This is a genomic window from Sphingomonas sp. P3_C6 (genome assembly GCF_056402595.1).
The window spans coordinates 616678-672140 of sequence record NZ_JBFUHB010000001.1 but is presented as its reverse complement, the minus strand read 5'-3'; the positions used below and the strand labels follow the sequence as shown (position 1 = coordinate 672140).

Below are 55463 nucleotides of genomic sequence, written 5' to 3'. Positions count from 1 at the left end.
GATGACGTGCCCCATGAAATTTTCCAGCAGCTTGTTCAGCCGCTCATCGGATGTGGCCATGATGACTGATCTCCTTCGTCCGGCGCGCAGATGCGCATCCCGCCCACACCCTGCAAGACGGTCGCCCAGAGGTGCCCGGTGAAAATATGGTGGGCGATGACGGGCTCGAACCGCCGACATTCTCGGTGTAAACGAGACGCTCTACCAACTGAGCTAATCGCCCTCACCTGCAGCAGCGCGTCCGGAGACCCCGTGATTCGCGCATCGCAGCTTTGGAGTAGCGCCCGTTGCCACCGCCGGCCGCGATGGGCAAGTGCCAAGGCGCCCGGTGTCCCCTGTGAAACGCGCTCTTCCGCAAATTTCCAGACGTTCTTCAGGCGATCGGGCTTCAGGCGATCGGGCCGCCGCGCTTCACCGCCAGGAAATAATCGCGCATCCCGTCATGGGCCTTGGGCGACAGCGCCATGAAGGCGCGGCGCTTGTCGAAGGGGTCGGCATGGCGCACGAATACGCCGGCATCGGTCATCTTCGCGATCCAGCGCAGTGCCGTCGTCGGCGCGACCGCGGCGGCGATGCACAGGCTGGAGACGGAGACCTGGGTCTGCTCGAGCTCGGCCGCGAACAGGTCGAGCAGCATGTCCCAGGCAGGGTCCTCGAACATGCCGCGTTCGAAGAACTGGTCGCGCAGCCGCCGCGCCCGGATCACCTCGCGCACGTCGCGTGACGTGACGGTCCCCGAATCGTTCTCCGGCGCGATGTCCCGATCTGTGGATTTGCCCTTGAGGCCCCTCCGGATAGGCATCGGCTCGTCCTCCTCGTCACTATTCAGCCGGGCAATGATGTCCGCGATACGGGCAATTTCCTCGTTCACCCGTCGTAACCGCGTCGAATCGGCCTCTCGCCGTGAATCGTGCAAGCGCCCGGTGCGGGGTATCAGCGCGACCGCAAGCGCGGCGACCCGATCGGCGATGGTCGGCGCGCACAGCAGGTCGACATGACCGCCGAACAGATGCGCCGCGACCAGATCTACCTGGTGCCTGGCCAGCGACACGACGACCCGCGCCTCGGCCGCGCTGGCGAATGTCTCGACATGCGGCAGGACTTCGGCGAGCGTCTCGTCGGAAACATCCGACGCCTCCACCATCACCAGGCCCAGCACGCTCTGCCGCTCGAATCGCTCGACGGCATCGTGCCAGCTGACGCGCCCCAGCGAGCGCCCGCCCGCGAGGTCGATCGCCTCGAGCGCTGCCTGGGCCCCCGCCCCCTCGTCCGCGACGATCAGCGCCGGCACGGTCATGGCGTATATCGCCTCCTTCGCCGAATGCATCATTGCCCCCGTCACCCCGCGATCCAGTCGCCCCATCGGCCCGGATGCTGGCGAAAATACCTGTTTGAGCGGAATGGGTTAGTCATAGGTACATCCGTTATGGATGAAAGTGTCACAAAACTGGGCAGAAATATCGAGTCGTACGGCAGATATTTTGTCCGAAATGAATGCATTAACTTCAAAAGCCTCAATTCCGGAGGAATCGGGCGCTGTACCGGACGAAAAGACAATCGGGTGCCCACAGACACGGTCTTCGAGCAATCATGTCGCTCAATCAAGCGACTTGACGATTTCCTCGACCATCTTCTTTGCGTCGGCCAGCAGCATCATCGTATTGTCCATGTAGAAAACGTCATTGTCGACGCCGGCATAACCTACACCGCCCATGCTGCGCTTGATGAACAGAACGGTCTTGGCCTTTTCCACATCAAGTACCGGCATACCGTAAATCGGCGAAGATTTATCCGTTTTTGCCGCTGGATTGGTCACGTCATTTGCGCCGATGACGAAAGCGACGTCTGTCTGGGCGAATTCGGAGTTGATATCCTCCAGCTCGAACACCTCGTCATAAGGCACATTGGCCTCGGCGAGCAGCACGTTCATATGACCCGGCATGCGCCCTGCGACCGGATGAATCGCATATTTCACGCGGACGCCGTGCTCCTTAAGCTTGTCGCCCATCTCGCGCAGGGCATGCTGCGCCTGGGCGACCGCCATGCCGTAACCGGGCACGATGATGACCTGCTCGGCCTGCTGCATCAGGAAGGCGGCATCCTCGGCGCTCCCGCGCTTCCACGGCCGGTCCGTCGCCGCCGCCGCGCCACCGCCCGACGTGTCGCCGCCGAAGCCGCCGGCGATCACGCTGATGAAGCTGCGGTTCATCGCGCGGCACATGATGTAGGAAAGGATCGCGCCCGACGAGCCGACCAGCGCACCGGTGATGATCATCGCCGTATTGTGCAGGGTGAAGCCCATCGCCGCCGCCGCCCAGCCCGAATAGCTGTTGAGCATCGACACCACGACCGGCATGTCCGCGCCGCCGATCGGGATGATCAGCAGGAAACCGATCGCGAAGCTGAGCAGGGTGACGGTCCAGAAGATCCACGGACTCTGGTCCTGCGTGAAATAGGCGATCAGCCCCAGGATGCCGGCCAGCACCCCGAGATTGATGACATGACGGCCCGGCAGCATGATCGGCTTGCCGCCCATATTGCCGTTGAGCTTCAGGAAAGCGATGACCGATCCGGAGAAGGTGATCGCACCGATCGCGACGCCAAGGCCCATCTCGATCCGGCTGACCGTCAGGATCTCGCCGTCCGGCCCCATAATGCCGAAGGCTTCGGGGTTGAGGAACGCCGCCACGCCGACCAGCACCGCCGCCATGCCGACCAGCGAGTGGAAGGCGGCGACGAGCTGCGGCATGTCCGTCATCGCGATCTTCCGCGCGGTGACGATACCGATCGCGGCACCGATCGCGATCGCGACCAGGATTTCCGGCAGCGAGGCGATCTCGTGCGTGAACAGGGTCGTGCCGACGGCCAGCGCCATGCCGATCATGCCGTAACGATTGCCCTGCCGCGAGCTTGCCGGCGATGACAGGCCGCGCAGCGCCAGGATGAAGCAGACGCCCGAAATCAGGTACGCCAGCGCTACCCAGGGATTGACCGGTGCTGCTTCATGCATGTGCTAAACCCCCAAAAAACCTTGCATCGCTCACTTTGCGACGGGCTTTTCCTTCTTCTTGTACATGGCGAGCATCCGCTCGGTGACGGCGAATCCGCCGAAGATGTTCACGCTGGCCAGCACCACCGCGAGCAGCCCGAGCCATTTCGACGAGGCCGACCCGCCCGCCGCCGCCGAGCTCGCGATCAGCGCGCCGACGATGATGACCGAGGAGATCGCATTGGTCACCGCCATCAGCGGCGTGTGCAGCGCGGGCGTGACCGACCAGACGACATAATAGCCCACGAAACAGGCCATCACGAAGATCGACAGGATCGAGATGAAGTCCATGATAGCCCCTAGCGATCGAGTTTCTGCGCGAGAAACGTTTGCAGTCCGCGCATATCGTCATTGCGCCCGACCTTGAATTCGATGGGTTCATGGCCGGACAGAAAAATCTTGATCTCCGCGTCCAGATCGAACGTCCCGGCGGTCTCGATCGCGAAGGCAGTGATCGAGCGGTATGGCACCGTCAGGAACTCACGCTTGCTGCCGGTGATGCCCTGCACGTTGATGTACAGCACCCGCCAGTTGGTGAAGGCGATATAGTCGCGGAGCGTCTTGTAGACATAGGTGACGATCTCACCATCGGTCAGCGCCTCGCGGTGCTTCTCGATCAATTCGCGCGGATCGGCGGCAGTGGCGTTCAGGATGCCCATCAGCTTCGCCGTATCGCAGGCGCCAGACGCCGCAGCATCATCCGAGCAGCCGTTGATTCACGACCGCGCCATCCCTGGTCAGCCGGATCGCATCGCCGATCTCGGCGTCGAGCACCGGCTTGCCCGCTTCCTTGTCCCAGAAGGCGCTGAGGAAGTTGAACAGGTTGCGCGAGAACAGGGCCGAGGCATCCGCCGCAAGCCGGCCCGCCACGTTGCGATGGCCGACGATCTTCACGCCCGAAACCGTCACGATCTCGCCCGCAACCGCACCCTCGACGTTACCGCCCTGCTCGACCGCCAGGTCGACGATCACGCTGCCCGGCTTCATCGACGCGACCTGCGCCGCCGAGATGAGGCGCGGCGCGGGGCGTCCGGGGATCAGCGCCGTGGTGATGACGATGTCCTGCTTGGCGATATGGCTCGACACCAGCTCGGCCTGCGCCGCCTGATATTCGGGCGACATCTCGCCGGCATAGCCGCCCGATCCCTCACCCTCGATGCCTGCGACATTCTCGACGAAGATCGGCTTGGCGCCGAGCGACTGGATCTGCTCCTTCGTCGCCGACCGCACATCGGTCGCCGAGATCTGCGCGCCCAGGCGCCGCGCGGTGGCGATCGCCTGAAGCCCTGCAACGCCGACGCCCATCACGAACACACGCGCGGCGGAGACGGTGCCCGCCGCCGTCATCATCATCGGGAAGGCGCGGCCATATTCGGCCGCCGCATCGAGCACCGACTTGTAGCCGGCGAGATTCGACTGGGACGACAGGATATCCATCGACTGCGCGCGCGTGATGCGCGGCATGAATTCCATCGCCAGCGCCTCGATGCCAGCCTTGGCATAGGCATCGACACGGGCACGCTCGCCAAAGGGATTGAGGCTGGCGGCAAGCCATGCGCCCGGCGCGGCACCGCCCAGGGTCGCGGGGTCGGGGCCCTGCACGCCGAGGATGATGTCGGCGCCGTTCAGCGTGTCCGCACGGCTACCCACCTTGGCGCCCGCCGCGGCATAATCGGCATCGGCATAGGAAGCTGCCTCGCCGGCCCCGGCCTCGATCGCCATCTCGGCACCGAGCGCGGCGAATTTCTTGACCGTTTCAGGGGTCGCGGCGACTCGGCTTTCGCCGGCTGCTTGCTCCCGCAGGACGGCGATTTTCACTTGGTGGGATGGATCAGCCAGATCACCAGCATGGCGATCAGGAAACAGCCAATGGCGCCCCATTTCAGCATCCCCATCACCTTATGATAGGTCGCTTCGTGAACCTTGATCTCGCCGTTTCCGGCCATCGGTTGTCCCCTGCCTGTAACTCTGTGCAGGCTGCTTAGCGGGCAGTGCGCTGTCTCTCAAGTCCCGCCTTGGAACGTTTAAGGCCGCTTTTACACCTGAGCCCTATGGTTACCGCTTGAACGGGGACGATTGGACAAGCGGAATGACGCGCAACGGACAGCGATTGCTGATGCTGATCGATGACGAACCGGCCCAGCGCCGCCTCGTCGCGGCGCTTGCCGCGCGTCGCGGATGGCGTGCCGTTTTCGCCAATGACGGCGAGATGGCGATCGCCATGCTGGGCACGCAGGACGGCATGCAGCTCGACGCGATCCTGCTCGATCACTGGGCGCCGGACGCCGATGCGACCGCGCTGATCACCGAAATCCGGCAGCGCCGCCCGGCGCTGCCCCTGCTGATGCTGACCGCAAACGGCTCCGTCGCGCATGCCGTCGCGGCGATGCGCGCCGGTGCGAGCGACTTCCTTGTGAAGCCGCTCGCCCCGGAACGCCTGCTCTGCGCGCTCGACGCCGCCGTTGCCGGCAAGGCAGCGGGCGAGCTGCGGCCGCTGACCGAGAAAATCCCGGCCCTGCTCGCCTTTGACGAGATCGTCGGTTCGGCCCCTGATTTCCGCGCGGCCCTCGCCATCGCCGCCAAGGCAGCCCGCGCGCGCGTGCCGGTACTGATCGAAGGCGAAAGCGGCGTCGGCAAGGAAGTGGTGGCCGAGGCGATCCACGCGGCGTCCCCGCGCGGCAAGAAACCGATGGTGGCGGTCAATTGCGGCGCGATCCCCGCCAATCTCGTCGAATCGGAACTTTTCGGGCACGAGAAAGGCGCCTTCACCGGTGCCTTCGAACGCAAGATCGGCCGGTTCCAGGAAGCCGATGGCGGCACCCTGTTCCTCGACGAGATCGGCGAGATGCCGCTCGAGGCGCAGGTCAAATTGCTCCGCGTGCTTCAATCGGGCGAAATCCAGCCGATCGGCGCGCGCCACACCCGTGAAGTCGATGTCCGTGTGATCGCCGCAACCAACAAGCGGCTGGTCGAGGAGGTCGAGGCCGACCGGTTCCGCGAGGATCTTTATTACCGCCTCAACGTCGTCCAGGTGACGATCCCCCCCTTGCGCGAACGCACCGGCGACATCCCGGCGCTTGCCCGCCACCTGCTCGCGCGAATCGCGGAGCAGCCGGGGCTGCGCGAGCTCGGCATCACCGACGACGCGCTCGCCCTGCTCGGCAAATATGACTGGCCGGGCAATGTCCGCCAGCTCCAGAACGCGCTGTTCCGCGCTGCCGTGCTGTGTGACGGCGACGCCCTGACCCGGCTCGATTTTCCGCAGATCGCGGCGCTGGGCGCGCAGCGTCACAGCGTGCCCGGCCCGTCGCCGATGGCGACCAGCGGCGGCGTCACCCTGTTCCATGCCGATGGCAATCTGCGCGCGCTGGAAGAGATCGAGGCCGATGTCATCCGCCTCGCCATCGGCCATTATCGCGGCCGCATGACCGAGGTCGCGCGCCGGCTCGGCATCGGCCGCTCGACGCTCTACCGCAAGCTGGGCGAGCTCGGCATCGACAACGCGGCCTGAAACCCTTCCGTTCGTTTCGAGCGAAGTCGAGAAACAGGCTCCTGGGACAGGCTTCTCGACTTCGCTCGAAGCGAACGGTGATGACGGCGTTACCGGTACCACCTCGTCAGGGCCGCTTTTGCTATGCTATGGGATTCTCCACGGCCCGCGGCCCTGCCGCGTGAAGCCGGGGAGAGACGCATGCCGAACGACATTTCGCGCCGCACCCTGATCGAACTGGGCCTCGCCGGCGCCTCCGTGGCCGTCGCGGGCGCCGCGATCGCCAGACCCCAGCCCGGCGGACAGGATCGGCCGGCGCTGCCCGATGGCGAGAAGATCGGCTTCGCGGTCGTTGGCCTGGGCAAGCTCGCGCTCGGCCAGATCATTCCCGCCCTGAAGACGGCGAAGGGCGCGAAGCTGGTGGCCGTGGTCAGCGGCGACCCGGCCAAGGCGAAACGCATCGCGGCCGAGAATGGGCTGGGTGCCGACGCGATCTATAATTACACCGATTACGACCGCATGGCGAAGGACCCGCGCATCCAGGTCGTCTACATCGTGCTGCCCAATTCGATGCATGCCGAATATACGATCCGCGCCTTCAAGGCGGGAAAGCATGTGCTGTGCGAGAAGCCGATGGCGACGACCATCGCCGATGCCGAGGCGATGATCGCCGCCGCCAAGGCAGCGAAACGCCAGTTGATGATCGCCTATCGCTGCCATTACGAACCGCTCAACCTGACGGTGATGCGCCGCATGCGCTCCGGCACGCTGGGCAAGCCACGGCTGGTGGTGACGAATATGGGCCGCCAGTCGAGCCTGTCGGATCCGTCGGATGCGTGGCGGCTCGACATGAAGATGTCGGGCGGCGGCGCGCTGGCCGATATGGGCGTCTATGGCGTGAACGCGGCGCGCTACATCCTCAACGAGGAGCCGACCGAGGTTCGCGCCTGGGCGCAGACCGATCGCAGCGACCCGCGCTTCAAGGATGTCGAGGACGTCATCGCCTGGCAGTTCCGCTTCCCGTCGGGCGCGATGTCGAACGGCTCGACCTCCTTTTCCTATCAGGGGACCATGGCGTTCCAGGTCTTCTGCGAAAAGGGCAAGATGACCGCCGAGCCGGGCGCTTTCTATGGCGGCAACAAGCTGACGGTCGACGGCCCGCGCGAGCCCCAGCCGAAGATCGTCGAGATCGACCAGTTCGAGCGCGAGATGGACTGGATGGCCGATGTCGTCCGCGGCAAGGCGCCGATGGTCTCGACCGGCGAGGAGGGGCTGCAGGACATGCGCCTGATGCACGCCATCCTCGAATCGGTGGCGAAGGACGGCGCGACGGTGAAGACCGATTTCGGCTACAAGCGTGCCGTCGACCCCGCCGCCGTGGTGGATGTGCCGAAGGCGATTTAGAGTCAGCTCCTCCCCGTGCCGGGGAGGATCTGGCTTTAGCGCCGCGCGGTCAGCGCCGAATCGACCATGCCGCGCCACACCCGGATCGCCTGCACCGTCTCCGCCACGTCATGCACGCGCAGAAGCTGCACGCCCGCCTGGATGCCCTTCAGCGCCATCACGATCGACCCACCGAGCCGCTGGTCGGCCGGCGCCTCGTTGGACAGGGCCCCGATCATGCGCTTGCGGCTCGCACCCAGCATGATCGGGCAGCCAAGGCCATGGAACATCGCCAGCCCGTTGAGCAGCGCCAGATTGTCCTGCAGCGACTTGCCGAACCCGATGCCCGGATCAATCATGACCTTCGTCCGGTCGACGCCCGCCGCAACCACCGCAGCGACACGCGCCTCCAGCCAGTCGAACACCTCGGTCAGCACGTCGCGATAGCCTTCGCCGCCATGCGGCCCCTTTTTGGGGTCGGGCGAGTGCATCAGGATCACCGGGCAGCCCGACCGCACGACCACGTCGAGCGCACGATCGTCCCACAGCAGCGCCGCCACGTCGTTGACGATCGCGGCCCCCGCAGCGAGCGCCGCCTCCATCACCACGGCCTTGCGCGTATCGACCGAGATCAGCGCGCCGCTCTTCGCCAGCCGTTCGATCACCGGCACGACGCGCGTCACCTCGTCACCTTCCCATACCAGCGGGGCGCCGGGCCGGGTCGATTCGCCGCCGACATCGATCAGCGTCGCGCCCTTGACCGAGAGGTCGAAGCCCGCCTCGGCCGCCGCGACGGGATCGGTCAGCTTGCCGCCGTCGGAGAAGCTGTCGGGCGTCACGTTCAGGATCGCGGCGACGCCAGGCTGGTCGAAGCGCAGCACGCGATCACCCAGCGTCAGCGCCGGACGCGGCCCAGTGATCGCGGCGTGGAGCCGGGCCGCGCGTTCGCTGTCGCGGGCCAACGTCGCTTCGAACTCGGCGATCGGGACAGTCCGATACGTGCCGTTCTCGATCACCTCATAGGCCGAGAACCACGTCATCCCGCCCGCGAGACGCGCAACCTCACCGTCACGACCGACCGGCGTGTCGGCGAACTGCACTGGGCGAAGGTGGAGCTTGCCGGTCATCGAACCTCTTTCGTCATGCCGGACTGGTTCCGGCATCCACCGTTCCGCCTATCAAACCGGCTCGGCTCTTGCGGCACCGTGGACCCCGGAACAAGTCCGGGGTGACGCGCAAAGTCGGGGCAGTGAGGATCAGGGCTGGGTCGCCAGCAGGTAATTCTGCCGCAGCACGTCGATCGGCTTCAGCCCTTCGGGCGTCTCGTAATGCCAGAAGGTCCAGCCATTGCAGGCCGGCGCATTCTGCAGGGTCGCGCCGAGCTTGTGGATCGAGCCGGTCACGTCGCCGCTCATCACCGATCCATCGGCGCGCACCGTCACGCGGTAGCGGCGCTTCGCATCGGTCAGCACCGCACCGGCCGTCAGCATGCCGTTCTCGACGATGGTGCCGAACGCAACGCGCGGCGCCGCCTTGGGCGACTGCATCGTCACCAAAGCCGATTCGTCGAGCGGCAGCGCCGCTTCGATCCGCTCGATCGCGGCGGCGCAATAGCCCGCCTCGCGCTCGATGCCGATCCAGCGCCGGCCGAGCCGCTTCGCCACCGCGCCCGTCGTGCCGGTGCCGAAGAACGGGTCGAGCACCACGTCGCCCGGCTTGGTGCAGGCGAGCAGGATGCGATAGATCAGCGCTTCCGGCTTCTGGGTCGGGTGGACCTTCACGCCGTCGCGCTTCAGCCGTTCCTGGCCGCCGCAGATCGGGAATTCCCAGTCGCTGCGCATCTGAAGCTCGTCGTTCAGCGTCTTCATGCTGCGATAGTTGAAGGTGTAGCGTGCCTTTTCGCCCATCGACGCCCAGATCAGCGTCTCATGCGCATTGGTGAAACGCGTGCCCTTGAAGTTCGGCATCGGGTTGGCCTTGCGCCATACGATGTCGTTGAGGATCCAGTATCCCAGATCCTGAATCGCACTGCCGACCTTGAAGATGTTGTGATAGCTGCCGATCACCCAGATCGCGCCATTGTCCTTCAGGATGCGCTTCGCCTCGGTCAGCCAGGCGCGCGTGAACACGTCATAGGCGTTCAGCGAATCGAACTTGTCCCAGTCGTCGGTCACCGCGTCGACATGGCTGCCGTCGGGCCGGCTCAGGTCGCCGCCGAGCTGCAGATTATAGGGCGGATCGGCGAAGATCATGTCGACCGACTTGGCCGGCAGCGCCCGCATCGCGGTGATGCAATCCTGCATGATGATGCTGTCCAGTGGCAGGTCGGCTCGCGGCAGGTCGGCAGTCGGCAGCTTGTCCGTCACCGGCACAACCGCGCGCGCCTTAACCTTCTCGATCACACCCATCACTAGCTACCCCCATATAAGAGCGGCGCATCCCTGCGGATGTACGGACTCGGGTCAAGCAGAGTTTAGTTAACGAAAATGCCTTACAAATCGTTAACAAACCGGAACATTTTAGGAAGCTGTCCAGATATTGAGTCGAGTTATCCACAGGGACTCAAGCCATGGTGTGTGGCCAAAAAGACTCACAAATCGATGATTGGCCTAAAAATCGAGCCAGGCCTGCGCCACGGGAGCGAAACTGCGGCGATGGAGCGGCGTCGGCCCATGTTCGCGCAGCGCATCGAGGTGCGTCCGCGATCCGTAACCCTTGTTCGAGTGCCATCCATAATGCGGATGTGATTCGGCATGGGCGATCATGATCGTGTCGCGGGTGTGCTTGGCGATGATCGAGGCGGCGGCGATCGACAGCGAGATGGCGTCGCCCGAGACGATCGCCGTCGCCTGGTGAGTCCAGCGCGGCAGGCGGTTGCCATCGACCAGCACATGGCCGGGTGCCTGGCCCAGCGCCTCGACCGCCAGCGTCATCGCCTTCATCGTCGCCCAATAGATGTTGAGCTGGTCGATCTCGTCCGCCTCGACGATGCCGACACCGACCATGGCGCAGTCGCGCAGCCGATCGTGCAGCCGCTGACGCTCGGCGGCGCTGAGTTTCTTCGAATCATCGATGCCGCGCGGGACGCCCTTGGCCGGCAGGATCACCGCTGCCGCCACCACCGGCCCGGCAAGCGGGCCACGGCCTGCCTCATCGACGCCCGCGACGGGGGCGAGGCAGAGCTTCTCATGCTTGAGCGAGGGGCGTGTCACGGCAGGCGCCATGGCGGAAACCGACGATTCTCGCCAGCCTGATAGAGGCAAAGCGCATTGCCCGCGGGATCGCTGAGCCGCGCCTCGCGCCAGCCCCAATCCTCCGCCACCGGATCGGACACGGCGATACCGGCCGCGCGCAGGCGCAGGATCAGCCGGTCGAGATCGCCGCATTCGAGGAACAGCAGCGGCTTGCCCGCAATCTCGTCCGCCACCTCGATCGACAGCGTGGCGCCGCCCGCGCTTTCGAACCGGCCGTAACGTGGCGCCGAGTCGACGATCTGGCGCAATCCGAGCAGGCGATAAAAGGCAGCGCTCGCCTCGTAATCGGCAAGCGGCACCGTCACCTGGTTGAGCATCGCTCCGCCCAGATCGGAATCGAGCCGCACCGCCTGATGCCCCATCGGCCCATGGCCACCGCCAAAACCCGGTGCCTCGCGCAGCGCAATCCGGACGAACACCCGCGCCCGCGCGATCGCATCGGCAAGCGTCATGCCGCGCCCGAGGCCGGTCGCGATGGCGCTCGCCAGGGTGCAGCCGGTGCCATGGCTGTGCGGCGTTTCGATCCGCGGATCGGCCCAGCGCACTTCGCCGCCATCGGGCAGCAGCAGCCGGTCGACGATCTCGTCGCCCTCGCCATGCCCGCCCTTGGCCAGCAAGGCGCCGGTACGGCCGCGAACCGCCGCCTCCCCGCCCAATGCCTCCAGCTCTGGCAAATTGGGTGTGGTCAGCGTGGCGATCCGCATCAGCCGCTCGAACGCGGCGATCGTCGCGTCATCGGCCAGTGTCGCGCCACTCGTCGACACCATGACGGGGTCGAACACGATCGGCACGCCGGTCATCGCCTCGAGCCGCCCGGCCACGGCATGGGCCGTTTCGGCCGATCCGATCATGCCGATCTTCACCGCATCCACACCGATGTCGGACACGACCGAATCGATCTGCGCCAGCACCATGTCGGTAGGGACCGGGTGAACGCCCTGCACGCCCAGCGTATTCTGCGCTGTGACCGCGGTGATGGCGGTCATGGCGTGCCCGCCGAGCATGGTGACCGTCTTGATGTCGGCCTGGATGCCCGCGCCCCCGCCGGAATCCGAGCCCGCAATGATGAGGATGCGCGGGGTCATCACTCCCCTCCCGCTTGCGGGAGGGGCTGGGGGAGGGCCTGTCTTAGCGTCATTTCCAGGAGGACATGCCCTCCCCTAACCCCTCCCACAAGTGGGAGGGGAATTTTTGGGCGTCACGCCCGCCCCTTGAACTTCCGCTCGGTGGATGCCGGATAACGCAGCAGCGCCTCATCCACCCGCGCCGGCCGGTCCATCAGTTCGCCGCCGCAATTGGGGCAGCGATCGTCCATCGCCTCGGCGCAAGGCGCGCAATAGGTGCATTCGAACGAGCAGATAAACGCGCCTGCCTCATCGGCGGGCAGCTCGGTGCCACAGCGTTCGCAATCGGGGCGCATCTCAAGCATCTAACTCTGCTCCTTCTTGCTCCACTCCCGCTTGCGGGAGGGGTCGGGGGAGGGCCTGTCAAAGAACGGCACCCTGGGGACAGGCCCTTCCCCAGCCCCTCCCACAAGTGGGAGGGGAGCTAAGCCGCCGCCACGCGCACCGCGTCGCAGATCCGGTCCACCACCCGCTCGACCTGCGCCGGATCGTCACCCTCGGCCATCACCCGGATCACCGGTTCGGTCCCAGAAGGGCGGATCACCAGCCGGCCCTTGCCGTCCAGCTCCGCCTCCGCCTCGGCGATCACCGCCTTCACCGCCTCCGCCTCCAGCGGCTTGCCGCCCTTGAAGCGGACATTCTTGAGAAGCTGCGGCAGCGGCTCGAACCGGTGGAGCAGCGCGCTCGCCGGCAGGCCGCTCTCGACCAGTTCGGCCAGGATCTGCAGCGCCGCGACCAGCCCGTCGCCGGTCGTCGCATAATCCGACAGGATGATGTGCCCCGACTGCTCGCCGCCGACATTATACCCCTGCGCCCGCATCGCCTCGAGCACATGACGGTCGCCCACCTTGGTGCGGATCAGCTTGATGCCCTGGGTCGCGAGATGCCGCTCCAGCCCCAGATTCGACATCACCGTCGCGACCAGCCCGCCATTGGCGAGCCGCCCGCGCCGCGCCCAGCCGCTGGCGATCGTCGCCATCAGCTGGTCGCCGTCGACGACATGGCCAAGCTCGTCGACCACGATCAGCCGGTCCGCATCGCCATCGAGCGCGATGCCGATCGCGGCGCCCGACGCGACCACCGTCTCGCACAGCACCTGCGGCGCGGTGGAGCCGACCCCGTCATTGATGTTCTTGCCGTTCGGCGAGGTGCCGATCGCGATCACCTCGGCGCCCAGCTCCCACAGGGCGGAGGGCGCGACCTGATAGGCGGCGCCATTGGCGCAATCGACCACGATCTTGAGGCCATCGAGCCGCAGATGCTCCGGAAAGGTCGACTTGGCGAAATGGATATAGCGCCCGCGCGCATCCTCGACGCGGCGCGCCCGGCCGATATCGGGCGATGCCGCCAGCGGCACCTCGCCATCGATCAGCGCCTCGATCGCCTCCTCGTCGGCGTCGGACAGCTTGTAGCCATCGGGCCCGAACAGCTTGATGCCATTGTCGGCATAAGGATTGTGGCTGGCCGAGATCATCACGCCCAGGTCGGCGCGCATCGACTGGGTCAGCATCGCGACCGCCGGCGTCGGCATCGGGCCGACCAGCACCACGTCCATGCCCACGCTGGTGAACCCCGCCACCATCGCGTTTTCCAGCATATAGCCCGACAGCCGCGTATCCTTGCCGATCACCACGCGGTGCTTGTGGTCGCCCCGCACGAAATGCGCGCCGGCCGCCATGCCGACCTTCATCGCCATCGCCGCCGTCATCGGCGAGACGTTGGTCGCCCCGCGAATCCCATCGGTGCCGAAATATTTTCTTGCCATGTCAGCGCGTCCGTTCAGCTATGCACCACCGTTTACAGGATGGCGTGATAGCGCCGGATAAGTCGAAGGGCGAGCATGTCGCAAGCAACCCGCATTCTCCTGGCCCTGGTCCTCGGCCTGGCCATCGGCATTGGCGTCGCCGCCTGGTCGCCCGGCACCGCGGCTACCGGCATCGTCATCGCGCAACCGATCGGCACCGCCTGGCTCAACGCGCTGCAGATGACGATCGTCCCGCTGGTCGTGTCGCTGCTCGTCACCGGCGTCGCCGCGACGGCGGAGGCGGCCCGTGCCGGTCGCGTCGCCGGCCGCGCGCTCGCCCTGTTCATCAGCCTGCTCTGGTTCTTCTCGGCACTCGCCGCGATCCTGACGCCGCTGCTGCTCGGCTGGTTCCCGCTCCCGTCCGAGGCTGCGGCCGCACTCAGGGCGGCGCTCGGCGCCACCGCGCCGGTCGGCGACATCCCGCCCTTCTCGGATTTCATCGCCTCGATCGTGCCGAACAACCCGGTCGCCGCTGCCGCCAACAACGCCTTCCTGCCGCTGATCCTGTTCACCCTGGTGTTCGCCTTCGCCCTCACCCGCCTGCCAGCCGATCCGCGCCTGCTGCTTACCAAATTCTTCCAGGCAATCGCCGATACGATGCTGATCGTGATCGGCTGGGTGCTGTGGCTCGCGCCGATCGGCGTGCTGGCTTTGTCCTATGTCGTCGGCGCCAAGGCCGGCACGGCCGCGTTCGGCGCGCTGCTGCATTATGTGCTGATCGTCTCCAGCGTCGGCATCGTCGTGTGGATCGCCGCCTTTCCGATCGGCGCGATCGGCGGACGGGTCGGCCTGCGCCGCTTCGTGCGCGCGACGGTCCCGGCCCAGGCGGTCGCGATCAGCACCCAATCCTCGCTCGCCTCGCTGCCGGCGATGCTGCGCGGGGCGGAGGGGCTCGGCGTGCCCGTCGCCACCTCGGGCGTCGTCCTGCCGCTCGCCGTCGCCATCTTCCGCGTGACCGGCCCGCCGATGAACCTCGCCGTCGCCATCTATGTCGCCTATTGGTTCGGCGTGCCGATCAGCCCGGTGCAGCTCGCCGCCGGCGTCGCGGTCGCCGCCATCACCACCATGGGCGCGGTCAGCCTGCCCGGGCAGATCAGCTTCGTCACCTCGATCGCGCCGATCTGCATCGCGATGGGCGTGCCGGTCGCCCCGCTCGGCCTGCTCGTCGCGGTCGAGACCATCCCCGACATCTTCCGCACCCTCGGCAACGTCACCATGGATCTCGCGACGACCGTCTCGGTCTCGGTCCGCAGCGGCAAGGTCCCGGAGACGGAGGGCGACGCGCTGCTCCGTCAGTGAGGCAAGGCGCGCAGGAACCTATTCGCCGCACCACCGGTTTCACCGTCGCTACGACAAGGGAGATCGACCGTGGGAAAAGGCTGTCTGCTCTGGATGCTCGGCGTGCCGATCCCGGTGATCATCATCCTGTACCTGATCTTCGGCCACTAGAGGCGCCGCCTCAGCCCCGGCTGAGCCCCGCCGACCAGGCATAACCGCGATACAGCGGCCTGAACCGCGCGCTCAGCCCGGCCTCGGCCGCAACCCCGTCCAGCACCTGCTTCAGCGTCGCGCGCGGCGCCACGTCGAACTTCGCCAGCCACGCCAGCAGCAGCCGGTGGAACGCCCCGGGCAACCGCTCCTGCTGCCCGAAATCGACGATGTCGAGCCGCCCGCCCGGCGCCAGCTTGCCCGCGCCCTCGCGGATCGCGCCCTGCCAGTCGGGGATCATCGACAGCGTATAGCTCTGGAATACCCGGTCGAACTGGGCCACGCCGAACAGCGCCTGCGCATCGAACGCGGTCGCATCGCCCTGGGCGAACATGATCCTGTCGGCCAGCCCGGCCTTGGCGACATTTTTCCGCGCCGTCTCCAGCATCGCCTCGGAAATATCGATCCCGTAATAGCGCGCCTCCGGCCACGCCCGTGCCGCGACGATCAGGTTGCGCCCGGTGCCGCAACCGATCTCGATCACGCTGCCGCCCGGCGGCGGCGCCAGCTCGCGGATCAGCCGGTCGCGGCCGAGCAGATAATATTTGCGGGTCAGGTCGTAGAAATGGCGCTGCGTCCGGTAGATCGCATCCATATGCCCCGCATGGCCTGCATCCATGCTCAGGCAGCGCCGCCCAGCACGTACAGGTGCACGCCGCCATAGATCGAGGACCGGTCGCGCCGGGTATAATCCAGCGAATCCTCCGCCCGGTAATCCCAGCGCCCCAGCACCGCATCCGGCACCCGGCCCGGCAGGATCGTCGCGACGCCCGCGGTGCGGAACAGCACGCGCGCGCCCGGCTTCGCGGTGCGGGTGATCTCGCTCCACAGGTCGGTCAGCTGCTCGTCGGTCATCCAGTCCTGCGCGTCGAGCAGGATATAGCGGTCGAGCGAGGCGTCTTCCCGGCTGCGCAGATAATCGGTGAAGTTGATGTGGCGCACCTCGATCCGGTCGACGCGCTGCACGATCTCGTCATAATGCTCGCGCTGCAGATAGGGCGGCAGCGGCGCCGCGGGGCCGTCGCCATAACCGCGGTTGAACGCCTGCCAGGCGAAATAATTGTCCTTCAGGTCGAAATCGCAGGCAAGCTTCTCCAGCCGCTCGCGCAGCACCGTCGCCATTTTCTCGTCGCCGGCCAGCGCTTCGTACTGCGCCGGCGGAATGCCCAGGCCGAACAGCGAGGCGGGCTGGTCGGTCAGCCAGCGGATGAACGCCTTGTCGAACATCGGCGCGAACTCGCGGTCGAAGATCTCGCGCTGTTCCTCGATCGAATTGGCCTTGAGCAGCACCTTCGGGTTCAGGCCGTTCAGCCGCGCCAGGATATGCGCGACGCTGATGAAATTGCCGAGCAGCCCGCGCTTGTACACGCCGCGCGCGAAGCCGCCGATGCGGCGGCGGCCGATCATGTCGCGGCCTTCCCAATAGCGCCGCGTCGTCTCGTCGAGGTGCGGGCGCACATAGGTGCGATAGGCAAGGATGTTGGCGCGGCTGTTGGCGTTGCCGAAGAAGCGGTGGAACGCCTCGTACCCGGGCAGGCGGCGCGCGGCGACCAGCTTCAGCTTGTTGAGCGCGATATGCGCCGTGTTGAGATCGACCGCGGTGATCGCGCGCGGATTGGCCGTCAGATAGGACAGCACGTTGCACCCGCCGGATGCGATGCTGACGACATGGCTGTCGGGCGTGATGGCCAGCGCCTCCATGTCGACGGCGGGATCTTCCCAGATCTGCGCATAGACGAGCCCGCGAAACGCGAAGGTAAAGGCGCGTTCGAGCAGGCCCTGCTTCGACAGATGATCATGCCGGTGCACGGCGGCACGCACGGCACCGTTCTTGGAAGCATTGGGCGATCGATCGGCGATAGCCATGGCATACAACTCCTCGCGGACCTGCAACAGGCGGGGCCCACGCCCCGCTAGGACAATCCGATGACGCTTCCATGACGACACCGCGTCTAAAATGAAAGGGTGTCGCGATGGGGCGATGGCTGGCGGACCACAAAGACCCTGCGGCGGGAGACGGATATGGGCATGATTATTCCCGTCGAGGAACGCGGGTCGAACCCCGGGGAACGGCCATTCGCGAAATCCGGCATGGATGCACCGCGACCGCGGCGGCCGGCGCCGGAAGGCTTCAGCCGGCCTGAAACATGCGCCGGCGGGCCTGCATCTTTTCGGTCAGCAAGGCAGCCTCGCGCACTTCGGTCGCCGCGATGAGCTCATCGAGCACACGAGTCAGATGGTTTCTCATCGCCTCCCTCGCCACATTCGGATCGCGCGTCCGCAACGCATCGAGGATGGCGCTGTGCTCGCCCAGACGCGGCACGACACCGGCTTCATGCGCCTTGTCCGCCAACAATTGCTGCTGCGGGGACGAGAACCGGGCCTCCCACAAGGCTTCGACGGCTGACGTCATGGCGCTGTTCTGGGTAATGCGCGCAATGGTCGTGTGAAACAGCCAGTCGGCATGTTCCGCCCGCACATAATCGTCCCCGGCAGCCTCCATCTCGGCGAGAATATCGCCAAGCGCCGCACATTCCTCGTCGGTGATGCGCACCGCAGCGAGCGCGGACGCCTCGCCCTCGATTGCCCGTCGGGCCTCGCATAGCTCGAACGGGCCGACGCCGAGCATTGCCGCCTTCCCCGTTCGCGGCGTCTGCGAGCGCACATAGACGCCCGACCCCATTTTTATCTCGACGAGACCATCGACCTCGAGCGCGATCAGCGCTTCGCGTATCGTCGGTCGCGACACATTGAAGGCATGGGACAGCTCCCTTTCGGACGGCAGGCGATCTCCGACCCGGAACTTCCCCGTCGCGATCTGACCGGCAATGCGGTCTGCCAGTTGCGCATAAAGGCGCGGCGTGGCCGCTCTCGTATAACCGTCCTTGATGGTTCCTCTCCGCCAGAATCTCTTTGTGCTCTGTCATGGTTCCGCACTGGTTGTCACCACCCTTGTGCGGCGTCCACCCTCGCCATGGCCGACCAACCTACCTTACCAATTAAGAGCGGCTGGCTTGACAGGTCAACTACTCGGACTATTCATTCGAATGCGAGCGCTAACATAGCGCCGTCGAAGAGGGGATCTGAAATGCAATTGCCCGTTTCTGATATCGGAAAACGTCGCGTGGCGCTGCTCGCGGCAACCGCTCTGTCCGCCCTTTCCGCCTTGCCGGCCATAGCCCAGACCGCGCCGTCCACGTCAGGTGGTCAGGCCAATAATGTTCCGGCAGCGGGATCTCTCGATGATGCCCAGGACTCCTCCGGCGACATCGTGGTGTCCGGATATCGGAACAGCCTCGCCCAATCGACGAACGCCAAGCGCGTATCCTCCAACTTCAGCGACTCGATCTTCGCCGAGGATATCGGCAAGTTCCCCGACACCAACATCGCGGAATCATTCAACCGCATCCCAGGCATCACGATCACCCGCGACATCACCGGTGAGGGAACGAACGTCGCCATTCGCGGCCTGGGCTCGAACTTCACCAATGTTACCCTTAACGGCGCGCCCATCGCCGTCGCGTCGTCGGGGGCGACCGACGCGCAGGGAACCGACCGTTCCGTCGACCTCAGCTTCTTCCCGACCGATCTCTTCACGAAGCTGACGGTCAACAAAAGCTATTCGGCCGATCTTCTGGAAGGCGGCGCCGCGGGCAATATCGACATTCGCTCCGCGCGTCCGTTCGACCGCACCAAATCCTATATCGCCTATAACATCCAGGGCGTGAAGCTCGGCGAAGCGAACAGGATCGGCACCCGCGGCTCGCTGATCGGCAGCTGGCACAACGACACGATCGGCATATTGGCGGGCGTATCGGGCCAGCGCTTCTTTACGGACACGCGTGGCTACGAGACGATTGGCTATACCAATCCCGCCCTGTCGACACCGCAAAGTCTCGCCGGCAGCACTAACGGTGTCCCGAATACGCCTACTCCGGCTCAGATCGCCGCTGCTCAATGTTCCTCTGCCGCGAGTTGCAACCAGACCGGCGGCGGCAACTGGACCATCCCCGGTGTCGTGCCGACAGGCGCGGGCGGTGGCCTCGTCGCCGGGACGGTGATCAACCAGGCATTCCTGCTGGCGCAGAACCCCGGCGCGACGATCCAGCAGATCGACAATGGCCTCCTGCCCCGCCTTGGGCGGCCTTCCGCCGAATATGGCTCGCGTGACCGCATCAACGCCGTGGCAAGCATCGAATGGCGCCCCACCGACGAACTGCATTTCTATGTGGATGGCCTTTACGGCTACAAGCATAACGACCTGATCCGGGAGGACATGGCGTGGATCGTCCGCAACGGCTCGATCATTCCGATGAACCTCAAATTCGACAAGACGGACTGCAGCACCGGCTGCACGGTGACGTCGGGCACTTTCGCGAACGTGCAATTTTTCGACGAATTCCGGCCCTATATCGAGACGACCAATCTCTGGAACATCAACCCCGGTGTCGATTATGAGATCGCCAGCAACCTGAAGCTCTCGCTCCAGGGCAATTACGGCAAGAGCAATTTCCACCGGGAAAGCCCGACGGTCGGGGCGACCACGCCGCTGGGCGTCGGCAACACGGTGACCTTCACCAACAATGGCGGCATCCCGACGATCCAGAGCGCGCTCGATCTGAACAAGCCAACCAGCTTCGGCTGGTATCCGCAGGATCGCCTCAGCATCGCCGACGAGCGGCGCTGGTATTCCAACAAGGGTGTTCGCGGCGACCTGACCTGGGGCGATGCGGCGCTCAGCGTGAAGGTCGGCGGTGCCTATGACGACACCTCGCGACGCATTCGCGGCTATGACAACAGCCAGGCGTGGCAGAATGCAGGGTGCGGCAACAATCCGAGCGTCTTCCTGCCCTCACCCAACACGCAGCCGGCCTGTGAGGGCAAGAACGCGCCGGGGGCGGCGCCCGCCGGCTATCCCAGCTATCCGGGCTACGGCACGGGCTATACCGCCGGCAAAACCGGACCGGTCACCTATGCCGGGTCGCTCGTGCCCAACAGTGCGCTGCCGGGCTATCTGCTGCCCGGCCCGGCGGGTTTCGTGACGGTCGACTTCGACAAATTCGCCGCGGCCACCAACTATGCCCAGTTTCACGCCGCCGCCCCGGATTCGGGCGGCGCCAATACCGGCGCTTCCGGTGGCCTGATCAGGGAAAAGGTCAAATCGGCCTTCGCCCTGGTGAGCGGACGGAAGGAACTCGGCGGCAACGACCTGCGCTTCAACCTGGGCGTACGCTACGTCAACACGGAGCAGAATATCGCAGGCCGCGTGTCGCTACCGGATCCGCGCAACACCATCGCGGGCGGTGCGTCGCTGCCTGATGGCAGCCGCTACCCGAACCTGGTCAGCGAGGTCGCCACCCAGAACAGCTATACGAACTGGCTGCCGGCGGCCAATTTTGCCTATGAGATCGGCGATCATGCGGTCGCGCGCTTCGCCTACTCCAAGACGATGACCCGGCCTGACCCGGCCGCCCAGTTGCCCGGCGTTTCGTTCGGGGCGCCGTCGGCCGATCAGGCCAATGTCGGGAACCCCGCGCTGAAGCCCTATATCTCCGACAATCTCGATTTCGGTTTCGAATATTATACCGGCCGTGAAGGCGTGATCAGCGTCAACGCCTTCCGCAAGTCGATCCAGGGCTTCACCAACCAGTTCGTGACCACGGTGCCGTTCACGACCCTCTCTCAGTACGGCATCACCTATGACACGCTGAATCCGACCCAGCAGACGGCGATCAACCTTCGCGGCGGTCCTTCCGTCGCACAGGTCCAGGTCACGTCGCAGGTCAATGTGCCGGAGCGGCTGAAGATCAACGGCCTCGAGTTCCAGTGGGTGCAGCCGCTCGACTTCGCGACCCAACTCATCGGCGTCACCGGCTTCGGCTTCAACGCCAATGCGACGATCGTCGATCAGACCAGCCAGGGCGCCGCCCAGGCGTTCGGCGTCGCGCCCTACACCTATAATATCACCGGCTATTATGAAAAGAACGGCATCATGCTGCGCGTCTCGACGACCTTCCGCAAAGGATCGCAGAGCAGTGGCGCGAACCAGAACGGCATCGCCGCCGCAGGGTTGTTCAACGACGATTACCAGCAGTTCGACTTCTCGTCCGCTTTCGATCTGGACAAGCTGCTGGGCATCAGGAACGCGCCCCAGCTGACGATCAACCTCGCGAATTTCACCGACGCGACGCTGAGGTCCCACTTCCAGTTCAGCAACGCGACCTTCACTCAATACAAGCCCGGGCGTCAGTTGCTGGTCGGGCTGCGCGGCAGCTTCTAGCCCACCCCTCGGGCAAAACTGGGCCGGCGTGGTGGCGCCGGCCCTTTTTTTGCGCGTCCCTTTGAGACGAGAATTGATTCGGGAACTATGCAATATCTTCGGCGCTCTCGGCGAAGTCATCTGCCAAGGACAGATGAGTATAGTGACCCCGAATCTCCCAACCTCGTTTGCGGCTGGTCCAAACCTGTCGTTCGTTTATCAATTTCCGGCGCGGATACGAACGACCGGTTTTTTGTGGATTTTCTAATTGGCTGCTGCTGTTAGAATTAACGGATAATAAGCGGAGGCCCCGCTTAATTCTATGAATCCTAGCCGAAGGCAGGACTAAATATGGCGAACCTTCAACGCACCGTTCCAGCGGTTGTTTAGATACTCACAAACGAGGCGTCGATGACAATGATGCGGCTTATCCTCGGAGCATAGGAGACAGCCACCCTGAAACATGTCAGGCTTGAGTCTATTTTCGATCTTACGCTGTTCCATCAGCCGCATGAAGGAATGTTCGTAGATATTCCAATCGCCCTTGTCGCGCTTGAACGCCTTCAAAATGTCATCGGTCGGCGCAAGAAGCGGCTGATGCGTATATTGCGCTCCGCAAATCTCTTTCAGAAAAAAAGCGAGATCGTCGGCTTTGGCGAACCCGGCGAGTTGCGAGGTATTATGCAGCCGAACATCAATAACCTTTTCGACTCTCGCATTTTTCAGTCGTTCGAAAAACCTCTCCGCCGTCGACTTGGTGAAGCCAATTGTCGCCAGATCAACTTTACTCAAATCACCTACTCCTCAACCGGCGATCTTCGGGCATTATCCGGCCTTTCGGAGAATGCGACCTTCATCGCCCTATCCCGATAGGCAGCGGCCAGTCGCTTCGCCGGCGGCTCGAAAAGGTCGATATCGCTCCTGCCCGACATCTCCATCAGCTTTTCCTCGACCTGCCGTTGATCGACGATCTCTCCGCTTCCCAAGATATGCCGAACGGTCACGCCTCGCTCCTGAAGCGCCCGTCCCACCAGCAGACAGCGATGGCAATCCAGAGGATTATGCTCCGAACACATCATGGCGATGCGATATTTTTTTGCGCCCTCGATGACGCGCTCCAAGCCCCGCGCAAAAATATCTGTTTCAGCCATTTTCTCGTAGTCGGCCACGCCGTTGTAGAAAAAGCGTTCGCCCTTCGGACGCCCCCCTAATTCTTCGCCGAGAAATACATACGCGACGTCGTCCAAACGCAACTCATTGCGCAGGCTATCCCGATTGAAGTGTGGGAAGAGCCGCGAAAAGGGGGCGGTTCTTACATCGGCGATTGCCGTGACCGAAGCCTGGCGCAGAAGCGCCAAGAAGCGTTCATAGGGAAGAGTCGAATGCCCAATTGTCAGAACTTCTACAGCTGCATCCGCCAACCCTGGCCTCCTTCATACCATGACAGCCCGTTCGTCACGATATCCGTTGCTATGGCTTCATGAGCTTACCGACGACAGGCGCGCGGGACCAGCGCTCTTGGAGCGTAAGTGATGATTTCAGTCGCGAGCAGGTCTTCTGATGGCGCCACGCGCCTACAGGAAATGCAGTCCGTTGACCTGAGCGTAGCAGGAATTGGGCATCGCCGCGAAGGGCCGACACAAACCCAGGCGGACATGGATGGTTTGACTCGCCTGAGCATCGGCCTGCAGTGCTGCCACACCTCCAGCGAGGAAGCGGGCCTTGGCGGCATCCGCGGGCACGGAGAAATCATATTCGATACCGTGGTGATCGATCAGAGCACGTAGCTGGCGTTTGCTTGGCTTAGGATTGTCCTCATAAAAGTCGATGTCACCCGGATCTATTTCGATGGCATCGAGCGAGCGTGTATGCGTGCCTGCGGCCACATGGGCTTTTCCGGAATGCGCTCTATGGAGTTGGCCCCCAAAGACATCTTCGAGCGAGGCAGATATACCGGGGGCCACGGACTGCACCATCTGTGCAGCGGTCATCTGACCTGTCACCGCGCTGTTGCCAGGAACGACAAGCCGATCTTCCGTGGCATGCGGAAACGGAAAGTTGGCCGGCGGCATACCAGCGTTGAAGCGGACCTGGTTTCCGACCGCAAAAAACTTACCCGGACCAGCGTGCTGCCCAGTCCAGAATCGCGAGGCTTCCGCGACAGCATGGGCAGTGGACGGCTCCGGCCGGATCATACCGCCGTTGTCGAAATCCCATCCCGCCACACAAAACAAATCGCCATATCGGGTCACGTCGGTGATGATCAAATTGTAAGTCGGCATGGCGCTCAATCCCCCCTGTCAATATCTGTGACGGCAAAAGGATTTTCAAGTATAGCGAGCCGCCGAGACGATGTCGCTCCTGCGTTAAGGCCAAGCCAGCAAGTTATGCATCACCTCTATGCGGTGACCGGGCATGCAAGCATGTGTCGTACGAAACCGCAGAGACTGGCCGTCGCCCACCGCAATATCGTCTTCCGATTGGAGCCCAATCGCCGCCGAGCGGACTGCCATTGCGCGTTTGACGCCCCTGCGCGCTCGATCAGAGCGGCTGTTCATCACGTAACCCAACATCATGGCCAAAGGCAGGCCCTTTGAATATTGACCGGTGACAAACCGCATGAGCCCTTCATCGACATATCGCCAACGAGGCCCCGCACGCCGGTCTCGTACGGCACGCTCAACCGCTTGCACTCGCAGGCAAGATAGACGTCCTCATCATCGCCGACCGTGAGCACGAAATCGATGTTGCTCAGAGAAACGGTGACAGTTTACTAATTATCGCAGGGGCGGGACCAAGGTCACTTATGTCCGTGGCGGCGTCCACGACAGCCGCCCTTCGAACCTCCCCGCGTCATTGTCTGATCCGATATTCTGCCAGTCGCGAATATCCACTGACCCAGGCAATCCTGCTGTCCGAGGAAAAACCAAACTTACTATGAAAAGCGCCCGAGCTAGGCACCTGCTGTAGAACTTTTCCCGATGCGATCTCGATGAGAGCAGCAGTTTCGCGTTGGTGGCCGCGTGGCATGGAAATCAACGCATAGCGACCGTTCGGACTGATCGCGGGCATGGCGTCGTTCGAAAACGTAGCCGCTGCCCCCTTGAGCGACCAGATCACCTTCCCGCTACGAATGTTTCGAAGTTCGGCGATTGCACCATTGCTCGGCGTTGGTGGTGGGCACTTCGGATTGCGCTCGCAGATCGCACCCGTGGCACTCAGGCCGCGCATGATCAAAACCGACTGACCGTCTGGACTAAGCGCATATGGACTGTGCCATGGCTTGACGTCGATCGGCACTCTGCGGGGCTTCTTTCCCTGCTCCCACAATATCCAGCGATCGGGCGCGAGCGTTATCAGGGCGTCGACGCTACCACGTCGATCAACCCGCCATGCAACCTGATTTATGCCGTGCACCAAGGGATTTGGTGGCGTCAGGTCGGCAAGAGGAAGGGACTGGAGTATTCGCCCGGCACGAGCATCGACCAAGGCAATCGTCGGGCGCGGATCAGGATGCTCCGGTCGATAGTAGCTACCCTTCGCGCCGAACAATGCGATCGCAAGGCCCGCATTACCGATCCAATGAACCTCATCCAGGGGGCCTACGGGGCTTGCGAGTGCTGGGAGTAAGCGGACCTCCCCGTTGATCGAGGCGATAAACGGTCTCAGCGGCCCAAGCGCCCAACCGCCTCTAGGCTTCATGATACTCTGCCTCACTCCGAAGACGGAGTGCCCGTGATCGGACCATGTAAATGGCTGCTGATGGGCGACTGCATTCAAGGCTGTTACGTCAGCCTCGATGTTGCGCACCGTTGCTTTGGGGCTGGTTTCGCCAAGCCACAGACCGCTGCCCACTTCAAATGTGAAGAAGGCTTTCCGATCCATTGACGGTGCTGGTGGCGACGCACCTCTGGAGACCTGATGAGGAAGTTCGAGGCAATGGACTGCCACAAAGGCCAAGGGCCCACCCCCGATCGGCATAAAGTCTTGCCCGGCGACGCCGCACGCCGATCTCGGGCGCGCAGCGACCGCAACAGGAGCCATGGGCGCCACGGGCGCCATGGCGAGGATAGAAACCGCTAAGCTGATTAAATATCGCATGACCGGTCCAGTCCGAATGAACCGGCAACTTGCAGAGCGCTGATGAATAGCCGGTTACGGCACCTATCAGATGGTACCAGAATGGCGGGGTCTAGGGCGGCGCCTGCCGGACGCATCGCTCCCAAACGATGTCACGCCCCCCCCGAAAGGACCTGCCGGCAAAGGGGGGAAACCGGCAGGTCCATACGCGTAGCGCCGTAAAGGAGGGGGAATATGCGGCGCCTGGTTACTCGCCTTTCGCTTGGGAAGGAAAGACGCAGGGTAATACGCACATCGAGTCAGTCGGATGCATACAAGCGCAAATTTTTTCGGCGGTCAGGGCATCAGCACCGTGTCGATGACATGGATGATGCCGTTCGACTGCATAACATTGGCGATGGTGATCCTGGCGACATCGCCCTTGGCGTCCTTGACCACCCATCCCTTGCCGCTCTTCATGAAGGTCAGCATGCCGCCCTGGACGGTCTTGTAGCTGGCCTTGCCCATATGCGCCCTGGCATTGGCCGCGATGTCGGCGGCGGTGATGCGTCCCGGCACGACATGATAGGTCAGCACGCCGGTCAGCATGCCCTTGTTCTCGGGCTTCAGCAGCGTGTCGACCGTGCCGGCGGGCAGCTTGGCAAAGGCGGCATTGGTCGGCGCGAACACGGTGAACGGGCCGGGGCCGCTAAGGGTCTCGACCAGCCCGGCTGCCTTCACCGCGGCGACCAGGGTGGTGTGGTCCTTCGAATTGACAGCATTCTCGACGATGGTCTTCGTCGGATACATCGCGGCGCCGCCGACCATCGGATTGGTCTGGGCGGAAAGGGTCGACGCGGCGCTCACCGCGATGGCGGCAGCGACGATCGCTGCACGAAAGGGTCGGTGCATAGGGGTTCTCCTGTACGCGCCCCGGATCGGGGCATGGCACAGGTACGGGTCAGCTCCGATAAGGACGCACGCCGTCAGACCTGGGAGAGCGCGCCCGTCGCGACCACCGGTCCGGTCGGCAGGCCGGTTGGCGAACCGCCGATCGGCTCGAGCGACACGGCCAGCGTGGCGCCCGCCGCCAGGCGCGCGCGATTGGCCTGGTTGACCGCGAAGCGCGTCGCGCCGGCCGATCGCAACAGGCCCAGCGAATGCGGCACCCCGTCGCCGCCGATCACCCACAGCTCGGCACTGCGGTTCGCATCGGCCAGCGCCGCCGGCGTCAGGCGCAGCGCGCCCGAGGACGGATCATACACCGCCGTGACGGGCGTGCCCTTCTCGGTCGGGGCGATCGAGGCGACGAGCATCGACGGCGCGGTCGCGGCGATCGTCTCGGTCGGGGCCGCGCTCGGCTGGGCCGGGCGCGGCGCGCGCTCGATCGGGCGCAGCACGATGAACAGCAGCAGCACGGCCGCCGCCACGCTGGAAAGGCCCGCGGCCGCCGGCCAGAAGAAACGGCGCTGCGGCGGGGTCGGCACGGTCATCGCGGCCGGGCCGTCGATCGTCCACTCGACCCGCTCGAGCACGCCGGCGGGCGCGGTCATTTCCGGCCAGACGTCGAACAACTCCCCCAGATCCTGCCGCCACCGCTCGACCTGCTGCGCGAAGCCCGGCTCGGCCAGCACGCGGCGCAGCGCGACCGCGCGGTCCTCGCCGTCGAGGATGCCGATCGCCAGCTCCGCCGCCGCGACATCGGGCATGTCGTCTTCGGGCACGCCTGGGGTGCGATCGTCGCTCATCGCTCCAGGCACTCCCGCAGCCTGGCGAGGCCGCGCCTGACCCAGCTCTTCATCGTGCCGAGCGGCACCGATTCACGCTCGGCCAGTTCGGCATAGGTGACACCGTCGAAAAAGGCGGTGCGGATCGCGCCGCGCTGGCGATCGTCCAGCGTGTCCAGGCAACCATGCAGCCGGTGCGCCTCCTCGTCGGCGACCATCGTCTCGCTGGCGAGCGGCGCGTCGTCGGGGATCGGCGGCGCGTCCTCGATCGGGGTCGACCGGCGCACGCCCTGCGCCCGGCGCCAGTCGATCGCGCGGTTCCGCGCGATCGTGGCAAGCCAGGTGATCGGGCTGGCCCGGTGCGGCTCATAGGCGCCCGCCCGCTTCCAGATCGTCAGGTACACGTCGTGCAACACATCTTCCGCCGCCTGCCTTTCGCCGCAGATACGATGGCAGATGCCGAAAAGCTTCGCCGAGGTGAGGGAATAAAGGTCGCGAAAGGCGGCGCGATCCTCATGGCCCGTGCGCACCAGTGCCTCGACCAGTTTCAGCCGCGCGTCGCTTGATGGCTGCACAGCGGCTTGGGGCGAATCCGTCACGGTGGCGACGCTAGCCTGTGCCGGGGCCATGCGGCAATCCCGCCCGCCGATATCCGGTCGTTATTTCCCGGCCGTGACGCCCGCGATATAACAGGCTGTTGAAAAAGATGATTCGGACCGACCTCAATCGTCATCCCCGCGCAGGCGGGGATCCATAGCTCATTGCGTTTCAGTGCGATACCAGAGCGCCAAGCTTATGGATTCCCGCCTGCGCGGGAATGACGAAGGTTTTCTCAACAGCCTGATAAAGCATCCGCAAGCGGGTGGCGTTCGCCGCGCGCTTTGCGTAAAGGCCCCCGCATCCGCTTCCGCCGATACCGTTTACGCCGATACCGTTTATAAGGAGCGCGCCGTTCATGCGCATCGCCATAGCATCCGATCACGCCGCCTTCGCCCTGAAGGAGCTGCTGGTCGCATGGCTTGGGGAACAGGGGCATGAGGTCGCCGATCTCGGCCCCCATTCGGACGCGCGGGTCGATTATCCCGATTATGGCTATGCGCTGGCCGGGCATGTCGCGGGCGGCAAGGCCGATCGCGGCATTGCGCTGTGCGGCTCGGGCATCGGCATCTCCATCGCGGTCAACCGCCATCCCGACGCCCGCTGCGCGCTGGTCGGCGAGCCGCTGTCGGCGGCGCTGTGCCGCGAGCATAACGACGCCAACATCCTCGCCATGGGTGCCCGCCTGACGGGTGAGGACATGGCCAGGGCCTGCGTCACCGCTTTCCTGACCACCGAATTCGCCGGTGGCCGTCACTCCCCGCGCGTCGAGATGCTCGGCGCCCCCAGCTTCGCGAAGGAACCCGCATGAGCACGAATCCCCGCAGCCTGCACGACGTCCAGCCCGACGGCTTCTTCACCCGCGGCCTTGCCGACGCCGATCCGGCGGTGTTCGGCGGCGTGCAGCATGAGCTGACGCGCGAGCAGACCCAGATCGAGCTGATCGCCAGCGAGAACATCGTCTCCAAGGCGGTGCTCCAGGCCCAGGGCTCGGTCTTCACCAACAAATATGCCGAGGGCTATCCCGGCAAGCGCTATTACCAGGGCTGCGCGCCGTCGGACGAAGTCGAGACCCTCGCGATCGAGCGCGCCAAGAAGCTGTTCAACTGCGGCTTCGCCAACGTTCAGCCGCATTCGGGCGCGCAGGCGAACGGCGCGGTGATGCTCGCGCTGGTCAAGCCGGGCGAGACGATCATGGGCCTCAGCCTCGATGCCGGCGGCCATCTCACCCACGGCGCCAAGGCCGCCATGTCGGGCAAATGGTTCAACGCGGTCGCCTACGGCGTCGATCCGGTCACGCACCTGATCGATTTCGACCAGGTCGCCAGCCTTGCGCGCGAGCACAAGCCGAAGCTGATCATCGCCGGCGGCTCGGCCTATCCGCGCCAGATCGATTTCGCGAAGTTCCGCGCCATCGCTGACGAGGTCGGGGCGATCTTCATGGTCGACATGGCGCATTTCGCGGGCATCGTGGCGGGCGGCCTTCACCCGTCGCCGCTCGAGCACGCCCATGTCGTGACCACCACCACGCACAAGACGCTGCGTGGTCCGCGCGGCGGCATGGTGCTGACCAATGACGAGGCCATCGCCAAGAAGATCAACTCGGCGGTGTTCCCGGGGCTCCAGGGCGGCCCGCTGATGCACGTCATCGCCGCCAAGGCTGTAGCCTTCGGCGAGGCCCTCCAGCCCGATTATAAGAGCTACATCGCCGCGGTGGTCGAGAACGCCAAGATCCTCGCCGCGACCCTCAAGGAGCGCGGCGCGGAAGTCGTCTCGGGCGGCACCGACACGCATCTCGCGCTGATCGACCTCACCCCGCTCGGCGTGACCGGCAAGGACGCCGACGAGGCGCTGGAGCGCGCGGGCATCACCTGCAACAAGAACGGCATCCCCAACGATCCGCTGCCGCCGACCAAGACCAGCGGCATCCGCGTGGGTTCGCCCGCCGGCACCACGCGCGGCTTCGGCCCCGCCGAGTTCCGCGAGATCGGCAACATGGTCGCCGACGTGCTCGATGGCCTGCGCAAGAATGGCGAGCAGGGCGACGCCCAGGTCGAGGCCGCCGTGCGCGAGCGCGTGCTGGCGCTGTGCGCGCGCTTCCCGATCTACCCGGAAGGCGTGTGATGTGAGGTGCCCGTTCTGCGGCCATGAAGACAGCCAGGTAAAAGACAGCCGCCCGACCGAGGACGGCGCCGCGATCCGCCGGCGCCGCCAGTGCGAGGGCTGCGCGGCGCGGTTCACCACCTTCGAGCGCATCCAGCTGCGCGAGCTCTATGTGATCAAGAGCGAGGACAAGCGCGAGCCGTTCGACCGCGAGAAATTGCTCCGCTCGGTCTCGATCGCGGCGCGCAAGCGCCCGATCGACGCGCTGCGCCTCGAAAAGCTCGTCTCCGGCATCCAGCGCCAGCTCGAGACCCAGGGCGAGAACGAGATCCCCTCCAAGCGCATCGGGGAGATGGTGATGGACGCGCTCAAGGGCATGGACTCGGTCGCGTACATCCGCTTCGCCAGCGTCTATAAGGATTTCCGCGAAGCCAAGGACTTCGAGGAGTTTGCTGGCAATGTGAACGAGGTCGCCAAGGGGTGACCGCGACCATGGCCCCGTATCCGGCCCCGCCCCCCATTATCGTCCTGGTCCGCCCCCAGCTCGGCGAGAATATCGGCAAGGCCGCCCGCGCCATGCTCAATTTCGGCCTGACCGAAATGCGCCTCGTCACCCCCCGCGACGGCTGGCCCAACCCCTCCGCCGGCCCCGCCGCCTCGGGCGCCGACGTGGTGCTCGAACGGGCCCAGGTCTTCGCCAGCGTCGCCGAGGCGGTGGCCGATTGCCCCACCGTCTATGCGACCACGGTCCGCAAGCGCGGCGTGACCAAGCCCGTCGTCACGCCCGACGATGCCGCCACCGCGATCCACGCCTCGGCCGGCCGCACCGCGATCCTGTTCGGCCCGGAACGCTCGGGGCTGGAAACCGACGACGTCGCCCTGGCCCGCACCATCATCACCGTGCCGATCAACGCCGAATTCGGCTCGCTCAATCTCGCCCAGGCGGTGATCCTCGTCGCCTATGAATGGTCGAAACGCATCGCCCTCGCCTCCCCGCCCGAGACCGACCTGCCGCTTCCCGCGCCGCAGGAAGAACTCGAGGGCATGATCCTTCAGCTCGATGCGATGCTCGAGGATGCGAACTTCTTCTTCCCGCCCGACCGGACCCCCGTCACGCGGCGGACGCTCCGCACCCTGCTGACCAAGCCCGGCTGGTCGAGCCAGGAAGTGCGCACCCTGCGCGGTGTCCTGTCGGCACTGGCGGGCGCCAAGCGGCCAAAGACCCTGCCCAGGCGCTAGCCCGTACCACCGATTGCCATTATGCCGGGCGCCTTCACCAGCGAGAGCCCGACACCCATAGATGGCCGCCCTCATTCCGCCCAGCGCGGATACGCCTTATCTGACTATCCGGGCCACCGGCGAGAAGACCCCGCTCGACGTACCGGCGGAAACGATCGTCGACGCCTATAAACGGCATGGCGCACTGCTGCTGCGCGGCTTCGCGACGGACCTCGACACGTTCGGCCATTTCACCGCACAATTCTGCTCAGGCTCGGTCTTCAACGAAAGCCGCAGCCGGCAATTGCTCGACGATTCGCGCAATATCCAGTCGGTCAGCCTCGGAACCGTGGCGTTCCCGCTCCACCCGGAACTATCGCGCGAACCTTGGAAGCCCGATGTCTGCTTCTTCGCCTGCCTCAACCCGCCGCGCCGGCTCGGCGCGACGACCCTCTGCGACGGCAGCGCGATCGTCGAGCGGCTTCCCGCCGCGCTCCGCGAGGAGATGGCGGCACGCCGGCTGCGCTATACCCGGCGCGCGAAACCCGAGCAGTTGCGGCTGTGGTTCGACACGACCGGGCCCTCCGACCGGCAGCTTGCCGCCCCCCCAGCCTATTGCCCATTCACCTTCGAACGACTGGGCGAGGATGTGCTGTACAGCTTCGACCGCCCCTTCTTCCACCTTCCCATGTTCACAGACCGGCCCGCCTTCGGCAATTTCCTGCTGTTCGCGCGCTACGGCATCGACCGCTGGGATTTCCCGCTGCTCGACGACGACACCCTCGTCCCGTCGGCATGGACCGATATCATCAGGGATATCGGTGACGATCTCAGCGCTGCTGTGGTGTGGCGACGCGGCGACATCCTGATGCTGGACAATACCCGGTTCCTGCACGGCCGAACCGAAGTAGCGAAAGGCGACGGACGGCTCATCGCCTCCTATTTCGGCTATCTCAACTTCGCCCTGCCCGATCCGGAGGGGCCACCGGACCCGCCATGGCGGCAGGGCAGGTTCTGGCCGCCGCGTCCGTCGTCGCTGGTCTAACCGCCCCGACGGTCGAACGCCTTCATCTCATAAGCGATAGAAATCTCGACCAACCTGTCCCACAGATCGGCGATTTCGGCACCCGGCAGGCCCCCCGCTTCGGCCGCTGCGCGGGCGTTCGCGATCACCTGTGCCTTGCGCGCTTCATCGCGCACCGCGCCACGCTCGGTCTTGATGCGCGCGGCCGCATCCATATAGGCGAAGCGGCGCGCAAGAAGCGCGATCAGCTCGCGATCGACCTGATCAACGCCAGCGCGCACCTCGATCATGGTAGAACAGTCGGCACCAGCCAGAGTCGTTTCAGTCATGCGGCCTGATAGCGCCGCTGGAACAACTGTCCAGCATCGGTAATGCGACAGCGGAAACGACCGATCCGGGACAGTGTTTTATCATTTAATCGTCATTTTATAGTCTCTTGCGGGGCCCGCGAGCTGAAGCTACTTCTGCTCGCCATGCCGCGTTACGACGCGGGCGACTCGTTCAGAATCCAGAGGAAAAGCTTCATCATGCGTTCTTTTGCAACCGTGGCGCTCACGTGCCTCATCTTCTCGTCAGTTCCCGCCATCGCCAAGGACGACAAGCCAGCCGACCCCGACAAGAAGATCTGCCGCCGCACCGAGGCTACCGGATCGATCATCGGCGGCAAACGCCAGTGCCACACCAGGGCCGAATGGAAGAACATCGACGACGCCAATAGCGAGGCAGCGCAGCGATTCTCCGATCGGCGTTCCAGCGCCGGGCACTGAAAACCTCACCCGCATACCCTGCATCGGCGACGTTCCTAAAGACGAGGGGCGTCGCAACGGCGTGCGGTGGAATGGTCGCCCATAATGTGCCGGGACCTGATTTACCGTCACTTTATCAGCTCTTGCGACCATCTTCACACGACGATAGGTCTTCGGTCTGCGCCGCCTTGCGGCAATTATTATGTCGTTTTTCGACTCCGGGGAAAATCATGCGTACCTTTGCCGCCTTGACACTCACCTGCTTCATGCTCTCGTCGGTTCCGGCCTTCGCCAAGGATGAAAAGCCGGTCGACCCCGACAAGAAAATCTGCCGCCGGGCAGCATCGACCGGGTCGAGGATGTCTAAGCCCGAATGCCACACGAAGGCGGAATGGGCCGCAATCGACGAGAATAATCGCAAGGCGTCGCAATGGTACGCCGACCGGCGCGGAGGCAATGCAGCCACAGACCGCCAATAGCAGGTTGACCGCGGCGTCTCTTTCTGCAAGAGGCCGCCCCTTCGCAAAAGGCCCCGCACTCCGGTGAAGCGGTGGCCCTGCCCGATTCTCTCGAGAATGGCAGAGCGATGACCGGATATTGATCGCCCCTTCCGGGTCGGTCTCGTTGTTGGCACTTGCAAGGAATATAATATGTCGAAGCGCTCCAGCGCCAAGTATAAGCTCGATCGCCGCATGGGCGAGAACATCTGGGGCCGTCCGAAGTCCCCGGTGAACAAGCGCGAATACGGTCCAGGCCAGCATGGCCAGCGCCGCAAGGGCAAGGTTTCCGACTTCGGTATCCAGCTCCGCGCCAAGCAGAAGCTCAAGGGCTATTATGGCGACGTGACCGAGAAGCAGTTCCGGGCATGCTACCATGAAGCAGCTCGCATGAAGGGCGACACCGGCCAGAACCTGATCGGCCTGCTCGAGCAGCGTCTGGACATGATCGTGTACCGCGCCAAGTTCGCACCGACCGTGTTCGCTGCGCGCCAGCTCGTTTCGCATGGTCACATCAAGGTCAACGGCGTGAAGTGCAACATCGCGTCGCGCCGCGTCTTCCCGGGCATGGAAATCACGCTGGGTTCCAAGGCGCAGGAAATGGCGCTGGTGATGGAGGCGCAGAGCCTCGCCGAGCGTGACATCCCCGACTATGTCGCTCCGGACGGCAGCGCGAAGGTGACCTTCACCCGCGTGCCGACCCTGGACGAAGTGCCCTATCCGGTGAAGATGGAACCGAACCTGGTCGTCGAGTTCTACTCGCGCTGATCCCTCGGTCTTCGACCCAGCGAACAAAGGGCGGTCCCGCAAGGGGCCGCCCTTTTTCATTGGGTCAGAACTTCATCGACGTCCGCAGGAAGCTGTCCATTTTCTCGAGCATCCGGATGCGGGCGGCGCTGTCGTCGAGATAATGGTCGAGATTCTGGAACTCGACCAGTTCCACCTGCTTGCCCGCCTCTTTCATCCGCGCCGCCATCATGCGCGACTCGCCGACGCGGACGTTCCGGTCGCCGTCGCCGTGGAACATCAGCACCGGGGCGCGGATTTGCTCGACATTCTGGGCAGGCGATCCTTCCCGCACATGCGCGCCCCTGCCGATGAAGGCATCGACGCGGCTATAGCTGCTGAAATTCTCGGATTCCTTGCGAAGCGCTTCCAGATCGGTCACCGGCGCGACGGCGATGACCGCCTTGAACAAGGTCGGCTCCACCACCGCAGATTGCAGTGCTGCATAGCCGCCATAGGACCAACCGACGATGCCGAGCTTTTTAGGATCGGCGATTCCCTGCTTCACCAGCCAACGTCCACCGTCGTCGACATCGCCGATCGCGATCTTCCAGGATTTGAATCCGTTTTGCTGAAACCAGGCCGAACCGTAGCCGGTCGATCCGCGAAAATTCGGCTGGAGCACGGCGTATCCGCGATTGGCGAAATATTGCGCCAGCCAATCGAAACCCCATTCGTCGCGCGCGCCGGGGCCGCCGTGCGGCATGACGATCGCCGGCAGATTCTTCCCGTCGCTGCCGGGCGGCAAGGTCAGATAGCCTGGAATCTGCGTTCCGTCGCCGGCGGGGAAGGTGACCGGCTTCACCGTAGCCAGGGTCGTTTTGGCGAGTTGAGGGCGCTTCGGGAGGATCTCGGCCAGCTGACGGGTCTTTTTGTCGAAGAGATAATAGCGCCCCGGATCGACATCGCTGCCAGCGAAAAGGAGCAGCTTGCTTTCATCAGCGCTCGCATCGACGACGTCGACGAGCGGAAGCCCCGGCAAGGCCTTGGACAATGATGCCGATAGCTTCTTGAGTTCCGGATCGAAGAATTCCACCTGACGCCGCTCGGTCGCATAGCTCGCGCCGACGACCCGCTGCTGGCGGCCGATCCTGATCAGGCTGTCGACATCCGTGTCCGGCCGCGCAAGCACCAGCTCCCGTTTCAGGGTACCATCAAGGGCAATCGAGAAGAGCGCGGTATGCCCCTCATGCACGTCGAAGCCGTAGGCCACGTTGCGATCATGATCGACCGCATGGGGGTCGAATCCCTCGTCCAGCCCAGCCGTGTCGGTCACCGCGCTAAGCGGTAACCATTCCCGGCTACCCTGCTTGCGATACAGATAATTGATCGTCGCCTTGTCGTAGCCGCCTGGCGTCGTTCGCCGCATACCCATGATGCGCACCGCACCATGGCCATCGGAGATATATTCCTCCGCATCTATCCGGGGCGTTTCCATGACGCCGCGCCTCAGGCTTTTGGTATCCACGCGGTCGACGCCGAACCCCTCGCGGCTGTTGGCAAGTCTGGTCCCGGTCGTCATTTCCGGAATATAGCTGCGCGTCATAAGCACACTGCCATCGGCGTCGTCGCTCAACCAGTCGATAATCCGGCCCCCACCTGTCGTGAAGCCAAGCGCGTTCGACGAATCCCTTGCGCTGACCACTTTGAGATTCTTGCCGTCGGCATCGAGCCCGACCACCCGAGTAAAGCCCAACGGGCCGTACTCGGCGCTGGGCACGATCATATATATGGTGCAGACGATTCTTACATTGGTCGACCAGCGACACTCCTTCAGCCGGTCGGGTTCGCCAGACGAACTCAAAACGGTTTTGGGCTGACCGTCCGCCATGTTGACCACGTAGAGCGAGGCGCTCCGCGCGCCGGTGGGCTGAATATAGGCGATGCTGTTGCCGTCCGGCGACAGGCTGATCTGCTCGACACTCTCCCGTACGCCGAACTTGGTGGCTGCCTCATTCGCTGCGGGCGCTGGCTGCGGAGCAGCCTGCGGCGCCATGGCCGCCCCCATCAGCGCTGCCATCGTCCAGAAAGTCATGAATTCCACCCCCGAGATTCAATATGTTACTTGTCACATACTGCCGCCCATAGTCGCGGCAACCGGGCAATCTCATCCATTTCGGTTCTATCTGCCGGCCGCTTGCGCCTGTCCCGGCGCACTGCCAGAACGCGGCTCGATCAGAAAATCCGGAGGAGCCATGATGCGCGCCCTTTTCCTGTTGTCCGCCACTGTCGTCCTTACCGCAGCGGCACCCGATTCACCCGAAATCCCGCTCCAGACCCTGAAGGACGTGACCAAGACCCTGTCGTCTGACGAATTCGAAGGCCGCGCGCCCGCGACCCCGGCAGAGGACAAGACCACTGCCTATATCGTCGAGCGCTTCAAGGCGGCCGGCCTGAAGCCCGGCAATAATGGCAGCTGGTTCCAGGACGTGCCGCTGGTGGAGATCACCGGGGAGAATGTCTCGCCGCTGACCTTCACCGGGGGAAAGACGCCGGTCAGCCTCGCCTATCGCACCGACATGGTCATCGCGACCTATCAGGTCGTACCGAAGGTCGAGATCAAGGACAGCGACGTCGTGTTCGTCGGATACGGCATCAACGCACCGGAGCGGGGCTGGAACGACTATGCCGGCCTCGATGTGAAGGGAAAGACCGTCATCATCCTGATCAACGATCCCGACTGGCAGACCATGACGCTGGACGGTGCTTTCGGCGGCCGGGCAATGACCTATTATGGCCGCTGGACTTACAAATATGAGGAAGCCGCCCGGCAGGGCGCAGCGGCGGCGATCATCGTCCACGATACCGAGCCGGCCGCCTATGGCTGGGGCGTTGTACAGTCGAGCTGGACAGGCCCGCAGCTCCAGCAGGACACGCCCGGCGACCATATGGACCAGTCCAAGGCAATCGGCTGGATGCAGAAGCCCGCCGCCGAGGCACTTTTCGCCAGCGCCGGCAAGGATTTCGACGCGCTCGTCGCCGCCGCGAAGGTCAAGGGCTTCAAGGCAGTGCCGCTGGGCGTGAAGGCAAACGCCAACTGGACCACGACGATCCGCCGCCAGGCATCGAAGAACGTGATCGGCATCCTGCCCGGTACGGAGCGCCCGGACGAGGTCGTGCTCTATTCGGCACATTGGGATCATCTCGGCCGCTGCGACGCGATCAAGGGCGACGACATCTGCAACGGCGCAGTCGACAATGCCTCGGGCGTTGCCGCCCTGGTTGCCATGGCCGAGGCCAACAAGAAGGCTGGCCCGGCGAAGCGCTCGCAGGTGTTCCTCGCCGTCACCGCCGAGGAATCCGGCCTGCTCGGCTCCAAATTCTATGCCGAAAACCCGGTCTATCCATTGGGCAAGACGGTCGGCGGGGTGAACATGGACGCACTGAAGATCTATCCGGAAGCGAAGGACTTCGTGATCACCGGTGCGGGCAAGTCCGAGTTGGAGGACATGGTCAAGCCGATGGTCGCGGCACAGGGGCGGCACATCGCACCCGAGCCGTCGCCCGAGCGCGGTTATTATTACCGGTCCGACCATTTCAGCTTCGCCAAGCTGGGCGTGCCGATGCTCGACGGCAGCGCAGGCGAGGACCTGATGGTCGGCGGTCCGGCCGCCGGCAAGGCAGCCGCGGACGATTACAACACCAATCGCTATCACAAGCCGCAGGACGAATATGACCCCGCCTGGAACTGGGGCGCCGCGCTACAGGACGTGAAGCTCTATTACACCATGGGCCGCTCTCTTGCAGACGGCGATACATGGCCTAATTGGTACCCGACCGCCGAGTTCCGCGCGGTCCGTGACAAGAGTCGCGCGGAGGCCAAGTAACATGAACCCGATTACCCCACCCGCCGAATGGGCGCCGCACAAGGCCGTCTGGATCGGCTTCCCCAGCCATCCGGAGCTGTGGGAGGACGATCTCGAACCGGCCCGCGAGGAGGTCGCGGCCTTTGCGCGTGCCGTCCATGCCGAGGGCAAGGGCGAGCGCGTGCTGCTCGTCGCCGCCGATGAAGAAGCGGCCAGGGCGGCCAGGGCGCTGGCCGGCGATGCCGCGCAGGTCGTGGTCGAGCCGTTCGGCGACATATGGCTACGCGATACCGCCGCGATCGTCACCGGCGACGGCCATGCCCGCGACTTCCGGTTCAACGGCTGGGGCGGGAAATACGACCTGCCCGGCGATGAGGATGTCGGCCTGCGCCTAGCCGAGCGGCGGCACATCACGACCGAGACCTGCGACTGGATCCTCGAGGGCGGCGCCATCGACGGCGATGGCACCGGCCTAGTCGTCACGACCGAGCAATGCCTGCTCAACCCCAATCGCAACCCGCGCCTGTCGCGTGCCGATATCGAGGCACGGCTGGCGCAGGACCTTGGCTATAGCGAGGTGATCTGGCTCGGGGACGGGCTGATGCACGATCACACCGACGGCCATGTCGACAATCTCGCGCGCTTCGTGGGGCCGGGCAAGCTCGTCATCCCCGAGCCCGACGACAATGACCCCAACTGGTTGGTCTATCAGAACGCGGCGCGTGACGCCGCGCGCCATGATGTCGAGATCGTCCGCATCCCCTCGCCCGGCCGGGTGCTGCGCGACGAGGAGGTCATCCCGGCGAGCTATATGAACTTCTATATCGGCAACGCCGCCGTGGTCGTGCCGCAATATGGCGCGGCGAATGACGCGGCGGCGGTCGAGGCGATCCAGGCGCTGTTCCCGGACCGGCAAGTCGTCGGGCTGCACGCCGATGCGATCCTGACCGGCGGCGGCAGCTTCCACTGCATCAGCCAGCAGATTCCGGCCTGACGTTTTCCCGCCAAAGCCGCTAAGGGCTCTCGCATGACCGAAATCACCGTTGCCGCGCTTCAGCTCGCCTTTTCGAGCGATATCGACGCGAACATCGCCCATGTCTCCGAACTGGTCCGCGAGGCAGCGTCGAAGGGCGCGCAAGTGATCCTGCCCCCAGAGCTGTTCGAGGGCGAATATTTCTGCCGGGTCGAGGATGAGGGCCTGTTCGGCAACGCCAAGCCGGTCGGCGAGCACAAGGCGGTGCTGGCGATGCAACGCCTTGCCGCCGAGCTGGGCGTGACCATCCCGACCAGCTTCTTCGAGGCGGATGGGCCGCATCATTATAACAGCCTGGCGATGATCGGGCCCGATGGCGGCCTGATGGGCGTCTATCGCAAGAGCCACATTCCGGACGGCCCGGGATATGAGGAAAAATTCTATTTCCGCCCGGGCAATACCGGCTTCAAGGTCTGGCCCGGCCCGTCCGCCACGCTCGGCGTCGGGGTGTGCTGGGACCAATGGTATCCCGAGACGGCGCGCGCGATGATGCTGATGGGGGCAGAGGTGCTGTTCTACCCGACCGCGATCGGCAGCGAGCCACACGACGCCGATCTCGATACCAGTCGGCTATGGCGCCGCGCGATGGTGGGCCATGCCGTGTCGAACGTCGTGCCGGTGGTCGCCGCCAACCGAATCGGCACCGAGCATGGCCAACATTTCTATGGCCACAGCTTCATCACCGACGAACGCGGCGACCTGATCGCCGAGTTCGGTGCGGAGGAGACGGGCGTGCTGGTCGCGACGCTCGACCTCGACCGGATCAAGCGCCACCGTGCCGCCTTTGGGTTTTTCCGCGATCGCCGGCCCGAGCTTTACGGACGGCTCACCCAGGATATCTAGCGCCGCGGCGAGCCTAYGTCCTCGCGGATCACCACTGGCTGCGCGCAGCCATCGACAGTGCGCAGTACGCCGAGGATCTGTATGGCGGGCGGCTCCACCGTCAGCTTGTGGGCGCCGTGCTGCATCTTGCCCAACCCGGTGCGCTGAACGCTGACATTCTGGCAGACCGGCTTGACCGCAGTCGTATCGGGCTTTTCCGGTGCGGGTGCGACTGCGATCGCCGCCAGGCCGAGCAGTGCAAGGATAACCATACCGACTCTCCCATCATGAGCAGCCGGGCATTCCGGCACCGAAAATCGAAACAGTCGACGGCACCGTTTCGGCTGAGTTCAGACTGCGGCGCGCAATCCGGCCCGATGCAGAAGACCACGCACATCCTGAACGCCGCGTCGAACCTTCTCGGCATCACCCTGCTCATCATCGCGGGGCTCCACATCACCAACCAGGCGCAGAAATCGATCGCCGACGAAGTCGCCTGGCTCAGCGCCGTCTGCTTCAGCATCAGTTGCGGCCTGTCCTATCTGTCGATCCGCTCGCCACTCGAACTCGATCGCTGGGAGGGCTGGGCCGACCGCACCTTCCTGATCGGTATCGTCACGCTGGTGATGTCGGTATTGGTGCTGGCGCTCTAGATTGGGATCCAACATGGGCTCCTGCCCGGTCATGCCCGTGTCCACCGGTCGAGATGAGCCGAAGCTCCTTGATACGCGGAACCGCTGCCCCGGGGACAAGTCCGGAGATCAAGATATTTTCGGCTTCAATTCAAGCGCCCGCGCAAACACCGCATCGAACATGTCCTCCGTCAGCCGGCCGGTATTCTGATTGTAGCGCGAGCAGTGATAGCTATCGATCAGGATACGCCCGTCGGGCACGCGGTGCTCGGCAAGATGCGCGAAGCGGCATTTGGGCAGCTTGCCGCCCAGCATCTTCACCGCCGACTGGTGGGCGATCTGCCCCAGGGCAACGAAAATTCGTGCCTTGGGCAATGCATCTACCTGGCTCGCCAGGAAATGCCGGCACGTCCGGATCTCCTCCGGCATAGGCTTGTTCTGCGGGGGCAGGCACTTGACCGCGTTGAGGATCATCGCCCCGTTCAGCCTGAGCGAATCGTCTGCCGTCCCTTCATAGTCGCCGCTCGCCAGCCCATATTTGCCGAGCGCCTGGAACAGCAGCGCGCCCGATCCGTCGCCGGTGAAGGGCCGCCCGGTCCGGTTCGCGCCCTGCTTGCCCGGCGCGAGGCCGATGATCACCAGCCATGCATCGGGATCGCCCCAGGCGGGTACGGGTGCGTTCCACCAGTCGGGCTGCTCGGCGCGCACGGTGTCACGATGGGCGGCAAGCCGTGGGCAGAGCGGGCAATCGCGCGGCGGCTCGGTATCGGGGATCGGGCTTGGGACAAACATCATGCCGCGCTAGTGCACGTCCCGGTGCCAGTAACAAGATATGCCATTGCGATCGGATCGAACCGCCCGGGACGCCACGGCCTGCCCGAGGCTGAAGTGCGCGCGGCGATCGCCGCGCTCGAACCCGTCGTCGCGGCGTCGCGCCTTTTCCAGACGCCGCCGCTCGGCCCGTCGTCACGCCGGTTCGCCAATGCGGTGCTGATCCTCGATTCGGCCGAATCGCCCCGCGCACTGCTCGTTCGGCTCAAGGGCGTGGAGCGCGATTTCGGTCGCCGCGCCGGTCGCCGTTGGGGGGCGCGCGTGATCGATCTCGACATCATCCTGTGGTCGGGCGGCGTTTGGTCCGATTCGGTGCTGACCGTGCCGCATCCGGCCTTTCGCCATCGCCGTTTCGTGCTCGATCCACTGGCGAGCCTGATCCCGGACTGGCGCGATCCGGCCACCGGTCTGACGGTTCGCCAGTTGACGGCACGCGCACATGCGGTTGACCGGCGCCCGCGTCGCTCGTAACGCGCGTCCCTGGTCGGGGCCCGTAGCTCAGTTGGTAGAGCAACGGACTTTTAATCTGTAGGTCTCGGGTTCGAATCCCGACGGGCCCACCAGCACAACGCGGCGGAAACCCTAAGGTTTCGGTCCTGCGCGTCCGTTGGAAGTCAGCCATTCCGACACGGCGCCCCGATAGTATTCCGACAATCACGCCTTGTTCTTTCTTACAGGAGCGAGTCGCTTTTCGCCAGCGATGCGCGCTTTCGTCTCGTTCGCCTTGTTGTATGTCGTGGTCTGTTGCAGCGTCCGGTGGCCGAGACAGGACGGATATCGAAGATTTCCGCGTCGCCGAACTCGGTGGCACCGCCATGCCGAAAGCCGGTCAAGGTCATCCCCTTCGGCAGGCCGGCGGCCTTGTGGATCTTGCGAAACACCCGCTGCGCCTGATCCTCGGTTCAGCGCTTCCCCGTCTCTTCGTTGATGACCATGTGGCCGGCGGCAGGCGTGCAAGCTCTTCCTCGAGCGCCGGATACAGCAGCGTGCCCGGCCGGGTCGGGTCATACGTCCCAGGCTCAATCTCCTCGGCCTTGGCGGCCATCGGCGGCCCACCCCGGCGGGCGTCGTCGCACTTGTCGATTCCGCCGTGGACGAGTTGCACGCGCACGCGCTTCCCCTCCGCCTCCGCCGGGCAATAGCCGGGGTTCGGCTTCACGCCGGGCGGGGCATCGATCGCGGGAAGGGCGCGCGCCGGGTTCATCCCCGCCGCTCAGGTGGCCAAGGTGCGGTCGCCAATGTCCGCCGCCCTGAACTCTCATCACCGCATTACCTCAATCTCTCATAAAACTATTCGAAATGGATAATAATTGGCGCGACGACTGCCAATATTCTATGCTACCCGACGACGCAGATGATGAAATTCCGCGCAAGATTTATAGGGCTTGCGCTGTTTGCACTGCTGTCTGTCGCGCTGTGGGGCCTGCTCGCATTGGCGGTATTTGCCTTCATCTGACATTCGTTTCGAAACGCTCAGTCATCGCATCGATTTGACGAGTGTCGGCGGCTGACCTGGGTACTTTTGACGCTGCGCCGCCGTGAAGGCGGCGCGGCATAGTCGCCGCCCGCGAAGAAATCTTCGTGGCGGCTCGCAGCCTTCAGCATATCTTCGGTGGGCTCGCGCATCACCGCCAGGATTTCGACAGCATCGGTCGCATAGGCCTGCCAGCCGGTCCAGGATTGACCTGCGGCCTAACGCTCGCCCTCCGCCTCGCCCTGCGTTCACCGATTTCTGGGCGGAGGCGTGCAACACGGTCGGGCATCCATGGATGAGCGGTCACATGACCTACTCAGGCATCGTCGTCCGCTTGCGCGGCGTTCAGCTGGTATATCTGACCGCCGAGCGCGCGCCGTGGATCGGTGGCAAACTGAAGGCCGGCGAGGAATATGCGGCCGTCTTCCAGGAGGCCCAGCCGACTGTCACGGTTATCCGCGCCCGCTTCGGCGGCGGCGCGCCAACTCTCCCCGGTAGCGGCGGTCCGCCAGTCGCCCGGCGGGCGCAGAATGCGCGCCGGCAAGATGACTTTACCCAGATCCTGATCCCAGCATGTGGAGCGTGTAAGCGCCCGCCGGCGCCTTAGGCAGGCGATATCTGATTCAAGACGGTAGCCATGCCTCGGTTATAGGCGGCGGTCTCTAGCCGTGCCACCCGCTGCGCTCGATGGAACGTCTCTACGCTCGCTCCATAGAGCGCGCCGCTCGATAGCATCAAAACGGATGATCCTTATCGCCCACGTCGCGCACCTCAGAGCCGGGAACTTACCCATCACTGCGCAAGGTCCGTCGCCGGCAGGCATTGACACGGTTTCCCCCGCCCGGTCCGCAGCGTGATACCTCACCAAACAGACTGGTCCGATTCGGCCCAAGAGAGCGACGATACGCTTTACCCTGGTCTATGCCCCTGTCGGAGAGGGACACAAGATGCAGTCGCGCGGCAGGGCGATCGGGCTTGCCCTGTTCACAGGGGTGAGCGTGATATTGTGGGCGCTCATCGTCTGGGCCGTTAGCACCTTACTGTGATCGGCCGGCCGGGAATCGAGTAGCTAGTAGAACCGCCCGGCGCGTGCCTTCAGGCTGGCGATCAGTCCGGCCAGCGGCTCGGCCGGGTCTTCCTCAGTCCAGTAAGCGCGCACTGGAAACTGCGCGCCATGGGCGTCGACCGGCCGCACCACGATCCCGCCATCCGACAACTCCTCATGATTGTCGCTGATCAGCGCAATGCCGTCTCGCTGTGCGACGCGGTCGAGGATCTTGGCCGGGCCGAGATCGATGATCGTTGTGGTCAGCGCCGGCCCGGCCGGCAGGATACGCTGCGCCAGGAACCGGTGCATGTCGCCGCCGAACTGCTGTTGCGAGGTCAGGAAAATCTCGTCGCGAAGCGCGTCCGGCCTGATCGTCGAGGAGGCGGAGAGGGGATGGTCCGGCGGCATCGCGACCAGCACCCGGTCATGCCACAGGCCTATCGAATGCGTGCCCGGCTCCGGGTTGCCCGGCAGAACCGCAAGGGAGAGATCGCCGCTGCGCAGCGCCGGCAACAGCGCGCCGCGCTGCATTTCATGTACGCCGATATCGACCTCGGGGCGGCTGCGCGAAAAGACCAGCAGCTCGTCGGCCAGCCGGTCGCGACAAATCGAGGCGAAGCACCCCACCGCCAGATTCCGAAGGGATTCCATTCCCTTGCGTGCATTGATGCCGGACCCGGCGGACACACTTTCCATGCGATCAATCCTGCGCGATCCATTGGCGCGGCAACCGCCGCTTGCGACCAATGCGACAAAGCTGCGACGAACATGACACCACCCGCGACCGGGCTGCACACCCACCCTTCTGCAAAGCACCAAAGTGGCGCTATCATGGTGCCAGAGGGGCAGAGCTACCATGCAGGACCGAACGGGCACCGATGCCATTCGCGAACCCGAATCGCCAGCGGCACGGAACGTCGTCACGACACCGAACGTGCTCGCCCAGGTGCGCGACATCGCGGAGCTGCGCGAGAGTGAGGAACAGTTCCGCATGCTGGCGGAGAATCTGCCCGGCCTGTGCTGGGTCGGGGACGAGAATGGCGCGCTGCGCTGGGCCAACAGCCAGTGGCACGAGATGTTCGGCGGCACCAGCGCCGAGCAGGGCGACCCGAGCACCATCTGCCACCCCGATGACCTGCCGCTCGCACTGAAGACCTGGAAGCAATCCTGGGACGCCGGCGAGACGTCGACCATCCTGCTCCGCATGCGCTGCCCCGACGGCACCTATCGCCCGTTCCTGAGCAAGGCGGTGCCGATCCGCGACTCGAGCGGCACGGTCGTGCGCTGGTGCGGCGTGCAGATCGATTTCAGCGAGAAGCAGGCACATGACAGGCGCCAGGCGGTGCTGCGCACCTTCCACGACCAGTCGCGCGACCTGACCAACGCCGATTCGATCCTGACCGGCCTCTCACGCATCCTGGCCGAGCATCTCGGCATCCCGCATATGCTGTATGGCGGGACCGAGAATGGCGATCCGAAGACGCTCAGGGTCTTCCACGCCATGGGCGGCGTACCGCAGGACAGCGCGGCCAACCGTTTCGGCCTCGACGAGGCCTTTGCCAGCCTGGCTCAGCGCCAGGACTGGCAGGCGAGCCAGGCGGTCGAGGACAATCGCCTCTTCGGCCGAAGCCCCGACGATCCGGTGCAGCGTGCCGCTGACCTGATGGGCGTGCGGTCGAGCATCAACGTGCCGATCGTCAAGGAAGGCAGACCGGTCGCGATGCTGTCGGTGCTCGACACCACGCCGCGCCTGTGGACCCGAGACGAGATCGAATTGTGCGAGGAGCTGGCCGAGCGGGTCTGGGCCTCCCTGTCCCGCGCGCGGGCGGAAGCGGCGTTGCAGGAACGCGAGCGCAACCAGGCGTTCCTGCTTGCCTGGAGCGATCGGGTACGCGGCCAGGCCTCACCCGACGCGATCATGGACACGACGCTCGAAAGCCTCGGCCAGCATCTCGGCGTTACCCGCGCCACCTTCTCCGAAAGCGACGACACCGGGCGCATCTTCCACGTCCTCGGCGAGTGGCGCCGGGACGTGGTCAGCATCGCGGGAAGCAGCTTCTCGCTCGACGAGGTGGGCGATACGGTCGGGCAGGAATGGATCGCCGGCGCGATCGTCAGATATGATGATGTCGCGGCCGATCCGCGCGTCGAACAGAACCGCGTGCCCGCCTATCTCGCCACCGACATCAGGGCGTTCGTCAGCATCCCGCTGATCGAGAACGCCAAGGTCCGATCCGCCCTGTCGGTGCAGAGCAGCACGCCGCGGCGCTGGCGCAACGGCGAGATCCAGCTGCTGCGCGACGTGGCGGAGCGTGTCTGGGTGATGCTCGAACGCGCCCGCGCCGAAGCCGAATTGCTCGAACGCGAGCAGCACCAGGCTTTCCTGATCGACTGGAGCGACAGGGTTCGCGGCGTGGCGTCGCCCGAGGCCATCGTCGCGATCACGCTGGAATGGCTGGGCAAGCATCTTGGTGCGACGCGCACCACCTATGCCGAATGCGACATCACCGGCCGGATGTTCACCGTCACCGGCGAATGGCGCGACGGTGTTCCCAGCATCCGCGGCAACAGCTTCCTGCTCGAAAATGTCGGCGCGGCGGTCGACCGCGAATGGACCGCCGGCGAGATCATCCGGTACGAGGATGTCGCGACCGACCCGCGGCTCGAACCGGCCACGGTCGAGCGCTATCAGGGGGCGGACATCCGCGCCTTCGTCAGCGTTCCGCTGGTCCAGGGCGGGCAGATGCGTTCCGCCCTCTCGGTTCAGCACAAGGAGGTTCGGCGCTGGCGGGAGAGCGAGGTCCAGCTGATGCGCGACATCACCGAGCGGACCTGGGTCGCGCTCGAACGCGCCCATGCGCAGGCGGCGCTTCAGGAACGCGAGCGCAACCAGGCCTTCCTGCTCGCCTGGAACGACCGGATCCGCCAGCAGACCAGCGCGCGCGACATCCTCGCGGAGACGCTGGCGGCGCTTGGCCAGCATCTCGGCGCAATGCGCACCAATTTCGCCGAAACGGACGATGACGGCACGACGCTCTGCGTCCTGCAGGAATGGACGACCGGCCTGCCGAGCATCGTCAACCAACGTTACCCCTCGTCGGCACTCGGCAGGAAGCTGGCGGCGGCGCACATGAGCGGCCAGCCGGTGCGGGTCGACGATGTCGCGCATGATCCGCGTTTCGACGAGGAGAATCTGCCCCTGTTCCAGTCGCTCGGCATCGCTGCGGTGCTGACTCTGCCGATGATGCGCGCCGGCCAGATCGTCGCGGTGCTCTCGGTACAACAGGACGTGCCGCGCCACTGGACCGACAGCGAGGCGGATCTGGTCCGCGACCTCGCCGACCGCACCCTCGCCGTGCTCGAGCGCGCCCATAGCGAGGAGCGGCTCGCCGAAAGCGAGGCGCAGCTGTCCGCCTTTCTGGAAAACGCACCGGTCGCGATGCATCTCAAGAACGGGGACGGGCGCTACGTCCGGGTCAATCCGGAATTCGCCAAGGCGCTCGACCGCTCACCCGACGATCTGCATGGCGCGCATCCCGACGAGATCTATCCGCCGGCCATCGCCGCCGAGCTGGCCCGGCTCGAAACGCTCGGCCAGGACGGCCAGGTCGCCAGCGCCGAGATCGCGCTGGAGGGGATGGGCGGCGACCGTCACGTCCTGTCGATGGTCTTCCCGATCACCGGCGCCGGCGTCGCACGGACCGGCGGCTTCACGCTCGACCTGACCGAGCGCAAGCGCGCCGAGGCGGCGCTCGCCCGCTCGCGCGAGGCGCTGTACCAGACCGAGAAGCTGTCGGCGCTCGGCTCGCTGCTCGCCGGCGTCAGCCATGAGCTCAACAACCCGCTGTCGATCGTCGTTGCGCAGGCAGTGATGATGGAGCGCCAGTCGCGCGGCGGCGAGCTGGCCGAGCGTGCGCAGAAAATCCGCCGCGCCGCCGATCGCTGCGCCCGGATCGTCCAGACCTTCCTCGCCATGGCGCGCCAGAAACGGCCCGAGCGCGAGCCGGTCGATCTCAACGCGGTCGCCAACGCGGCCTATGACCTGGCGGAATATGGCCTGCGCAACGACGGCATCGCGGCGATGCGCGACTTCGCCCCCGCATTGCCCAACATCTCGGCTGATTCGGACCAGCTCCACCAGATCATCATCAACCTGATCGTCAACGCGCAGCAGGCGCTGGTCGAGGCGGGGACGCCCGACCGCGCGCTGACCGTGCGCACCACGATCGGCGACGAGCCCGGTACCGTCATCCTCGAAGTCGCCGACAATGGCCCCGGCATTCCGGAAGAGGCCCGGCGGCGGATCTTCGAGCCTTTCTTCACCACCAAGCCGCAGGGTCAGGGCACCGGCGTCGGCCTGTCCTTCTCGCAGGGCCTGGCCGAGGCGCATGGCGGCCGGCTGGAACTGATGCCGGTCGCACGTGGGGCCTGTTTCCGCCTGACCCTGCCGATCGACGTCGGCCTGACGCTACCGGCGGTCGCCGAAGAACCGGCGCCCGAAACCCAGGCGGCGGCGCGGAAAGCACTGGTCGTGGACGACGAGCTGGAGATCGCCGAATCGCTCGCCGATTTCCTGTCGATCGAAGGTTTCGTCTGCGATATCGCAGTCGGCGGCGGCGCGGCGCAGGAAAGGCTGGAGCGCGGCCATTATGACCTGATCATCAGCGACCTGCGCATGCCCGGCATCGACGGCCTGCAGCTCCATGCCTGGATCGCGGCGCAGCGGCCCGACCTGCTCGACCGCGTCGCCTTCGCAACCGGCGACACGCTCGGCGTCGCCGCCGCGCGCTTCCTCGACGACGTAAAACGCCCTGTCCTCGAAAAACCCTTCATGCCCGATGCGGTGCACCGTTTCCTCAAGCAGATGGATCTCGCATGACCACCTCCGCCACGCCGCATATCGTCCCCCACATCGTGGTGGTCGATGACGAGGAAGACCTGCGCGAGCCGGTCGCCGCCTATCTGCGCGAGCAGGGCATGGATGTCGACGAAGCAGCCGGCGGCGCCGATCTCGACATCATCCTGGCGCGCGGCATGCCGACGCTGGTCGTGCTCGACGTGACCATGCCCGACGAGGACGGCTTCAGCATCGCCCGCCGGCTGCGGTCGATGAACCCGACCATCGGCATCGTCATGCTCACCGCGCGACGCGACGTGATCGACCGGGTCGTCGGGCTGGAGCTGGGCGCCGACGATTATATCATGAAGCCGTTCGAGCCGCGCGAGCTGCTCGCCCGGATCCGATCGGTGCTGCGCCGGCTGGCCGCCATGGCCCCGGCCGATGCGCCCGCCGCCGACAACGATGACGAGGCGCCCGCCCCGCACGGCACCTATCAGGAGGAATTCTGGATCCCGACCTCGCGTGGCGAGATCCGCGTGCCGGTCGATACGATCGAATGGATCGAGGCGGCCAAGGATTATGCGCTGCTCCACACGCCGGAACGAAGCCACATGATCCGGATCACCATGGGCGCGCTCGAACAGGGGCTCGATCCGGCGCAAATGATCCGGGTGCATCGCTCGGCCTTTGTCCGCCCGGGATCGGTGCTGCGGATCAGCGCGATCGGGCGGCACATGGTGCTCGAGCTGAAATCCGGCGCGGTGGTCCGCGTCGGCCCGCGCCACTGGGGCGAAGTCCGGCACCGCCTGAAAGCCTGATCTTCCTCAGGCCTGATATACGCCGCGTCGCAACACATTCGTCGCATGGCCGTCGCAGCATGGCTGACGACGCGGACCGGATCAGCCAATAGGATTGCGTACCGCCCAACCAAAGCCCCCCCGGCGATGGCGGTACGTGCGCTCGCCTTTGCCCCTCATTGGCGGCGCCAGCATCGGCCATCCGGACCTCGTGTTCGGGTGGCCGATTTGCTTTGGGTCCATCTCTTTCGTCCGCGAGCCGCCGCAGCGTCGTCGCGCCGGTCGCGCGCCGGGTTCATTCCGCCTCCGTTCCCGTTAGCGGCACGCGACGTTCAACGATTCAAGGCGGCGCCGACCGCCATGGGAGATCCCCCGTGAAACAGATTTTGGCCGTAATCCTGGCCAGCTTCCCGCTCGTCATCATGATCGGGGTGTGGAGCGGCGCTCTCTGAAGCCACCCCGTTACCGCCCCAGTGGGCGATCGAACCCCGCCACCACATCGCCGAGCGTCTGCATCAGCGCAGCGTTGCGCCTGTCCGGCGTGTTCCCCAGCCGCACCACCACCACGCCGCGACCCGGCCCGCTATCCGGGCTGGCGATCACGAGCTGGCCGAGATGCCCGTCGGCCGCGACCGCGCTGGCCGGGCCCTTGCCGGGGAACAGAGTCGGTTTGCCCTCGGCGCCGCCGGGCCGGTTGAGCCAGGTCTGCCCGCCATATTCGGCATTGGTCGGCGAGGGCGTCTTCATGAAGGCGAGCCACGCCGGGTCTACTACCTGGCGCCCGTCCCGCGCCTTGCCGTCGAGCAGCAGTTCGCCAATCCGGCCCCAGTCGTCGAGCGTCATGTGCAGGAGCGAGCCGCCTATCTGCGTGCCGGCGCCATCATATTCGAGCACGGCGCTGGTGATGCCCGCCGGCTTGAACAGCCGCGCCTGCGCGAAGTCGGTATAGGTCTTCGCCCGCACCCGCGGATCGCGGCTGCCGGTCAGCGTGCGCGCGACGATCTCGGCCAGGATGATCGTCGTCAGCGAGCTGTAGCGGAACGTCGTGCCCGGCTTCGCCTCGAGCGGGTGGCCGATCGCCGCCGCCGCCATCGCCGCGGTATGGCTGACGAACAAAGTCTGGTTGGTATCGGACTTCTCGACCGGATCGCCCACTTCGATATGCTGCAGCCCGGACGACATCTGCAGCAGGTGGCGAAGGGTGATCGCCGCGCGCGGATCGCCGGGCCTGTGCCACTCCGCGATCGGGGCGGGCGCGTCGAGCTTCAGCCGTCCGTCGGTCACCAGAGCGCCGACCAGCATGCCGGTCACCGTCTTCGCCATCGACCAGCTGATGAAGCGGTTCTTATCCGAATAGCCCGACGCATAAGACTTAAGCGCCGGGCACCCGTCAGCCGTGACCAGCACGGCGCGGGTTTCGGGATGACCGGAGAACAATAACCTGATCGGTGCCATCGATTTGGCCAGATCGGTGCCGGGGCACGACCCGATGCTGTAGGTTGGCCGGGCAGGCGGCGGGGAATCCGCACTCGACAGGAGCAGCGGCACCAGCGCGATAAGGGCGGCCTTGCGCAGCATCGCCGTCACGATAGGGTGCACACACATGAAGGCAAGGCGCATCGCGGTCGGTCTGGGGGTGCTGCTGCTGGCGCTGCTCGCCGCTGCCTTTGTCTATGCGCGGACGCTCACGCCGCAGCTCGAACTCGGCACCAGCTATGCAGCGCGTATCGCCTGTGCCTGCCGCTATATCGGCAACCGCGACTTGAAGAGCTGCCGCGCCGATTTCGAGCCCGGCATGGAGGCGATCCGTCTGTCGGAGGATGAGGCGACAAAGACGGTGACGGCCTATGTTCCGCTGATCGCGAGCCGTTCGGCGACGTACGATCCGGTGCTCGGGTGCCAGGCCGAGCCTTTCAGGGGCGCACCGCTGAAGCTGCGCTAATACTCCCTCTCCCCTTGTGGGAGAGGGAAGGGGCCCATCGCTCTTGCGATGGGAAGGGTGAGGGGGAAACTCGTTTAGGGGCGTTTCGAACCTCACTCCCCCTCATCCGACCTCGCTACGCTCGGCCACCAGTTTTGGCCGGCCGACGGGTAAACCATGCACCCGGCATGGTTTATCAGGCTGTTGAGAAAACCTTCGTCATTCCCGCGCAGGCGGGAATCCATAAGCTTGGCGCTCTGGTATCGCACTGAAACGCAATGGGCTATGGATCCCCGCCTGCGCGGGGATGACGATTGAGGTCGGTCCGAATCATCTTTTTCAACAGCCTGTTAGAAATGCCCGGGGGGCATTTCGACCCGTTGGCCTGCCAAAACTCCCACAGGGGGAGAAGCATTCACGCCGCCACGGCTACCAAGGCCCGCTCGGTTTCCTCGATCCACCCGCCGCCGAGCACCCGCTCGCCGGCATAGAGCACCGCAGCCTGGCCTGGCGCGACGCCATATTCCGGCATATCGAACACCACCCGGTCGCCGGCCAGCCGCGCCGGCACCGGCTTGGCGAGGGAGCGCACCTTGGCGGTCAGCGGTCCCTGATGGTCGCCGCCGATCCAGTTGATCTCGCTGAGGCGCGCCGCCTCGACCGCCAGCGCGGTCCTTGGCCCGACGACCACGCGACGGCTCTCGGGCTCGAGCCGGATAACATAGAGCGGCTCGGGCGTGCCGCCGATCTCAAGCCCACGGCGCTGGCCCACCGTGAAGTGGATGAGACCACGATGCCGGCCGAGCGTACGCCCGCCCTCATCGACGATCTCGCCACTGGTATCTGACTCGGGCCTGAGCTTCTTGACCAGCGACGCGTAATCGCCGTCGGGCACGAAGCAGATGTCCTGGCTGTCCGGCTTGGCCGCCACGCCAAGGCCAAGCTCGGCCGCCAGTTCTCGCACGCGGGTCTTGGGCAGGCCGCCGAGCGGGAAGCGCAGATAATCGAGCTGGTCCTGGGTCGTCGCGAACAGGAAATAGCTCTGGTCCCGCGCCGGATCGACCGCGCGGTGAAGCTCGGCGCCAGCGAGACCCTCGACGCGGCGGACATAATGGCCGGTTGCCAGGCAATCCGCGCCGAGATCGCGCGCGACCTGGAACAGGTCGGTGAATTTCGGCCCCATGTTGCAGCGGACACAGGGAATCGGCGTGCGGCCGCGCAGATATTCATCGGCGAATCCGTCGATCACCTGATCGCGGAAGCTCGATTCATGGTCGAATACATAATGCGCGATACCAAGCCGGTCGCATACGGCGCGCGCGTCGCGGATGTCGCGGCCGGCGCAACAGCTGCCGGCGCGGCCGACCGCCTCGCCATGGTCGTAGAGCTGGAGCGTGACGCCGATCGTTTCCGCCCCGCTGCGTGCGGCGAGCGCGGCGACGACCGAACTGTCGACGCCACCCGACATGGCGACGACGATCCGCCTGCCCTTCAGATCGGGCCCAAGCTGGAAATCTCCCTCGGTCATCATGCGCGCCAGATAGGGCCGCAAAGCCCGCGATGCAAAGCCGCAAGCCTTTCCAAGCTCTTTAGATCGGCTTTACCGGAATTTCAGACCCTTGCTCTAGATCAGGCCTTCGATCGAGTCTCTGACGCCGGAAAGGGCGCTATGGATCTGAGTTTTTCCCGGTTCGAGGCCGACGCCGGCGTCACCGTCCTCCCGCCCGATCTGGCGGTGCTGATGGTAGGGATCGCCGCGCGCCAGGCAGCGAGCCCGACAGCGATGCGCCACGCCCATCTGGTGCCGGCGTTCCGCCACCGGAGCTGGTTCGCGCCGGAACATGGCGCGTTCAACCTTTCGGTCGCCGAGATGCTGAGTCGAGAACAGGAAGGAATGAACCCGGCGTTTACCGAGCCGCTTTAGCCGGTGTTCAAGTCCGCTGCGTAAAGACGTTGAAGAACAAGAGAGGGGGCCCCCCGCCCCGATCGAGGTTAAGAATGATCGAAAACCAGAAAATACGCCCCGCCAAAGTCATCGGCCCGCTCGGCGAGCCGCTGACCCTGGACACGCTGCCCCCGCCCGAGACGACCCGCTGGGTCGTGCGCCGCAAGGCCGAGGTTGTGGCTGCCGTGAACGGCGGACTGCTGTCGGTCGACGAAGTGTGCGACCGGTACGGCCTCACCGTCGAGGAATTCGCCGGCTGGCAGCGTGCGATCGACCGTTCGGGCATGCCGGGCCTGCGGGTCACGCGCATCCAGCATTACCGGTCGCTGTACGAGCGCCAGCAGAAATACTGATTTCTTTCCTGCGGCCCCGTTTTCGGGCCCGTTGTCGGGATTGCCGAGGTTCCGCGCGCCCACCACCGTTCGTCCGGAATGGTTGCGGTGGCGTTATCGCTCAATCGAGCGAAACGCACACGGAACAAATGCAAGCGGTCATGAGTCTTTCCAGTCCGAACCCGGACTAGCCGGGAACAACGGAGGGAAACATGGTGGGTCTTATTGTTTGGCTGGTAGTTGGTGGTGTCGTCGGCTGGCTCGCCAGCATGGTCATGCGTACTGACGGACAGCAGGGCGTTATCCTGAACGTCGTGGTCGGCATCATCGGGTCGGTGATCGCGTCCTTCCTCTTCGGAGGTGGAATCAATCAGGTCATCACCGTGACGACCTTCGTTTATTCGCTGATCGGTGCGATCATCCTCCTCGCGATCGTCAACCTGGTTCGTCGCGGCAGCGTGCGCTGATCCAGGAACATGGTTGAAGAGATGCGGGCCGCCCGGGCAACCGGGCGGCCCGTTTCGTTTTTACTTCAGCAGGAACCGCACATTCACCGACACAGTCACCTCGGTCTCGCCGGGCACGACCCGCGTCGATGAGTCCGCGCCGGCGGCCATTGCGCGATTGCTGAACATGATCGGTTGCGGCGTGCTGCCATCATTCTGGCCCGCTTCGGAGATCGACAGAATCCGCGATACCGAGAGCCCTGCGGCGCGCGCATAGAGTTCGGCCCGGGTGCGGGCGCGCTTGACGGCATCGGCCCGCGCCTCGTCCAATGCGGTTTCCGGCTGGTCGATCGACAGGGTCGGACCGTCGATCTGGTTGGAGCCCTGAGCCACCAGCGCGTCGAGGATCGCGCCTGCCTTGGCGACGTCGCGGAAACGGATCGAGACGCTGTTGCTCGCCTGATAACCGGTGACGACCGGCGCCTGGCCGTCGGCATAACGATATTGCGGGCTGAGCGAGACACTGGCCGTCCGGTTGTCGCGCGGAGCGACGCCGGCGCGCTTCAGCGCATCGAGAACCGCCGCCATGCGCTTGGCGTTCTCCGCAAGTGCGGCCGCGGCCGTCGTGCCCTGGGTCACCACGCCGGCGCGGATCGTCGCGACGTCCGGCACCCGGGTCGTTTCGCCCTGGGCGGTGATGTCGAGGATCGCGCCATCGGCAACGATGGTCGGGGTCACCTGTGCCGCGGCAGGCGACAGGGTAAGCGGCAGGGTGGCGAGCGCCACGGCGGTCGCGAGATAACGCATCAATATACTCCCGTATCGAACCGGGCCGGCTGGCCCGCGCGCCCTTCATGCGGACATGCAGGACAACCCTAGCTGAACGAGAATCGGCTCAGCGTACCCGCCGGCTCATCACGAGGCGATA

At 65.0% G+C, this 55463-nt stretch carries 58 protein-coding genes and 2 tRNA genes (2 of these 60 only partly in view); 25 read left to right on the top strand and 35 right to left on the bottom strand.

Annotated features, from left to right (window positions below; all coding sequences use genetic code 11):
* The 8 genes from AC1DT7_RS03270 to AC1DT7_RS03235 all read right to left on the bottom strand — a co-directional run.
* A protein-coding gene (locus tag AC1DT7_RS03270) for a hypothetical protein (RefSeq protein WP_478034181.1) crosses the window boundary here: on the bottom strand, positions 1–60 show its beginning. 213 nt of this gene lie to the left of the window's left edge; 60 of the gene's 273 nt are visible here — the first part of the coding sequence; it begins with the start codon at positions 58–60; the stop codon falls past the left edge of the window.
* An 87-nt stretch (positions 61–147) separates the two neighbouring features.
* Positions 148–223 (bottom strand) — tRNA-Val (locus AC1DT7_RS03265).
* Positions 224–388: 165 nt separating this feature from the next.
* Positions 389–1297, bottom strand: a complete 909-nt coding sequence (locus AC1DT7_RS03260; protein WP_478034180.1) for a hypothetical protein — start codon at positions 1295–1297, stop codon at positions 389–391.
* Positions 1298–1597: 300 nt separating this feature from the next.
* Positions 1598–3010, bottom strand: coding sequence for an NAD(P)(+) transhydrogenase (Re/Si-specific) subunit beta (locus AC1DT7_RS03255; RefSeq protein ID WP_478034179.1), 1413 nt, complete (start codon positions 3008–3010; stop codon positions 1598–1600).
* Positions 3011–3040: 30 nt separating this feature from the next.
* On the bottom strand, positions 3041–3340 hold the full coding sequence (locus AC1DT7_RS03250; RefSeq protein WP_272623397.1) for a proton-translocating transhydrogenase family protein: 300 nt from the start codon (positions 3338–3340) through the stop codon (positions 3041–3043).
* An 8-nt stretch (positions 3341–3348) separates the two neighbouring features.
* Positions 3349–3708, bottom strand: coding sequence for a PH domain-containing protein (locus tag AC1DT7_RS03245; protein WP_478034176.1), 360 nt, complete (start codon positions 3706–3708; stop codon positions 3349–3351).
* Positions 3709–3745: 37 nt separating this feature from the next.
* Positions 3746–4867, bottom strand: coding sequence for an NAD(P) transhydrogenase subunit alpha (locus tag AC1DT7_RS03240; RefSeq protein WP_478034175.1), 1122 nt, complete (start codon positions 4865–4867; stop codon positions 3746–3748).
* Complete coding sequence (locus AC1DT7_RS03235; RefSeq protein ID WP_478034174.1) at positions 4864–4995, bottom strand: aa3-type cytochrome c oxidase subunit IV; 132 nt, start codon at positions 4993–4995, stop codon at positions 4864–4866. Before AC1DT7_RS03235 ends, AC1DT7_RS03240 begins: the two co-directional genes overlap by 4 nt.
* 143 nt (positions 4996–5138) lie before the next feature.
* On the opposite strand from AC1DT7_RS03235, the gene AC1DT7_RS03230 reads away from it, so the two are divergent.
* Both AC1DT7_RS03230 and AC1DT7_RS03225 read left to right on the top strand, forming a co-directional pair.
* On the top strand, positions 5139–6560 hold the full coding sequence (locus AC1DT7_RS03230) for a sigma-54-dependent transcriptional regulator (protein WP_478034173.1): 1422 nt from the start codon (positions 5139–5141) through the stop codon (positions 6558–6560).
* Between the two features lie 180 nt (positions 6561–6740).
* The gene (locus AC1DT7_RS03225; RefSeq protein WP_478034171.1) at positions 6741–7943 is read left to right on the top strand and encodes a Gfo/Idh/MocA family protein; all 1203 of its coding nucleotides are present in this window, start codon (positions 6741–6743) and stop codon (positions 7941–7943) included.
* A gap of 35 nt (positions 7944–7978) precedes the next feature.
* Here AC1DT7_RS03225 and folP read toward each other — a convergent pair whose 3' ends face one another.
* The 6 genes from folP to glmM form a co-directional block, all read right to left on the bottom strand.
* The gene (folP, locus tag AC1DT7_RS03220; RefSeq protein WP_478034169.1) at positions 7979–9049 is read right to left on the bottom strand and encodes a dihydropteroate synthase; all 1071 of its coding nucleotides are present in this window, start codon (positions 9047–9049) and stop codon (positions 7979–7981) included.
* Between the two features lie 129 nt (positions 9050–9178).
* Positions 9179–10330, bottom strand: a complete 1152-nt coding sequence (locus AC1DT7_RS03215) for a DNA methyltransferase (RefSeq protein ID WP_478034167.1) — start codon at positions 10328–10330, stop codon at positions 9179–9181.
* A 201-nt stretch (positions 10331–10531) separates the two neighbouring features.
* Positions 10532–11146, bottom strand: coding sequence for a ribonuclease HII (locus AC1DT7_RS03210; protein ID WP_478034166.1), 615 nt, complete (start codon positions 11144–11146; stop codon positions 10532–10534).
* Positions 11131–12261, bottom strand: coding sequence for a bifunctional hydroxymethylpyrimidine kinase/phosphomethylpyrimidine kinase (thiD, locus tag AC1DT7_RS03205; RefSeq protein WP_478034164.1), 1131 nt, complete (start codon positions 12259–12261; stop codon positions 11131–11133). The genes AC1DT7_RS03210 and thiD overlap by 16 nt, the downstream gene beginning before the upstream one ends.
* A 113-nt stretch (positions 12262–12374) precedes the next feature.
* On the bottom strand, positions 12375–12605 hold the full coding sequence (locus tag AC1DT7_RS03200; RefSeq protein ID WP_478034162.1) for a DUF1272 domain-containing protein: 231 nt from the start codon (positions 12603–12605) through the stop codon (positions 12375–12377).
* 119 nt (positions 12606–12724) lie between these two features.
* On the bottom strand, positions 12725–14065 hold the full coding sequence (gene glmM, locus AC1DT7_RS03195) for a phosphoglucosamine mutase (RefSeq protein ID WP_478034161.1): 1341 nt from the start codon (positions 14063–14065) through the stop codon (positions 12725–12727).
* 75 nt (positions 14066–14140) lie between these two features.
* Between glmM and AC1DT7_RS03190 the strand changes: the two genes are divergently transcribed.
* Positions 14141–15403, top strand: a complete 1263-nt coding sequence (locus AC1DT7_RS03190; protein ID WP_478034159.1) for a dicarboxylate/amino acid:cation symporter — start codon at positions 14141–14143, stop codon at positions 15401–15403.
* A gap of 160 nt (positions 15404–15563) precedes the next feature.
* On the opposite strand, the gene AC1DT7_RS03185 is transcribed toward AC1DT7_RS03190, so the two are convergent.
* The 3 genes from AC1DT7_RS03185 to AC1DT7_RS03175 form a co-directional block, all read right to left on the bottom strand.
* On the bottom strand, positions 15564–16211 hold the full coding sequence (locus tag AC1DT7_RS03185) for a class I SAM-dependent methyltransferase (protein WP_478034158.1): 648 nt from the start codon (positions 16209–16211) through the stop codon (positions 15564–15566).
* A gap of 2 nt (positions 16212–16213) precedes the next feature.
* The gene (locus AC1DT7_RS03180; protein WP_478034156.1) at positions 16214–17458 is read right to left on the bottom strand and encodes a BtaA family protein; all 1245 of its coding nucleotides are present in this window, start codon (positions 17456–17458) and stop codon (positions 16214–16216) included.
* A gap of 265 nt (positions 17459–17723) precedes the next feature.
* On the bottom strand, positions 17724–18434 hold the full coding sequence (locus tag AC1DT7_RS03175; protein WP_478034250.1) for a FadR/GntR family transcriptional regulator: 711 nt from the start codon (positions 18432–18434) through the stop codon (positions 17724–17726).
* A gap of 246 nt (positions 18435–18680) precedes the next feature.
* Here AC1DT7_RS03175 and AC1DT7_RS03170 point away from each other — a divergent pair, with 246 nt between their 5' ends.
* Positions 18681–21872, top strand: coding sequence for a TonB-dependent receptor (locus AC1DT7_RS03170; RefSeq protein ID WP_478034155.1), 3192 nt, complete (start codon positions 18681–18683; stop codon positions 21870–21872).
* A 324-nt stretch (positions 21873–22196) separates the two neighbouring features.
* On the opposite strand, the gene AC1DT7_RS03165 is transcribed toward AC1DT7_RS03170, so the two are convergent.
* The 8 genes from AC1DT7_RS03165 to AC1DT7_RS03130 form a co-directional block, all read right to left on the bottom strand.
* Complete coding sequence (locus AC1DT7_RS03165; RefSeq protein WP_478034153.1) at positions 22197–22643, bottom strand: DUF488 domain-containing protein; 447 nt, start codon at positions 22641–22643, stop codon at positions 22197–22199.
* Between the two features lie 5 nt (positions 22644–22648).
* Complete coding sequence (locus tag AC1DT7_RS03160; protein ID WP_478034152.1) at positions 22649–23272, bottom strand: DUF488 domain-containing protein; 624 nt, start codon at positions 23270–23272, stop codon at positions 22649–22651.
* 153 nt (positions 23273–23425) lie between these two features.
* On the bottom strand, positions 23426–24133 hold the full coding sequence (locus AC1DT7_RS03155) for a dual OB domain-containing protein (protein ID WP_478034150.1): 708 nt from the start codon (positions 24131–24133) through the stop codon (positions 23426–23428).
* Between the two features lie 571 nt (positions 24134–24704).
* Entirely contained in the window at positions 24705–25736 is a 1032-nt protein-coding gene (locus AC1DT7_RS03150; protein WP_478034148.1) for a WD40 repeat domain-containing protein, read from the bottom strand.
* Between the two features lie 531 nt (positions 25737–26267).
* Positions 26268–26822 (bottom strand): fasciclin domain-containing protein, encoded by a 555-nt coding sequence (locus tag AC1DT7_RS03145; protein WP_478034147.1) that lies wholly within the window; start codon positions 26820–26822, stop codon positions 26268–26270.
* Between the two features lie 74 nt (positions 26823–26896).
* On the bottom strand, positions 26897–27658 hold the full coding sequence (locus AC1DT7_RS03140; RefSeq protein ID WP_478034145.1) for an anti-sigma factor: 762 nt from the start codon (positions 27656–27658) through the stop codon (positions 26897–26899).
* Positions 27655–28266: a sigma-70 family RNA polymerase sigma factor gene (locus tag AC1DT7_RS03135; RefSeq protein ID WP_478034144.1), complete on the bottom strand. Its 612-nt coding sequence runs from the start codon at positions 28264–28266 to the stop codon at positions 27655–27657. Before AC1DT7_RS03135 ends, AC1DT7_RS03140 begins: the two co-directional genes overlap by 4 nt.
* 139 nt (positions 28267–28405) lie before the next feature.
* A complete protein-coding gene (locus AC1DT7_RS03130) occupies positions 28406–28594 on the bottom strand; it encodes a hypothetical protein (protein ID WP_478034143.1) in 189 nt (62 codons plus the stop codon).
* Here AC1DT7_RS03130 and rpiB point away from each other — a divergent pair.
* The 5 genes from rpiB to AC1DT7_RS03105 all read left to right on the top strand — a co-directional run bounded on the left by rpiB (position 28593) and on the right by AC1DT7_RS03105 (position 32600).
* Entirely contained in the window at positions 28593–29045 is a 453-nt protein-coding gene (rpiB, locus tag AC1DT7_RS03125; protein ID WP_478034142.1) for a ribose 5-phosphate isomerase B, read from the top strand. The two genes, AC1DT7_RS03130 and rpiB, sit on opposite strands and share 2 nt — an antisense overlap.
* Entirely contained in the window at positions 29042–30358 is a 1317-nt protein-coding gene (gene glyA, locus AC1DT7_RS03120; RefSeq protein ID WP_478034140.1) for a serine hydroxymethyltransferase, read from the top strand. Before rpiB ends, glyA begins: the two co-directional genes overlap by 4 nt.
* Position 30359: 1 nt before the next feature.
* Positions 30360–30821: a transcriptional regulator NrdR gene (gene nrdR / locus AC1DT7_RS03115; protein ID WP_478034138.1), complete on the top strand. Its 462-nt coding sequence runs from the start codon at positions 30360–30362 to the stop codon at positions 30819–30821.
* 8 nt (positions 30822–30829) lie between these two features.
* Positions 30830–31576 carry an RNA methyltransferase gene (locus AC1DT7_RS03110; protein WP_478034136.1) on the top strand — a complete coding sequence of 249 codons (747 nt, stop codon included), beginning with the start codon at positions 30830–30832 and terminating at the stop codon, positions 31574–31576.
* Between the two features lie 61 nt (positions 31577–31637).
* Positions 31638–32600, top strand: coding sequence for a TauD/TfdA family dioxygenase (locus AC1DT7_RS03105; RefSeq protein WP_478034135.1), 963 nt, complete (start codon positions 31638–31640; stop codon positions 32598–32600).
* Here the strand turns inward: AC1DT7_RS03105 and AC1DT7_RS03100 are convergent.
* Positions 32597–32908, bottom strand: a complete 312-nt coding sequence (locus AC1DT7_RS03100; protein ID WP_478034134.1) for a chorismate mutase — start codon at positions 32906–32908, stop codon at positions 32597–32599. The genes AC1DT7_RS03105 and AC1DT7_RS03100 overlap by 4 nt on opposite strands.
* Positions 32909–33106: 198 nt before the next feature.
* On the opposite strand from AC1DT7_RS03100, the gene AC1DT7_RS03095 reads away from it, so the two are divergent.
* The 3 genes from AC1DT7_RS03095 (at position 33107) to rpsD (ending at position 34590) form a co-directional block, all read left to right on the top strand.
* A complete protein-coding gene (locus AC1DT7_RS03095; RefSeq protein ID WP_478034132.1) occupies positions 33107–33346 on the top strand; it encodes a hypothetical protein in 240 nt (79 codons plus the stop codon).
* Between the two features lie 209 nt (positions 33347–33555).
* Positions 33556–33804 (top strand): hypothetical protein, encoded by a 249-nt coding sequence (locus AC1DT7_RS03090; protein WP_478034131.1) that lies wholly within the window; start codon positions 33556–33558, stop codon positions 33802–33804.
* 171 nt (positions 33805–33975) lie between these two features.
* Positions 33976–34590, top strand: a complete 615-nt coding sequence (rpsD, locus tag AC1DT7_RS03085; RefSeq protein WP_272623438.1) for a 30S ribosomal protein S4 — start codon at positions 33976–33978, stop codon at positions 34588–34590.
* A gap of 64 nt (positions 34591–34654) precedes the next feature.
* Here the strand turns inward: rpsD and AC1DT7_RS03080 are convergent, their stop codons facing one another.
* Entirely contained in the window at positions 34655–36643 is a 1989-nt protein-coding gene (locus AC1DT7_RS03080) for an alpha/beta hydrolase family protein (RefSeq protein ID WP_478034129.1), read from the bottom strand.
* Positions 36644–36806: 163 nt separating this feature from the next.
* On the opposite strand from AC1DT7_RS03080, the gene AC1DT7_RS03075 reads away from it, so the two are divergent.
* Genes AC1DT7_RS03075 through aguB form a run of 3 tightly spaced genes read left to right on the top strand, consistent with a single transcriptional unit; the run spans position 36807 to position 40290 of the window.
* On the top strand, positions 36807–38435 hold the full coding sequence (locus AC1DT7_RS03075; RefSeq protein ID WP_478034249.1) for a M28 family peptidase: 1629 nt from the start codon (positions 36807–36809) through the stop codon (positions 38433–38435).
* A 1-nt stretch (position 38436) separates the two neighbouring features.
* A complete protein-coding gene (locus tag AC1DT7_RS03070) occupies positions 38437–39408 on the top strand; it encodes an agmatine deiminase family protein (protein ID WP_478034128.1) in 972 nt (323 codons plus the stop codon).
* A 33-nt stretch (positions 39409–39441) separates the two neighbouring features.
* The gene (gene aguB, locus AC1DT7_RS03065; RefSeq protein ID WP_478034126.1) at positions 39442–40290 is read left to right on the top strand and encodes an N-carbamoylputrescine amidase; all 849 of its coding nucleotides are present in this window, start codon (positions 39442–39444) and stop codon (positions 40288–40290) included.
* On the opposite strand, the gene AC1DT7_RS03060 is transcribed toward aguB, so the two are convergent.
* Positions 40287–40541, bottom strand: a complete 255-nt coding sequence (locus tag AC1DT7_RS03060; protein WP_478034125.1) for a hypothetical protein — start codon at positions 40539–40541, stop codon at positions 40287–40289. The two genes, aguB and AC1DT7_RS03060, sit on opposite strands and share 4 nt — an antisense overlap.
* Before the next feature lie 105 nt (positions 40542–40646).
* On the opposite strand from AC1DT7_RS03060, the gene AC1DT7_RS03055 reads away from it, so the two are divergent.
* Complete coding sequence (locus AC1DT7_RS03055; protein WP_478034123.1) at positions 40647–40922, top strand: hypothetical protein; 276 nt, start codon at positions 40647–40649, stop codon at positions 40920–40922.
* A gap of 108 nt (positions 40923–41030) precedes the next feature.
* Here AC1DT7_RS03055 and AC1DT7_RS03050 read toward each other — a convergent pair whose 3' ends face one another.
* The gene (locus AC1DT7_RS03050) at positions 41031–41696 is read right to left on the bottom strand and encodes a uracil-DNA glycosylase (RefSeq protein WP_478034121.1); all 666 of its coding nucleotides are present in this window, start codon (positions 41694–41696) and stop codon (positions 41031–41033) included.
* Positions 41697–41717: 21 nt separating this feature from the next.
* Between AC1DT7_RS03050 and folK the strand changes: the two genes are divergently transcribed.
* Together folK and AC1DT7_RS03040 are read left to right on the top strand one after the other, a co-directional pair.
* Positions 41718–42203, top strand: a complete 486-nt coding sequence (folK, locus tag AC1DT7_RS03045; protein ID WP_478034120.1) for a 2-amino-4-hydroxy-6-hydroxymethyldihydropteridine diphosphokinase — start codon at positions 41718–41720, stop codon at positions 42201–42203.
* 16 nt (positions 42204–42219) lie between these two features.
* Positions 42220–42295, top strand: a tRNA-Lys gene (locus AC1DT7_RS03040).
* 108 nt (positions 42296–42403) lie between these two features.
* Here the strand turns inward: AC1DT7_RS03040 and AC1DT7_RS03035 are convergent.
* Positions 42404–42613, bottom strand: a complete 210-nt coding sequence (locus tag AC1DT7_RS03035; protein WP_478034119.1) for a hypothetical protein — start codon at positions 42611–42613, stop codon at positions 42404–42406.
* 900 nt (positions 42614–43513) lie between these two features.
* On the opposite strand from AC1DT7_RS03035, the gene AC1DT7_RS03030 reads away from it, so the two are divergent.
* Positions 43514–43813 (top strand): hypothetical protein, encoded by a 300-nt coding sequence (locus tag AC1DT7_RS03030; RefSeq protein ID WP_478034117.1) that lies wholly within the window; start codon positions 43514–43516, stop codon positions 43811–43813.
* Between the two features lie 462 nt (positions 43814–44275).
* On the opposite strand, the gene AC1DT7_RS03025 is transcribed toward AC1DT7_RS03030, so the two are convergent.
* On the bottom strand, positions 44276–44950 hold the full coding sequence (locus tag AC1DT7_RS03025) for a LysR family substrate-binding domain-containing protein (protein ID WP_478034116.1): 675 nt from the start codon (positions 44948–44950) through the stop codon (positions 44276–44278).
* A gap of 160 nt (positions 44951–45110) precedes the next feature.
* Between AC1DT7_RS03025 and AC1DT7_RS03020 the strand changes: the two genes are divergently transcribed.
* Positions 45111–49133, top strand: coding sequence for a GAF domain-containing protein (locus AC1DT7_RS03020; RefSeq protein ID WP_478034114.1), 4023 nt, complete (start codon positions 45111–45113; stop codon positions 49131–49133).
* Positions 49130–49912, top strand: a complete 783-nt coding sequence (locus AC1DT7_RS03015; RefSeq protein ID WP_478034113.1) for a response regulator — start codon at positions 49130–49132, stop codon at positions 49910–49912. The genes AC1DT7_RS03020 and AC1DT7_RS03015 overlap by 4 nt, the downstream gene beginning before the upstream one ends.
* 441 nt (positions 49913–50353) lie before the next feature.
* Here AC1DT7_RS03015 and AC1DT7_RS03010 read toward each other — a convergent pair whose 3' ends face one another.
* The gene (locus AC1DT7_RS03010) at positions 50354–51496 is read right to left on the bottom strand and encodes a serine hydrolase domain-containing protein (RefSeq protein ID WP_478034111.1); all 1143 of its coding nucleotides are present in this window, start codon (positions 51494–51496) and stop codon (positions 50354–50356) included.
* Here AC1DT7_RS03010 and AC1DT7_RS03005 point away from each other — a divergent pair.
* Entirely contained in the window at positions 51495–51833 is a 339-nt protein-coding gene (locus tag AC1DT7_RS03005; RefSeq protein WP_478034110.1) for a hypothetical protein, read from the top strand. The two genes, AC1DT7_RS03010 and AC1DT7_RS03005, sit on opposite strands and share 2 nt — an antisense overlap.
* Positions 51834–52227: 394 nt before the next feature.
* Here AC1DT7_RS03005 and mnmA read toward each other — a convergent pair whose 3' ends face one another.
* Positions 52228–53340 (bottom strand): tRNA 2-thiouridine(34) synthase MnmA, encoded by a 1113-nt coding sequence (mnmA, locus tag AC1DT7_RS03000; RefSeq protein ID WP_478034109.1) that lies wholly within the window; start codon positions 53338–53340, stop codon positions 52228–52230.
* Positions 53341–53481: 141 nt separating this feature from the next.
* Between mnmA and AC1DT7_RS02995 the strand changes: the two genes are divergently transcribed.
* The 3 genes from AC1DT7_RS02995 (at position 53482) to AC1DT7_RS02985 (ending at position 54556) form a co-directional block, all read left to right on the top strand.
* Positions 53482–53736, top strand: a complete 255-nt coding sequence (locus tag AC1DT7_RS02995) for a hypothetical protein (RefSeq protein ID WP_478034108.1) — start codon at positions 53482–53484, stop codon at positions 53734–53736.
* A gap of 74 nt (positions 53737–53810) precedes the next feature.
* A complete protein-coding gene (sciP, locus tag AC1DT7_RS02990; protein ID WP_272624352.1) occupies positions 53811–54110 on the top strand; it encodes a CtrA inhibitor SciP in 300 nt (99 codons plus the stop codon).
* 194 nt (positions 54111–54304) lie between these two features.
* A complete protein-coding gene (locus tag AC1DT7_RS02985) occupies positions 54305–54556 on the top strand; it encodes a GlsB/YeaQ/YmgE family stress response membrane protein (RefSeq protein ID WP_478034248.1) in 252 nt (83 codons plus the stop codon).
* Positions 54557–54616: 60 nt separating this feature from the next.
* Here the strand turns inward: AC1DT7_RS02985 and AC1DT7_RS02980 are convergent, their stop codons facing one another.
* Positions 54617–55342: an SIMPL domain-containing protein gene (locus AC1DT7_RS02980; protein ID WP_478034106.1), complete on the bottom strand. Its 726-nt coding sequence runs from the start codon at positions 55340–55342 to the stop codon at positions 54617–54619.
* Positions 55343–55430: 88 nt separating this feature from the next.
* Positions 55431–55463: the final stretch of a GlsB/YeaQ/YmgE family stress response membrane protein gene (locus AC1DT7_RS02975; protein ID WP_478034105.1), read on the bottom strand. Its footprint extends 231 nt past the window's final position; only the last 33 of its 264 coding nucleotides appear in the window; its start codon lies beyond the right edge, outside the window; its stop codon occupies positions 55431–55433.

Bases quoted from the DNA above. Each gene is read 5' to 3' on its own strand.
- AC1DT7_RS03260 (WP_478034180.1), bottom strand. From the start codon at position 1,297: ATGACCGTGCCGGCGCTGATCGTCGCGGACGAGGGGGCGGGGGCCCAG.
- AC1DT7_RS03255 (WP_478034179.1), bottom strand. From the start codon at position 3,010: ATGCATGAAGCAGCACCGGTCAATCCCTGGGTAGCGCTGGCGTACCTG.
- AC1DT7_RS03250 (WP_272623397.1), bottom strand. From the start codon at position 3,340: ATGGACTTCATCTCGATCCTGTCGATCTTCGTGATGGCCTGTTTCGTG.
- AC1DT7_RS03245 (WP_478034176.1), bottom strand. From the start codon at position 3,708: ATGGGCATCCTGAACGCCACTGCCGCCGATCCGCGCGAATTGATCGAG.
- AC1DT7_RS03235 (WP_478034174.1), bottom strand. From the start codon at position 4,995: ATGGCCGGAAACGGCGAGATCAAGGTTCACGAAGCGACCTATCATAAG.
- AC1DT7_RS03230 (WP_478034173.1), top strand. From the start codon at position 5,139: ATGACGCGCAACGGACAGCGATTGCTGATGCTGATCGATGACGAACCG.
- AC1DT7_RS03225 (WP_478034171.1), top strand. From the start codon at position 6,741: ATGCCGAACGACATTTCGCGCCGCACCCTGATCGAACTGGGCCTCGCC.
- folP (WP_478034169.1), bottom strand. From the start codon at position 9,049: ATGACCGGCAAGCTCCACCTTCGCCCAGTGCAGTTCGCCGACACGCCG.
- AC1DT7_RS03215 (WP_478034167.1), bottom strand. From the start codon at position 10,330: ATGGGTGTGATCGAGAAGGTTAAGGCGCGCGCGGTTGTGCCGGTGACG.
- AC1DT7_RS03210 (WP_478034166.1), bottom strand. From the start codon at position 11,146: ATGGCGCCTGCCGTGACACGCCCCTCGCTCAAGCATGAGAAGCTCTGC.
- thiD (WP_478034164.1), bottom strand. From the start codon at position 12,261: ATGACCCCGCGCATCCTCATCATTGCGGGCTCGGATTCCGGCGGGGGC.
- AC1DT7_RS03200 (WP_478034162.1), bottom strand. From the start codon at position 12,605: ATGCTTGAGATGCGCCCCGATTGCGAACGCTGTGGCACCGAGCTGCCC.
- glmM (WP_478034161.1), bottom strand. From the start codon at position 14,065: ATGGCAAGAAAATATTTCGGCACCGATGGGATTCGCGGGGCGACCAAC.
- AC1DT7_RS03190 (WP_478034159.1), top strand. From the start codon at position 14,141: ATGTCGCAAGCAACCCGCATTCTCCTGGCCCTGGTCCTCGGCCTGGCC.
- AC1DT7_RS03185 (WP_478034158.1), bottom strand. From the start codon at position 16,211: ATGGATGCAGGCCATGCGGGGCATATGGATGCGATCTACCGGACGCAG.
- AC1DT7_RS03180 (WP_478034156.1), bottom strand. From the start codon at position 17,458: ATGGCTATCGCCGATCGATCGCCCAATGCTTCCAAGAACGGTGCCGTG.
- AC1DT7_RS03170 (WP_478034155.1), top strand. From the start codon at position 18,681: ATGCAATTGCCCGTTTCTGATATCGGAAAACGTCGCGTGGCGCTGCTC.
- AC1DT7_RS03155 (WP_478034150.1), bottom strand. From the start codon at position 24,133: ATGCCGACTTACAATTTGATCATCACCGACGTGACCCGATATGGCGAT.
- AC1DT7_RS03150 (WP_478034148.1), bottom strand. From the start codon at position 25,736: ATGGATCGGAAAGCCTTCTTCACATTTGAAGTGGGCAGCGGTCTGTGG.
- AC1DT7_RS03145 (WP_478034147.1), bottom strand. From the start codon at position 26,822: ATGCACCGACCCTTTCGTGCAGCGATCGTCGCTGCCGCCATCGCGGTG.
- AC1DT7_RS03140 (WP_478034145.1), bottom strand. From the start codon at position 27,658: ATGAGCGACGATCGCACCCCAGGCGTGCCCGAAGACGACATGCCCGAT.
- AC1DT7_RS03135 (WP_478034144.1), bottom strand. From the start codon at position 28,266: ATGGCCCCGGCACAGGCTAGCGTCGCCACCGTGACGGATTCGCCCCAA.
- rpiB (WP_478034142.1), top strand. From the start codon at position 28,593: ATGCGCATCGCCATAGCATCCGATCACGCCGCCTTCGCCCTGAAGGAG.
- AC1DT7_RS03130 (WP_478034143.1), bottom strand. From the start codon at position 28,594: ATGAACGGCGCGCTCCTTATAAACGGTATCGGCGTAAACGGTATCGGC.
- glyA (WP_478034140.1), top strand. From the start codon at position 29,042: ATGAGCACGAATCCCCGCAGCCTGCACGACGTCCAGCCCGACGGCTTC.
- AC1DT7_RS03110 (WP_478034136.1), top strand. From the start codon at position 30,830: ATGGCCCCGTATCCGGCCCCGCCCCCCATTATCGTCCTGGTCCGCCCC.
- AC1DT7_RS03105 (WP_478034135.1), top strand. From the start codon at position 31,638: ATGGCCGCCCTCATTCCGCCCAGCGCGGATACGCCTTATCTGACTATC.
- AC1DT7_RS03100 (WP_478034134.1), bottom strand. From the start codon at position 32,908: ATGACTGAAACGACTCTGGCTGGTGCCGACTGTTCTACCATGATCGAG.
- AC1DT7_RS03095 (WP_478034132.1), top strand. From the start codon at position 33,107: ATGCGTTCTTTTGCAACCGTGGCGCTCACGTGCCTCATCTTCTCGTCA.
- AC1DT7_RS03090 (WP_478034131.1), top strand. From the start codon at position 33,556: ATGCGTACCTTTGCCGCCTTGACACTCACCTGCTTCATGCTCTCGTCG.
- rpsD (WP_272623438.1), top strand. From the start codon at position 33,976: ATGTCGAAGCGCTCCAGCGCCAAGTATAAGCTCGATCGCCGCATGGGC.
- AC1DT7_RS03080 (WP_478034129.1), bottom strand. From the start codon at position 36,643: ATGACTTTCTGGACGATGGCAGCGCTGATGGGGGCGGCCATGGCGCCG.
- AC1DT7_RS03075 (WP_478034249.1), top strand. From the start codon at position 36,807: ATGCGCGCCCTTTTCCTGTTGTCCGCCACTGTCGTCCTTACCGCAGCG.
- AC1DT7_RS03070 (WP_478034128.1), top strand. From the start codon at position 38,437: ATGAACCCGATTACCCCACCCGCCGAATGGGCGCCGCACAAGGCCGTC.
- aguB (WP_478034126.1), top strand. From the start codon at position 39,442: ATGACCGAAATCACCGTTGCCGCGCTTCAGCTCGCCTTTTCGAGCGAT.
- AC1DT7_RS03055 (WP_478034123.1), top strand. From the start codon at position 40,647: ATGCAGAAGACCACGCACATCCTGAACGCCGCGTCGAACCTTCTCGGC.
- AC1DT7_RS03050 (WP_478034121.1), bottom strand. From the start codon at position 41,696: ATGATGTTTGTCCCAAGCCCGATCCCCGATACCGAGCCGCCGCGCGAT.
- AC1DT7_RS03030 (WP_478034117.1), top strand. From the start codon at position 43,514: ATGACCTACTCAGGCATCGTCGTCCGCTTGCGCGGCGTTCAGCTGGTA.
- AC1DT7_RS03025 (WP_478034116.1), bottom strand. From the start codon at position 44,950: ATGGAAAGTGTGTCCGCCGGGTCCGGCATCAATGCACGCAAGGGAATG.
- AC1DT7_RS03020 (WP_478034114.1), top strand. From the start codon at position 45,111: ATGCAGGACCGAACGGGCACCGATGCCATTCGCGAACCCGAATCGCCA.
- AC1DT7_RS03015 (WP_478034113.1), top strand. From the start codon at position 49,130: ATGACCACCTCCGCCACGCCGCATATCGTCCCCCACATCGTGGTGGTC.
- AC1DT7_RS03005 (WP_478034110.1), top strand. From the start codon at position 51,495: ATGAAGGCAAGGCGCATCGCGGTCGGTCTGGGGGTGCTGCTGCTGGCG.
- AC1DT7_RS03010 (WP_478034111.1), bottom strand. From the start codon at position 51,496: ATGTGTGTGCACCCTATCGTGACGGCGATGCTGCGCAAGGCCGCCCTT.
- mnmA (WP_478034109.1), bottom strand. From the start codon at position 53,340: ATGACCGAGGGAGATTTCCAGCTTGGGCCCGATCTGAAGGGCAGGCGG.
- AC1DT7_RS02995 (WP_478034108.1), top strand. From the start codon at position 53,482: ATGGATCTGAGTTTTTCCCGGTTCGAGGCCGACGCCGGCGTCACCGTC.
- sciP (WP_272624352.1), top strand. From the start codon at position 53,811: ATGATCGAAAACCAGAAAATACGCCCCGCCAAAGTCATCGGCCCGCTC.
- AC1DT7_RS02980 (WP_478034106.1), bottom strand. From the start codon at position 55,342: ATGCGTTATCTCGCGACCGCCGTGGCGCTCGCCACCCTGCCGCTTACC.